At 67.6% G+C, this 56,102-nt stretch carries 57 protein-coding genes, 1 tRNA gene and 2 pseudogenes (1 of these 60 running past the window's edge); 34 read left to right on the top strand and 26 right to left on the bottom strand.

Going from position 1 to position 56,102, the window contains the following annotated elements; genetic code table 11:
- From aceE to RTM68_RS02545, 6 genes and pseudogenes are all read left to right on the top strand, one after another.
- Positions 1–2,714, top strand: partial view of a pyruvate dehydrogenase (acetyl-transferring), homodimeric type gene (aceE, locus tag RTM68_RS02570; protein WP_312167961.1) — the 3' portion only. It extends 13 nt beyond the left edge of the window; the window shows 2,714 of its 2,727 coding nt (coding positions 14–2,727); its start codon lies off the left edge, out of view; the stop codon is at positions 2,712–2,714.
- 31 nt (positions 2,715–2,745) lie between these two features.
- Positions 2,746–3,943, top strand: a pseudogene (locus tag RTM68_RS02565) (PucR family transcriptional regulator).
- Between the two features lie 97 nt (positions 3,944–4,040).
- Positions 4,041–4,961: an ACP S-malonyltransferase gene (locus RTM68_RS02560; RefSeq protein WP_312167959.1), complete on the top strand. Its 921-nt coding sequence runs from the start codon at positions 4,041–4,043 to the stop codon at positions 4,959–4,961.
- The gene (locus RTM68_RS02555) at positions 4,958–5,959 is read left to right on the top strand and encodes a beta-ketoacyl-ACP synthase III (RefSeq protein WP_312167958.1); all 1,002 of its coding nucleotides are present in this window, start codon (positions 4,958–4,960) and stop codon (positions 5,957–5,959) included. The genes RTM68_RS02560 and RTM68_RS02555 overlap by 4 nt, the downstream gene beginning before the upstream one ends.
- Positions 5,960–6,027: 68 nt before the next feature.
- Positions 6,028–6,276 carry an acyl carrier protein gene (locus tag RTM68_RS02550; RefSeq protein ID WP_017830435.1) on the top strand — a complete coding sequence of 83 codons (249 nt, stop codon included), beginning with the start codon at positions 6,028–6,030 and terminating at the stop codon, positions 6,274–6,276.
- A gap of 90 nt (positions 6,277–6,366) precedes the next feature.
- A complete protein-coding gene (locus RTM68_RS02545; RefSeq protein WP_312167951.1) occupies positions 6,367–7,605 on the top strand; it encodes a beta-ketoacyl-[acyl-carrier-protein] synthase family protein in 1,239 nt (412 codons plus the stop codon).
- Positions 7,606–7,674: 69 nt separating this feature from the next.
- Here the strand turns inward: RTM68_RS02545 and RTM68_RS02540 are convergent, their stop codons facing one another.
- Positions 7,675–8,331, bottom strand: coding sequence for a hypothetical protein (locus RTM68_RS02540; RefSeq protein ID WP_312167949.1), 657 nt, complete (start codon positions 8,329–8,331; stop codon positions 7,675–7,677).
- 95 nt (positions 8,332–8,426) lie between these two features.
- On the opposite strand from RTM68_RS02540, the gene RTM68_RS02535 reads away from it, so the two are divergent.
- Entirely contained in the window at positions 8,427–9,830 is a 1,404-nt protein-coding gene (locus RTM68_RS02535; RefSeq protein ID WP_312167947.1) for a PLP-dependent aminotransferase family protein, read from the top strand.
- A 142-nt stretch (positions 9,831–9,972) separates the two neighbouring features.
- On the opposite strand, the gene RTM68_RS02530 is transcribed toward RTM68_RS02535, so the two are convergent.
- Positions 9,973–10,476 carry a DUF3145 domain-containing protein gene (locus tag RTM68_RS02530; RefSeq protein ID WP_312167946.1) on the bottom strand — a complete coding sequence of 168 codons (504 nt, stop codon included), beginning with the start codon at positions 10,474–10,476 and terminating at the stop codon, positions 9,973–9,975.
- Positions 10,477–10,662: 186 nt separating this feature from the next.
- On the bottom strand, positions 10,663–11,436 hold the full coding sequence (locus RTM68_RS02525; RefSeq protein ID WP_194763246.1) for a hypothetical protein: 774 nt from the start codon (positions 11,434–11,436) through the stop codon (positions 10,663–10,665).
- Between the two features lie 176 nt (positions 11,437–11,612).
- Between RTM68_RS02525 and RTM68_RS02520 the strand changes: the two genes are divergently transcribed.
- Genes RTM68_RS02520 through RTM68_RS02510 form a run of 3 tightly spaced genes read left to right on the top strand, consistent with a single transcriptional unit; the run spans position 11,613 to position 15,201 of the window.
- The gene (locus RTM68_RS02520; protein WP_312167945.1) at positions 11,613–13,616 is read left to right on the top strand and encodes a DUF262 domain-containing protein; all 2,004 of its coding nucleotides are present in this window, start codon (positions 11,613–11,615) and stop codon (positions 13,614–13,616) included.
- A 1-nt stretch (position 13,617) separates the two neighbouring features.
- Entirely contained in the window at positions 13,618–14,865 is a 1,248-nt protein-coding gene (locus RTM68_RS02515; protein ID WP_312167943.1) for an alpha/beta fold hydrolase, read from the top strand.
- Between the two features lie 54 nt (positions 14,866–14,919).
- Entirely contained in the window at positions 14,920–15,201 is a 282-nt protein-coding gene (locus RTM68_RS02510) for a hypothetical protein (RefSeq protein ID WP_312167941.1), read from the top strand.
- Positions 15,202–15,276: 75 nt separating this feature from the next.
- Here the strand turns inward: RTM68_RS02510 and RTM68_RS02505 are convergent, their stop codons facing one another.
- The 3 genes from RTM68_RS02505 to glgA all read right to left on the bottom strand — a co-directional run bounded on the left by RTM68_RS02505 (position 15,277) and on the right by glgA (position 17,612).
- A complete protein-coding gene (locus RTM68_RS02505) occupies positions 15,277–15,534 on the bottom strand; it encodes a type B 50S ribosomal protein L31 (RefSeq protein WP_025103626.1) in 258 nt (85 codons plus the stop codon).
- A 90-nt stretch (positions 15,535–15,624) separates the two neighbouring features.
- On the bottom strand, positions 15,625–16,410 hold the full coding sequence (locus RTM68_RS02500; RefSeq protein ID WP_194763250.1) for an ABC transporter ATP-binding protein: 786 nt from the start codon (positions 16,408–16,410) through the stop codon (positions 15,625–15,627).
- Positions 16,411–16,427: 17 nt separating this feature from the next.
- Positions 16,428–17,612 (bottom strand): glycogen synthase, encoded by a 1,185-nt coding sequence (gene glgA / locus RTM68_RS02495; protein ID WP_312167936.1) that lies wholly within the window; start codon positions 17,610–17,612, stop codon positions 16,428–16,430.
- 69 nt (positions 17,613–17,681) lie between these two features.
- Here glgA and glgC point away from each other — a divergent pair, with 69 nt between their 5' ends.
- The 3 genes from glgC to RTM68_RS02480 all read left to right on the top strand — a co-directional run bounded on the left by glgC (position 17,682) and on the right by RTM68_RS02480 (position 20,372).
- The gene (gene glgC, locus RTM68_RS02490) at positions 17,682–18,923 is read left to right on the top strand and encodes a glucose-1-phosphate adenylyltransferase (RefSeq protein WP_312167934.1); all 1,242 of its coding nucleotides are present in this window, start codon (positions 17,682–17,684) and stop codon (positions 18,921–18,923) included.
- A 75-nt stretch (positions 18,924–18,998) separates the two neighbouring features.
- Positions 18,999–19,634, top strand: coding sequence for a phosphoserine phosphatase SerB (gene serB / locus RTM68_RS02485; protein WP_312167932.1), 636 nt, complete (start codon positions 18,999–19,001; stop codon positions 19,632–19,634).
- A 33-nt stretch (positions 19,635–19,667) separates the two neighbouring features.
- Positions 19,668–20,372 carry an alpha/beta hydrolase gene (locus RTM68_RS02480; protein WP_312167931.1) on the top strand — a complete coding sequence of 235 codons (705 nt, stop codon included), beginning with the start codon at positions 19,668–19,670 and terminating at the stop codon, positions 20,370–20,372.
- Between the two features lie 34 nt (positions 20,373–20,406).
- On the opposite strand, the gene RTM68_RS02475 is transcribed toward RTM68_RS02480, so the two are convergent.
- Entirely contained in the window at positions 20,407–21,117 is a 711-nt protein-coding gene (locus tag RTM68_RS02475; RefSeq protein WP_312167929.1) for a beta-ketoacyl-ACP reductase, read from the bottom strand.
- A gap of 137 nt (positions 21,118–21,254) precedes the next feature.
- Between RTM68_RS02475 and RTM68_RS02470 the strand changes: the two genes are divergently transcribed.
- The 4 genes from RTM68_RS02470 to RTM68_RS02455 are packed head-to-tail and all read left to right on the top strand — an operon-like array spanning position 21,255 to position 23,193.
- A complete protein-coding gene (locus RTM68_RS02470) occupies positions 21,255–21,788 on the top strand; it encodes a DUF4190 domain-containing protein (protein ID WP_312167928.1) in 534 nt (177 codons plus the stop codon).
- Positions 21,789–21,839: 51 nt separating this feature from the next.
- Positions 21,840–22,193, top strand: a complete 354-nt coding sequence (locus RTM68_RS02465; RefSeq protein ID WP_312167927.1) for a DUF3099 domain-containing protein — start codon at positions 21,840–21,842, stop codon at positions 22,191–22,193.
- The gene (locus tag RTM68_RS02460; RefSeq protein ID WP_194763257.1) at positions 22,190–22,384 is read left to right on the top strand and encodes a hypothetical protein; all 195 of its coding nucleotides are present in this window, start codon (positions 22,190–22,192) and stop codon (positions 22,382–22,384) included. Before RTM68_RS02465 ends, RTM68_RS02460 begins: the two co-directional genes overlap by 4 nt.
- Positions 22,381–23,193 carry an SURF1 family protein gene (locus tag RTM68_RS02455; protein WP_312167926.1) on the top strand — a complete coding sequence of 271 codons (813 nt, stop codon included), beginning with the start codon at positions 22,381–22,383 and terminating at the stop codon, positions 23,191–23,193. Before RTM68_RS02460 ends, RTM68_RS02455 begins: the two co-directional genes overlap by 4 nt.
- A 3-nt stretch (positions 23,194–23,196) precedes the next feature.
- Here the strand turns inward: RTM68_RS02455 and RTM68_RS02450 are convergent, their stop codons facing one another.
- From RTM68_RS02450 to RTM68_RS02435, 4 genes are all read right to left on the bottom strand, one after another.
- Positions 23,197–23,691, bottom strand: coding sequence for an HAD family hydrolase (locus RTM68_RS02450; RefSeq protein WP_312167925.1), 495 nt, complete (start codon positions 23,689–23,691; stop codon positions 23,197–23,199).
- A gap of 139 nt (positions 23,692–23,830) precedes the next feature.
- A complete protein-coding gene (locus RTM68_RS02445; protein ID WP_396654174.1) occupies positions 23,831–24,436 on the bottom strand; it encodes a pyridoxamine 5'-phosphate oxidase family protein in 606 nt (201 codons plus the stop codon).
- A 31-nt stretch (positions 24,437–24,467) separates the two neighbouring features.
- On the bottom strand, positions 24,468–26,066 hold the full coding sequence (locus RTM68_RS02440; protein ID WP_194763263.1) for an ABC-F family ATP-binding cassette domain-containing protein: 1,599 nt from the start codon (positions 26,064–26,066) through the stop codon (positions 24,468–24,470).
- A 74-nt stretch (positions 26,067–26,140) separates the two neighbouring features.
- Complete coding sequence (locus RTM68_RS02435; RefSeq protein ID WP_312167923.1) at positions 26,141–26,458, bottom strand: CHY zinc finger protein; 318 nt, start codon at positions 26,456–26,458, stop codon at positions 26,141–26,143.
- A 111-nt stretch (positions 26,459–26,569) separates the two neighbouring features.
- On the opposite strand from RTM68_RS02435, the gene RTM68_RS02430 reads away from it, so the two are divergent.
- The 4 genes from RTM68_RS02430 to RTM68_RS02415 all read left to right on the top strand — a co-directional run bounded on the left by RTM68_RS02430 (position 26,570) and on the right by RTM68_RS02415 (position 30,561).
- Positions 26,570–27,190 carry a VTT domain-containing protein gene (locus RTM68_RS02430; RefSeq protein WP_312167922.1) on the top strand — a complete coding sequence of 207 codons (621 nt, stop codon included), beginning with the start codon at positions 26,570–26,572 and terminating at the stop codon, positions 27,188–27,190.
- A gap of 5 nt (positions 27,191–27,195) precedes the next feature.
- A complete protein-coding gene (locus RTM68_RS02425) occupies positions 27,196–28,470 on the top strand; it encodes a histidine kinase (protein ID WP_312167920.1) in 1,275 nt (424 codons plus the stop codon).
- The gene (locus tag RTM68_RS02420; RefSeq protein ID WP_312167918.1) at positions 28,467–29,138 is read left to right on the top strand and encodes a response regulator transcription factor; all 672 of its coding nucleotides are present in this window, start codon (positions 28,467–28,469) and stop codon (positions 29,136–29,138) included. Before RTM68_RS02425 ends, RTM68_RS02420 begins: the two co-directional genes overlap by 4 nt.
- A 106-nt stretch (positions 29,139–29,244) precedes the next feature.
- Positions 29,245–30,561, top strand: a complete 1,317-nt coding sequence (locus RTM68_RS02415; protein WP_312167916.1) for an acyltransferase — start codon at positions 29,245–29,247, stop codon at positions 30,559–30,561.
- Here the strand turns inward: RTM68_RS02415 and RTM68_RS02410 are convergent.
- From RTM68_RS02410 to RTM68_RS02400, 3 genes are read right to left on the bottom strand one after another with little or no spacing between them, the layout of a single operon-like run.
- Entirely contained in the window at positions 30,508–31,101 is a 594-nt protein-coding gene (locus RTM68_RS02410; protein WP_312167914.1) for an energy-coupling factor transporter transmembrane component T, read from the bottom strand. The two genes, RTM68_RS02415 and RTM68_RS02410, sit on opposite strands and share 54 nt — an antisense overlap.
- Positions 31,098–31,790 carry an ABC transporter ATP-binding protein gene (locus RTM68_RS02405; protein ID WP_312167913.1) on the bottom strand — a complete coding sequence of 231 codons (693 nt, stop codon included), beginning with the start codon at positions 31,788–31,790 and terminating at the stop codon, positions 31,098–31,100. Before RTM68_RS02405 ends, RTM68_RS02410 begins: the two co-directional genes overlap by 4 nt.
- Positions 31,780–32,382, bottom strand: a complete 603-nt coding sequence (locus tag RTM68_RS02400; RefSeq protein ID WP_312167911.1) for a biotin transporter BioY — start codon at positions 32,380–32,382, stop codon at positions 31,780–31,782. Before RTM68_RS02400 ends, RTM68_RS02405 begins: the two co-directional genes overlap by 11 nt.
- A 55-nt stretch (positions 32,383–32,437) precedes the next feature.
- Between RTM68_RS02400 and RTM68_RS02395 the strand changes: the two genes are divergently transcribed.
- Positions 32,438–33,037, top strand: a complete 600-nt coding sequence (locus RTM68_RS02395; RefSeq protein ID WP_312167909.1) for a TetR family transcriptional regulator — start codon at positions 32,438–32,440, stop codon at positions 33,035–33,037.
- Here RTM68_RS02395 and RTM68_RS02390 read toward each other — a convergent pair.
- Genes RTM68_RS02390 through sufB form a run of 7 tightly spaced genes read right to left on the bottom strand, consistent with a single transcriptional unit; the run spans position 33,000 to position 39,583 of the window.
- Positions 33,000–34,370: an MFS transporter gene (locus RTM68_RS02390; RefSeq protein WP_312167907.1), complete on the bottom strand. Its 1,371-nt coding sequence runs from the start codon at positions 34,368–34,370 to the stop codon at positions 33,000–33,002. The genes RTM68_RS02395 and RTM68_RS02390 overlap by 38 nt on opposite strands.
- Positions 34,367–35,521: an aminotransferase class I/II-fold pyridoxal phosphate-dependent enzyme gene (locus RTM68_RS02385; RefSeq protein ID WP_312167905.1), complete on the bottom strand. Its 1,155-nt coding sequence runs from the start codon at positions 35,519–35,521 to the stop codon at positions 34,367–34,369. Before RTM68_RS02385 ends, RTM68_RS02390 begins: the two co-directional genes overlap by 4 nt.
- A 2-nt stretch (positions 35,522–35,523) precedes the next feature.
- Positions 35,524–35,853: a metal-sulfur cluster assembly factor gene (locus RTM68_RS02380; RefSeq protein ID WP_042537580.1), complete on the bottom strand. Its 330-nt coding sequence runs from the start codon at positions 35,851–35,853 to the stop codon at positions 35,524–35,526.
- A 10-nt stretch (positions 35,854–35,863) separates the two neighbouring features.
- Positions 35,864–36,634, bottom strand: a complete 771-nt coding sequence (sufC, locus tag RTM68_RS02375) for a Fe-S cluster assembly ATPase SufC (RefSeq protein WP_194763275.1) — start codon at positions 36,632–36,634, stop codon at positions 35,864–35,866.
- Positions 36,635–36,961 carry a non-heme iron oxygenase ferredoxin subunit gene (locus tag RTM68_RS02370; RefSeq protein WP_194763276.1) on the bottom strand — a complete coding sequence of 109 codons (327 nt, stop codon included), beginning with the start codon at positions 36,959–36,961 and terminating at the stop codon, positions 36,635–36,637. It lies immediately after the preceding gene.
- On the bottom strand, positions 36,958–38,163 hold the full coding sequence (gene sufD / locus RTM68_RS02365; RefSeq protein ID WP_312167902.1) for a Fe-S cluster assembly protein SufD: 1,206 nt from the start codon (positions 38,161–38,163) through the stop codon (positions 36,958–36,960). The genes RTM68_RS02370 and sufD overlap by 4 nt, the downstream gene beginning before the upstream one ends.
- A gap of 1 nt (position 38,164) precedes the next feature.
- Positions 38,165–39,583: a Fe-S cluster assembly protein SufB gene (gene sufB / locus RTM68_RS02360; protein WP_053096457.1), complete on the bottom strand. Its 1,419-nt coding sequence runs from the start codon at positions 39,581–39,583 to the stop codon at positions 38,165–38,167.
- 233 nt (positions 39,584–39,816) lie between these two features.
- Here sufB and RTM68_RS02355 point away from each other — a divergent pair, with 233 nt between their 5' ends.
- Complete coding sequence (locus RTM68_RS02355) at positions 39,817–40,926, top strand: COX15/CtaA family protein (RefSeq protein ID WP_312167900.1); 1,110 nt, start codon at positions 39,817–39,819, stop codon at positions 40,924–40,926.
- A gap of 86 nt (positions 40,927–41,012) precedes the next feature.
- Positions 41,013–41,450 (top strand): hypothetical protein, encoded by a 438-nt coding sequence (locus RTM68_RS02350; RefSeq protein WP_312167899.1) that lies wholly within the window; start codon positions 41,013–41,015, stop codon positions 41,448–41,450.
- On the opposite strand, the gene RTM68_RS02345 is transcribed toward RTM68_RS02350, so the two are convergent.
- Positions 41,396–42,310: a heme o synthase gene (locus RTM68_RS02345; protein WP_396654175.1), complete on the bottom strand. Its 915-nt coding sequence runs from the start codon at positions 42,308–42,310 to the stop codon at positions 41,396–41,398. The genes RTM68_RS02350 and RTM68_RS02345 overlap by 55 nt on opposite strands.
- A gap of 140 nt (positions 42,311–42,450) precedes the next feature.
- Here RTM68_RS02345 and RTM68_RS02340 point away from each other — a divergent pair, with 140 nt between their 5' ends.
- The 8 genes from RTM68_RS02340 to pgl all read left to right on the top strand — a co-directional run bounded on the left by RTM68_RS02340 (position 42,451) and on the right by pgl (position 52,175).
- Entirely contained in the window at positions 42,451–42,981 is a 531-nt protein-coding gene (locus RTM68_RS02340; protein ID WP_312167896.1) for a hypothetical protein, read from the top strand.
- Positions 42,982–43,043: 62 nt separating this feature from the next.
- Positions 43,044–43,811 (top strand): hypothetical protein, encoded by a 768-nt coding sequence (locus RTM68_RS02335; RefSeq protein ID WP_312167895.1) that lies wholly within the window; start codon positions 43,044–43,046, stop codon positions 43,809–43,811.
- A gap of 264 nt (positions 43,812–44,075) precedes the next feature.
- Positions 44,076–46,172: a transketolase gene (tkt, locus tag RTM68_RS02330; RefSeq protein WP_312167894.1), complete on the top strand. Its 2,097-nt coding sequence runs from the start codon at positions 44,076–44,078 to the stop codon at positions 46,170–46,172.
- A complete protein-coding gene (gene tal / locus RTM68_RS02325; RefSeq protein ID WP_312167892.1) occupies positions 46,169–47,281 on the top strand; it encodes a transaldolase in 1,113 nt (370 codons plus the stop codon). The genes tkt and tal overlap by 4 nt, the downstream gene beginning before the upstream one ends.
- Positions 47,278–48,885 carry a glucose-6-phosphate isomerase gene (locus RTM68_RS02320; protein ID WP_312167891.1) on the top strand — a complete coding sequence of 536 codons (1,608 nt, stop codon included), beginning with the start codon at positions 47,278–47,280 and terminating at the stop codon, positions 48,883–48,885. Before tal ends, RTM68_RS02320 begins: the two co-directional genes overlap by 4 nt.
- Positions 48,886–48,907: 22 nt before the next feature.
- Complete coding sequence (gene zwf, locus RTM68_RS02315; RefSeq protein ID WP_194763286.1) at positions 48,908–50,458, top strand: glucose-6-phosphate dehydrogenase; 1,551 nt, start codon at positions 48,908–48,910, stop codon at positions 50,456–50,458.
- Positions 50,455–51,390 carry a glucose-6-phosphate dehydrogenase assembly protein OpcA gene (locus RTM68_RS02310; protein WP_312167889.1) on the top strand — a complete coding sequence of 312 codons (936 nt, stop codon included), beginning with the start codon at positions 50,455–50,457 and terminating at the stop codon, positions 51,388–51,390. Before zwf ends, RTM68_RS02310 begins: the two co-directional genes overlap by 4 nt.
- A complete protein-coding gene (gene pgl, locus RTM68_RS02305) occupies positions 51,390–52,175 on the top strand; it encodes a 6-phosphogluconolactonase (RefSeq protein ID WP_194763288.1) in 786 nt (261 codons plus the stop codon). The genes RTM68_RS02310 and pgl overlap by 1 nt, the downstream gene beginning before the upstream one ends.
- Before the next feature lie 57 nt (positions 52,176–52,232).
- Here pgl and RTM68_RS02300 read toward each other — a convergent pair whose 3' ends face one another.
- Entirely contained in the window at positions 52,233–53,228 is a 996-nt protein-coding gene (locus RTM68_RS02300) for a DMT family transporter (protein WP_194763496.1), read from the bottom strand.
- Positions 53,229–53,289: 61 nt separating this feature from the next.
- On the opposite strand from RTM68_RS02300, the gene def reads away from it, so the two are divergent.
- Positions 53,290–53,856, top strand: a complete 567-nt coding sequence (def, locus tag RTM68_RS02295; RefSeq protein WP_312167886.1) for a peptide deformylase — start codon at positions 53,290–53,292, stop codon at positions 53,854–53,856.
- Between the two features lie 120 nt (positions 53,857–53,976).
- On the top strand, positions 53,977–54,492 hold the full coding sequence (locus RTM68_RS02290; protein WP_194763290.1) for a septum formation family protein: 516 nt from the start codon (positions 53,977–53,979) through the stop codon (positions 54,490–54,492).
- 135 nt (positions 54,493–54,627) lie between these two features.
- Here the strand turns inward: RTM68_RS02290 and RTM68_RS02285 are convergent.
- From RTM68_RS02285 to RTM68_RS02275, 3 genes and pseudogenes are all read right to left on the bottom strand, one after another.
- A tRNA-Asn gene (locus RTM68_RS02285) sits at positions 54,628–54,703 on the bottom strand.
- Between the two features lie 109 nt (positions 54,704–54,812).
- Positions 54,813–55,586 (bottom strand): ATP-binding cassette domain-containing protein, encoded by a 774-nt coding sequence (locus RTM68_RS02280; RefSeq protein WP_241797007.1) that lies wholly within the window; start codon positions 55,584–55,586, stop codon positions 54,813–54,815.
- 36 nt (positions 55,587–55,622) lie between these two features.
- Positions 55,623–56,102: pseudogene (locus RTM68_RS02275) on the bottom strand (DNA primase); the annotation flags it as partial.

The following is a 56,102-nucleotide window of genomic DNA, read 5'->3' as shown; positions in this document are numbered from 1 at the left end:
ACCAGGATCCGTATTCCCAGGGCCCGCTCGACAGCGATCCGGATGAGACGGGCGAGTGGCAGCAGTCGCTCGACGAGCTCGTCGAGGCGAAGGGCCACGGTCGTGGCCGCGAGATCATGCTCAGCCTGCTCAAGCGCTCGAAGGAGCTGCACCTGGGCGTGCCGATGGTCCCGACCACCGACTACATCAACACGATCGCCGCCGAGAACGAGCCCGAGTTCCCCGGCGACGAAGAGATCGAGCGCCGCTACCGCGCCTGGATCCGCTGGAACGCGGCCATCACGGTGCACCGCGCGCAGCGCCCCGGCATCGGCGTCGGCGGACACATCTCGACCTACGCGTCGTCGGCCGCTCTGTACGAGGTCGGCTTCAACCACTTCTTCAAGGGTGCCGACAACCCCGGCGGCGCAGACCAGATCTTCATCCAGGGCCACGCTTCCCCCGGAACCTACGCGCGTTCCTTCCTCGAAGGGCGCCTGAGCGAAGACCAGCTCGACGGCTTCCGTCAGGAGAAGTCGCACGCGCCGCACGGCATCCCGTCGTACCCCCACCCCCGTCTGATGCCGGAGTACTGGCAGTTCCCGACGGTCTCGATGGGCCTCGGCCCGATCAACGCCATCTATCAGGCGATGTCGAACAAGTACCTCGAGAACCGCGGCATCAAGGACACGTCCCAGTCGCACGTCTGGGCGTTCCTCGGCGACGGCGAGATGGACGAGGTCGAGAGCCGCGGTCAGCTGCAGGTCGCCGCCAACGAAGGCCTCGACAACCTCACGTTCATCGTCAACTGCAACCTGCAGCGCCTCGACGGCCCTGTGCGAGGCAACGGCAAGATCGTCCAGGAGCTCGAGTCGTTCTTCCGCGGTGCGGGCTGGAACGTCATCAAGGTCGTGTGGGGTCGCGAATGGGACGACCTGCTCGCCCGCGACACCGAGGGCGCGCTGCTCAACCTCATGAACGTCACCCCCGACGGCGACTACCAGACGTACAAGGCCGAGTCCGGCGCGTACGTCCGTGAGCACTTCTTCGGTCGCGACGAGCGCACCGCAGCCCTCGTCAAGGACTACTCCGACGACGACATCTGGAACCTCAAGCGCGGTGGCCACGACTACCGCAAGGTCTACGCCGCGTTCAAGGCCGCGACCGAGCACAAGGGCAAGCCCACCGTCATCCTCGCGAAGACCGTCAAGGGCTACGGCCTCGGTCCGCACTTCGAGGGCCGCAACGCGACCCACCAGATGAAGAAGATGACGCTGGACAACCTCAAGACGTTCCGCGACGCCATGCACATCCCGATCACGGATGCGCAGCTCGAGGAGAACCCGTACCTGCCCCCGTATTACAACCCGGGTCCCCAGGACGAGACGATCCAGTACATGCTCGAGCGCCGCCAGGCTCTCGGCGGCTACCTGCCGGAGCGCCGTTCCACGCACGTCGGACTCTCGCTTCCCGACGACACCGCGTACGCGCTGCCCAAGAAGGGCTCCGGCACGCAGGAGATCGCCACGACCATGGCGTTCGTCCGTCTGCTGAAGGACCTGCTGCGTTCGAAGGACTTCGGGCACCGCATCGTCCCGATCATCCCCGACGAGGCTCGCACGTTCGGCATGGACGCGTACTTCCCGTCGGCGAAGATCTACAACCCGAACGGTCAGCACTACACGTCGGTCGACCGTGAGCTCCTCCTCGCCTACAAGGAGAGCCCTCAGGGCCAGATCGTGCACGTCGGCATCAACGAGGCGGGCGCTCTCGCGGCGTTCACCGCGGCCGGCACCTCGTACGCCACGCACGGCGAGCCGCTGATCCCGATCTACCTCTTCTACTCGATGTTCGGGTTCCAGCGCACGGGAGACGCCCAGTGGGCCGCAGGCGACCAGATGGCCCGCGGGTTCATCATGGGAGCGACGGCGGGTCGCACCACCCTCACGGGTGAGGGCCTGCAGCACGCAGACGGTCACTCGCACCTGCTCGCCGCGACGAACCCCGCGACGATCTCGTACGACCCGGCATACGGCTACGAGATCGCGCACATCATGCGCTCCGGTCTCGAGCGCATGTACGGCGGCAACCACGAAGACCCGAACGTCATGTACTACATCACGCTCTACAACGAGCCGATGGTGATGCCTGCCGAGGCCGAGAACGTGGACGTCGACGGCATCGTGCGCGGCATCCACCGCGTCTCGGTCGGCGAGGGCGAGGGCCCCCGTGCCCAGCTGTTCGCCTCGGGCGTGGGACTCCCCTGGGCCCTCGAGGCGCAGCAGCTGCTCAAGAACGACTGGGGTGTGATCGCCGATGTGTGGTCGGTCACGTCCTGGACCGAGCTGCGCCGCGACGGGCTCGCCGCCGATGAGCACAACTTCCTGCACCCGGAGGAAGAGCCCCGCACCGCGTACCTCACGCAGAAGCTGCAGGGTGCCGAGGGCCCGGTCGTCGCGGTCAGCGACTTCATGCACGCGGTGCAGGACCAGATCCGTCCCTGGGTCCCGCAGCGTTTCGCGACGCTGGGTGCCGACGGCTTCGGTTTCTCCGACACGCGTGCGGCTGCCCGCCGCTTCTTCAAGATCGACGGACCGTCGATCGTCGTCCGTACGCTGCAGTCGCTCGCCGAGGACGGGGTCGTCGACCGTTCCCTCGCCGCGCAGGCCATCCAGAAGTACAGCCTGCACGACGTGAACGCCGGCACCAGCGGCAACGCGGGCGGCGAAAGCTGAGCCATCGGTGACAGAGTCCTCTTCGCGCGGCATGGACAAGTCCGCCACGCTCACCTGGCTGCGCCGGATCTCCGGTGACATCGCCTCGGTGACGATCAAGCGCCTCGAGGACACCCTCCCGTGGTATGCCGACATGCCACCAGCCCGCCGCTCTGCGGTCGGGCTGGTGGCTCAGGCCGGCATCACCTCGTTCATCCAGTGGTACGAGGATCCGACGTCGACGCCCTGGATCGCCGCAGACATCTTCGCTGCGGCTCCGCGCGAGCTCCTGCGCAGCGTCAGCCTGCAGCAGACCCTCCAACTCATCCGGGTCACGGTCGAGGTCACGGAAGAGCGCGTGGCCGGTCGTGGCGAGGATCTCCGAGAGGCGATCCTGCTCTACTCGCGCGACGTCGCCTTCGCCGCCGCCGATGTCTACGCCCGTGCGGCGGAGGCTCGCGGTCTGTGGGATGCCCGTCTCGAAGCCCTCGTGGTCGACTCGATCCTCACCGGCGAAGCCGATGAGGAGCTCCCGAGTCGCATCGCCGCGCTCGGCTGGCACGGCCACGGCGAGGTGGCGGTACTGGTCGGCACGACTCCCCCGCAGTTCGATGTCGACCTGGTGCGCCGCACGGCGCGCAAGCTGTCCGTCGACGTGCTGATCGGTGTGCAGGGATCCCGACTCGTCCTGGTGATCGGCCGCGCACGTGCGGAGGGCCAGGAAGACGAGGAAGACGATGACGAACTCGGCTTCACCGAGATCGCCGCGCGACTCGAGCCCTCCTTCGGCCCCGGCTATGTGGTCCTGGGCCCTGCCGTCGCAGCGCTCGTCGATGCGAGCCAGAGTGCACGCGCCGCTCTCGCCGGATTCGCCGTCGCTCGCGCCTGGCGCAGCGCGCCCCGCCCCGTCGAGGCCGACGACCTGCTGCCCGAGCGCGCTCTCGCGGGCGACCCGCTCGCCAAGCAGACGCTCATCGAGCGCATCTACCGTCCCCTCCAGGCGCACAGATCTCGTGACCACGCTCTGGAGCTATCTCGACAACGGCCGCTCCCTCGAGGCGACGGCACGCGAGCTGTTCGTGCACCCGAACACGGTGCGCTATCGCCTCAAGCGTGTCAGCGAGGTGATCGGCTGGGATGCCACAGGTCCTCGCGAGGCCCTGATCCTTCAGACGGCACTCATCCTCGGATCCATCGGTGCCGCAGAGCAGGTGCGTCGACGCCCGCCGCTCCGACGCACCCCGCGCTGACCGAGATCGCGAGATCTGTACGCCACACACAAGCGATCTTCGGAATCTTGTGATGGATCATCCACCACTCTGCGCGGATCGTTGGCAGACTGGGGGTGTGATTGTCGTCGTATGCCCGGGACAGGGCTCGCAAACCCCCGGTTTCCTCTCTCCTTGGCTTGAGCTGGAAGGCGTCGCCGACAGCATCGCCGCCTACTCCGAGTCCGCCGGGGTCGATCTCGCACAGCACGGAACGGTGTCGGATGCCGACACGATCCGTGACACGCGCATCGCCCAGCCGCTGATCGTCGCCGCGTCGCTCATCGCCGCGAACGCGCTCACGTCACGCGCCGGACGCCGCGCCGACGGCGTCGCAGGCCACTCGGTCGGTGAGATCGCCGCACTCGTGAGCAGCGGAGTGATCGACGCCGAGACCGGCATGCGCCTGGTCGGCATCCGCGGTCGTGCCATGGCGGATGCCGCGGCGCAGACCCCCACCGGTATGAGCGCGGTCCTCGGTGGCGATGAGGAGACGATCCTCACGCGTCTGACCGAGCTGGGACTCTCGCCCGCCAACTACAACGGCGGCGGCCAGCTCGTCGTCGCCGGCGAACTCGCCGGGCTCGACGCCCTGGCCAGCGAGCCGGTGAAGGGCACCCGCGTGATCCCGCTGCAGGTGGCCGGCGCGTTCCACACGTCGTACATGGAATCGGCCGTGGAGGCGTTGCGTGACGCCGTCTCGACCGTCACGCCCGCGGACCCCGAGATCACGCTGTGGACCAACCGTGACGGATCCGTCGTCTCCGACGGTGCGCAGGCCCTGAGCTACCTCGTCGACCAGGTGTCCTCCCCGGTGCGCTGGGACCTCTGCATGGCGTCCTTCGCCGATCAGGGCATCACCGGCATGATCGAGCTCGCTCCTGCCGGCGCCCTGACCGGCCTCGCGAAGCGCGGGCTGCGCGGTGTCCCGACCGTCGCCGTCAAGACCCCCGAAGACCTCGACGCAGCGGTCGCGCTGCTGAACGGAGAAGCAGCATGACCGCCACCCTCACTCAGGTCTCCGGCCCCGCGTACACCCGCATCCTCTCGTACGGCGCGGCGCGCGGCGAGAACGCGGTCCCCAACGACGATCTCATCGGACCGATCGACTCGAGCGACGAGTGGATCCGTCAGCGCACGGGGATCATCACCCGCGTGCGCGCCGACAAGGGCACGGATGCCATCGACCTCGCCGCCCTCGCCGGTGCCGAGGCGATCGAGAAGGCCGGCATCCCCGCCGACCAGGTCGATCTGGTCATCGTCGCCACGATCAGCAACCCCAAGCAGAGCCCCTCGGTGTCTGCGATCGTCGCCGACCGGGTCGGCGCGAACCCCGCAGCCGCCTACGACATCAATGCCGCGTGCGCGGGTTACGCCTACGCGGTGACCCAGGCCGATGCCCTCATCAGGGCGGGCGCCGCGCGATACGCGCTGGTGATCGGCGCCGAGAAGCTGTCCGACATCGTCGACCCGACCGACCGCAGCATCTCCTTCCTGCTCGGCGACGGAGCCGGTGCGGCTCTCATCGGTCCGAGCGACACGCCGGGGATCGCTCCCGCAGTCTGGGGATCCGACGGGTCGAAGGCCGATGCAGTCGGCATGAACGGCACGCTGACGGAGTTCCGCGACGGCGATGTGCCGTGGCCCACCCTGCGCCAGGAGGGCCAGACCGTCTTCCGCTGGGCCGTCTGGGAGATGGCGAAGGTCGCTCGCGAAGCGCTCGACCGTGCGGGCGTCCAGCCCGAGGACATCGCCGCGTTCATCCCCCACCAGGCGAACATGCGCATCATCGACGAGTTCGCGAAGCAGCTCAAGCTTCCCGAGACCACGGTCATCGCGCGCGACATCGAGACCACGGGCAACACCTCGGCAGCGTCGATCCCCCTCGCCAGCCACCGCCTGATGGCGGAGCACCCCGAGCTCTCCGGCGGCCTCGCACTGCAGATCGGCTTCGGCGCCGGCCTCGTGTTCGCCGCCCAGGTCGTCGTCCTTCCCTGAGAACGCGCCGACTTTCCCTAGACTGTTCCACGGTTCCGAATACAACCCGTAAGAAAGAGGAAGACCACATGGCTTTCACCAACGATGAGGTCCTCGCTGGCCTCGCAGAGCTGATCACCGACGAGACCGGCATCAACGCCTCCGAGGTCGCTCTCGAGAAGTCGTTCACCGACGACCTCGACATCGACTCGATCTCGATGATGACGATCGTCGTCAACGCCGAGGAGAAGTTCGGCGTCACCATCCCCGACGACGAGGTCAAGAACCTCAAGACCGTCGGCGACGCCGTCTCCTTCATCGTCGCAGGCCAGGAGTAATCCACGCAGGATGCCACCCCCGCCCTCGCGGGGCGTGGCATCCTCCGCCTTGCCCGCCTTCTGCTCGACCCGCCTGACAAGGAACCACACATGACCAAGCGCATCGTCGTCACCGGCATCGGCGCCACGTCCGCCATCGGCGGGACAGCTCCCGAGAACTGGACAAACCTGCTCGCAGGACAGTCCGGAACCCGCCCCCTCGAACACGACTGGGTTCAGCAGTACGAGCTGCCCGTCACCTTCGCCGCAGAGGCGATCGTCCGCCCCGAAGAGGTCCTGCCCCGCCACGAGGCGAAGCGGCTCGACCCCTCCTCCCAGTTCGCTCTCATCGCGGCTCGCGAGGCCTGGGCGGATGCAGGTTCCCCCGAGGTCGCCCCCGAGCGTCTCGGCGTCGACTTCGCCACCGGTATCGGCGGTCTCTGGACCCTCCTCGACGCGTGGGACACGCTGCGAGAGAAGGGCCCGCGCCGCGTGATGCCCCTCACCGTGCCGATGCTGATGCCGAATGCGGCAGCAGGCAATCTCTCGCTGCAGTTCCAGGCCCGCGCCTACGCACAGACCGTCGTCAGCGCGTGCGCCTCGAGCACCGAGTCGATCATCCACGCCTTCCACCACCTGCAGGACGGTCTCGCAGACGTCGTGATCGCCGGTGGCACCGAGTCGGCCATCCACCCGATCACGATGGCGTCCTTCGCCTCCGCGCAGGCGCTGTCGCGCCGCAACGACGACCCTGCCACCGCCTCGCGTCCCGGCGCGATCGACCGCGACGGCTTCGTGATGGGCGAGGGTGCTGCTGCCCTCATCCTCGAGACCGAGGAGCACGCCAAGGCTCGGGGCGCCAAGATCTACGGCTACGTGCTCGGCGGCGGAGTGACCGCTGACGCGTACCACATCACCGGCAACGACCCCGAGGGCAACGGCGCAGCACGCGCTGTGACCCAGGCTCTCGAAGAGGCAGGCATCACCGCCGACCAGGTCGCCCACATCAACGCGCACGCGACATCGACTCCGGTCGGCGACCCCAATGAGTACGTCGCCCTCAAGAAGGTCTTCGGCGACCGGATCGACGAGATCCCCGTGTCGGCCACGAAGGCATCGACCGGCCACCTGCTCGGCGGCACGGGCGCTCTCGAAGCGATCTTCTCGCTTCTCGCGCTTCGCGACCGCGTCGCGCCGCCGACCATCAACATGACCGAACCCGACCCCGCCGTGCCGTTCAAGCTCTCGGGCGAGGCGCAGCCCCTCGGCGACGGGCAGCTGTACGCGATCAGCAACTCATTCGGCTTCGGCGGTCATAACGCCGTCGCGGTCTTCGCGAGCGCCGACTGACACGCAGACGCGAGAGAACGGCCCCCGGGTGATCCCGGGGGCCGTTCTCGTCTTCCGACGCAGACGCGCCTATGCGCGGGAGAGCTGCTGCGAGCGAGCCGCGCGCAGTCGGGTGGTCCAGGGCAGGAACCAGCCGACGAGAGGGCCGACACCGAACGCGAAGAGCACCGTGCCCACGCCTACCGGACCGCCGAGCAGGAAGCCGATCAGAAGCACGCTGCCCTCGATGAGTGTGCGCACCAGCCAGACGGGACGGCCCGTGCGCGCCACGAGTCCGGTCATGAGGCCGTCCCGCGGTCCGGGGCCGAAGTCCGCGGCGATATAGAGGCCCGTGGCGAACGCGAGCAGGAGCAGCCCCGCCACGAACATCGGTGCGCCGACCCAGATCGACGGCGGTGCGGGGATCACGAAGAGAGCCAGGTCGGCACTCGGCCCCACGAGCAGCGCATTCAGCAGCGTGCCCAGTCCGACGCGCTGGCGGAGCGGGATCCACAGGAGCAGGACGATCACGGAGACGAGCACGGTGACGACGCCGTAGCCGATTCCCGCCTGCCCGGAGATGCCCAGCGCGAGCACGTCCCACGGCGCGACACCGATGCCCCCACGCACCATCAGACCGAGCGCGACGCCGTAGAGGAAGAGACCAACGAGTAGCTGGACGATGCGCTCGACGATGTCACGCCGGCTGACGGCGGCGATCGGCAGGAAGACGGAACGGAGGTGCATTGTTCCATCGTGGCGCTGCGCACCTTCATGACGCGGAGGCCAGTCGCAGAAAAGTGGCCTGCTGATAACGGTCCACTTTGCGGCATGCTGGAGAGATGACCTCCCGACTCGTCGAGCAACTCGGTACCCAGAGCGTCGCCGGTGCCACAGCGGCTTCGCTGGCCGAGCAGATCCGGGCCCTGATACTCGACGGTCGGCTGACCGTCGGTGAGCGGCTCCCCAGCGAGCGGGCACTGGCGCTCGAGCTGCGCCGCTCGCGCTCGACCACCACGCGCGTGTACGGGCTCCTCGAGGGCGACGGCTATGTGACACGACTGCACGGCGGGAGCACGCGAGTGGCACTCCCTCACGCCACAACTCCGGCGACAGACACGATCGACGGGCAGGCCATCGACCTCTCCATCGCCTCGATGGACTCCACTCCGGGGCTGTACGACGCCACGGTCAGATCGCTCCCGCGACTCGCCGCGCTCCGAGGGACGAGCGGGTACTCGCTCCGCGGGCTCCCGGAGCTGCGCGAGGCGGTCGCGCACCGCTTCACCGAACGCGGGGTCGAGACGGATGCCGACGAGATCATCATCACGTCGGGCGCGCTCAACGCATTCCACCTCGTCCTCGCCACGATCGGTCGACGCGGTGAGCGCGCTCTCGTCGAGCAGCCGACATTCCCGCACGCTCTCGAGGCACTCCACCGGCACGGGTACCGCTTGCTCCCCACCCCGGTCGACGTCACCGGCTGGGACGAACGTCATCTCTCCGACACGCTGCTGCGCAGTCGCCCGCACGTCGCGTACCTGATCCCGGACTTCCACAACCCGACCGGAGCGACGCTGAGCGACGCCGAGCGATCACGCATCGCCACGACCGCCAGGAACTCGGGCACGCACGTGGTCGTCGACGAGACCACGGCTGAGCTCGACATCGACCGCGGCTGGTCGCCCCTTCCGATGGCCGCCTTCAGCCCGCAGATCATCACCGTCGGCTCGATGTCCAAGATCGCGTGGGGTGGGCTGCGGATCGGCTGGATCCGTGCCGACCGTGCGCTCATCAGCCGTCTGCTCGCCACCCGGCCCTCCTTCGAGTTGGGAACCGCGCTCCTGGAGCAGTGCATCGCGGTCGAGCTCCTGCAGGACATGCCGGCGCTCACCGCGCACGTCACGTCCCGCCTGAAAGCAGGCCGCGAGGCTGTCGCCACCGGTGTCGCATCCATCGGCGGACTGTCCATGCCGTCGACGAGCGGTGGCCTCTCCGCCTGGCTCGACCTGGGTGCGCCGATCTCGACAGCGCTGTCGCTCGCCGCGCGCGACCATCAGCTCATCCTGCCGCCGGGCCCCCGGTTCTCGACGGGCGGAGTGCTGGAGCGCCGCCTGCGCATCCCCATCACGCTTCCGCCCGAACGGACGGCCGACGCGATGGCACGGCTGCATCTCGCCTGGAACGACGTCATGGCGGGCGGATCCTCCGCGCGTCACGAGATGCCGCGCTCGGCCGTCATCTGAGACGACGAAGACCCCGCCCCCTGGATCTCAGGGACGGGGTCTTCGTCATGTGGAGCGGGGATTCGCATTCTCAGCGCCCGGGATCACTCACCGGCATCCGATACTCGCGCCTTCCGGCTCCAGGTCTGGGCGGTGCCGTCGACTAGCCCACCTTGTGCAGCCAGACGACACGGGCGTCGTCACTCGCGTGACGGAACGGCTCGAGCTCCTCGTCCCAGGAGGAGCCGAGGGCGATGTCGAGTTCACGCTGCAGCTCAGTGGCGCTGCCTGCCGCGATCTCCATCGCGTAGCGGATGCGATCCTCGCCGATGACGATGTTCCCTGCGGCATCCGTCTGCGCGTAGTGGATGCCGAGATCGGGCGTGTGCAGCCAGCGTCCGCCGTCACTGCGAGGAGTCGGATCCTCGGTGACCTCGAAGCGCAGGTGCTCCCAGCCGCGGATCGCCGTCGCGAGCGCGGCACCGGTCCCGACCGGGCCATCCCAGTAGAACTCCGCCCGTCGCGCGCCGTCGAGCACCGGCTGGTCGCTCCAGTCGAAGTTCACGGCACGACCGATAGCGCGTCCCACCGCCCATTCGAGGTGCGGGCAGAGCGCGCGAGGTGCAGAGTGGATGAACACCACTCCGCGTGCGTAAGCCGTCGCCATGATCTCTCCGTTTCATCAGGTGCGTCTTCCCCAACGACCTGAACCACGAGAACTGGCGAGAATATGCGGTTATGCGCCCATTCTCACCCAGACCAGGGCAAATAACAAGCGTGTGATCCCACGACGAAGGCCCCGGTCACAGGGACCGGGGCCTTCGGACCATCACTGGTCGGGTAATGGCGAGGCTCAGGCCTCGCTCATGGCCTGCTTGACCTGCTGCCCCTTGGCTGCGTAGTACGCGGCGCGCGCGGCATCGCGGCGAGCCTGCTCGGCGTAGCCGGCCTCGAGAACATCCTGCGGGACCTCGACGTTCGGCACGTCCTGCGTGCCGTTGTACTTCTCGATGTAGGCGTCGAGCTCGGGCCCCGACGTCCACGAGGTGATGAGGCAGTACCGCGGCTCGGTGCCGACGTGGGTCGCCGCGTGCCACAGACGCTGCGTGTCGACAATGAGCTGTGCTCCCGCCGGCAGCGCGATGCGGTACTCGATGCTCGGGTCGGTGCGGTTCTCACGCAGGACGAAGAAGCTGTCCTTGTCGTCGCTGAGGTTGAAGAATCCACGCACGACCCAGCCGGTGCCGTCGGGGTTCAGACGGTTGTTGTCGTCCTGGTGGAGGTTGTAGAGGCATTCGCCGTACGGGGTCGGCTGCAGCTCGATCACTCGGCAACGACCGACGTTCGCACCGGGCTCCTGCGCGCGGCGCGTCAGGTTCGGGGCCTTGGCCGTCTGCTCGTCGATCCAGACGCCGTCCTTGTCGGTGCGCGGCGGCTTGTGGTTCCAGAAGCCGTTGCACTCGATCTCGCCCTTGGCGCTCGCGAGCGGCGCGAAGCGGGTGTCACCCGACGACTTCCAGTCGTTGTACTCGATGTCGAGCCACTCTTTCGGGTCGAGCTCCTGGTTGTAGCTGTCGAGAACGACGAAGCCCTTGTCTTCGAGCGCGGCGGACTTGATGTATCCCATGATCTGAACCAGATCCTTTCATCGGGGGCCAGCACGTTTTAACAGGCCCTGATAAGGCAAGCCTAACAGGGCACCTCTGGAGCGCCGCCGGGGGCCGCCGTGAATAAGCGAATAGACTGATCCGGGCGCCTGGCGACTCCTCGGCGCCGGGCGTTACGGGAGGACGAGACACCAGCATGAGCACTGCGACCAACGTCGAGGCGACAGCTGTCAACACGATCGAGTGGCTCGCAGAAGACTCCACGACCATCGTCGTGCCGGTGTATCAGCGCCAGTACCGCTGGGACATCGGCGGCTGCGAGCAGCTTCTCTCAGACGTACGATCCGTAGCCCGCGAAGACGCATCGCATCGCCATTTCATCGGCTCGATCCTGTCGGCCTCCGACGACTCCGACGCCGACACCGAACTCGTGCTCATCGACGGCCAGCAGCGCATCACCACGCTGATGCTCCTCGTCGCGGCCCTGCGGCACGCGGTGCAGGACTCCTCCCCCGAGCTCGCTGCAGAGCTCGACCGTGTGCTCGTGCGCCCCGACGACCCGGGCCGCACCAAGCTCCGGCCGCACGATGCCTGGGCAGAGCTGTACGAGTCGGTGGTGCTCGAACGCGGTGACCGCACCGACCGCGAGTCGCGCTTCGACGACAACTACGCCTTCTTCCGCAGCCAGGTCCATGCTGACGAAGCGCCGCTGATCTGGCGCGGGCTGCAACGGCTCGAGCATGTGTCGATCACTCTCGGTGCCGAGGCGAACGCGCAGCAGATCTTCGAGAGCCTCAACTCCACGGGCGAACCGCTGCGTGATCACGAGCTGATCCACAACTACATCCTGATGGGCCTCACGCACGCCGAGCAGCTCGACGTCGAGGAACGGTTCTGGTTGCCGATCGAACGCCACACCGGTGAGACGATCGGCGCGTTCTGGCGGCACTACCTCGTCATGACGACGGGCCGCGAGGTCGCCGCCAACGGCGAGCACGGCGTGTACAGCGCGTTCCGGCACTCCTTCCCCCGCGTCGACCTCGAGCACCTGCAGGCGGATGCCGCAGTCTGGCGTCACTACGCCGAGATCTACGGCATCCTGCTCGATCCCTCTCTCGAGAAGGATCCCGAGATCGCGCAGCAGTTGCGGTTCGTCAACACGTTCGGCCGCGCGTCGTATCCCCTGGTGCTGAGCGTCTACAGCGATCACTCGCGCGGGCTCATCGCGCGCGACGAGCTTCTCGAGACGCTCGAGTGGATCCAGACGATGTATCTGCGTCGCACTCTGGTCAACCTCCCGAACGAGCGTCTCGTGGCGCGCCTGTGCCGGGCGCGCTCGAACGGTCGGGAGGCGCTCGCACGCGCCTTCGCCCGCATCACCCCCTCGGATGAGCGAGTGAGCGCCGTACTGAAGTACAGCGAACTGCCGCATCCCGCGTACGTCCTCGGTCGGCTGGAATGCGTCGCAGACACGGACGACTTCGACGTCGAGCACATCGTGCCCACGGTTCCCAGCGACAGTTGGTCGGGCGACGGCATCCGCCCCTGGATCGAGTACTCCGATGACGAACGCAACGCGCACCGTGCGCTCGCCCCCACACTCGGCAACCTCACGCTGCTCGAGCAGCACCTCGCAGAGCGTGTCTTCGGCGAGTCGTTCGCCGCGAAGCGCGACGACGCCTACTCCCGCAGCTCTGTGCCTGAGACCAGGGAACTCGAATCGACGGAGTCCTGGGGGACCGCGGCGATCTCGCAGCGGACGATCCGCCTCACCGCCGACCTTCTTCGCATCTGGGCGCGCCCCGCACTCCCCGAGATCGACGACGACGGGCTCACGCCCATCCTCGATGCGGTCCGGCGCCGAGGGTGGCCGGCCGGGTGGGAGCGCGAGTTCGAGTACGTGGAGTACCGCGGGGAGCGCTGGGAGGTCTTCGACGTCCGGTACCTCTTCAACCGCGTCTTCCGTCGGGCCTGGACCGACACGCGTGCCGCCGCCGTCTCGTACTGCGCGACCCACGGCGGACCCATCTACGACGAGATGGCGTGGAAGGGCCAATGGGATCAGCTCGACGAGTCGCACCACCTCTACATGGGGTGGGACTCGAACTACATGATGAACGCGGTGCAGGGCGTGCTCCAGGAGGCGGGCATCGCCTCCGAGGTGTTCGTCAAGTACTCCTATATCGGGAATGTGATGTGACATGACGACCACCATCCGCCGGATGCTCGACCTCACCGTCGAGGAGCACACGCTCACCGTCCCGCTCGTCTGGGCAGACGCTGCCGACACCCGGACCATCGACGTCTTCGCCCGTGTGGTCTCGCGCGAGGGAGGCGAGCATCTCCCTTACCTGGTCTTCCTGCAGGGCGGCCCCGGCCACGAGGCACCGCGGCCCTTCCACTCGTCGGCATCGCCGGCCTGGCTCGACGAGGCGCTCGTGCACCACCGCGTCGTGATGCTCGACCAGCGAGGCACCGGACTCTCCACGCCCGTCGGCGATGCAGACCTCGAGCGCGGATCAGCCGAGGTCGCCGAGTACCTCACCCACCTTCGCGCCGACTCGATCGTCCGCGACTGCGAGGCGATGCGCGAGCACCTCGGCGCCGAGACATGGAGCGTGCTCGGCCAGTCGTTCGGCGGCTTCACGACCCTGGCCTACCTGTCGACGGATGCGGACTCGCTGGCCGATGTCTACATCACCGGCGGGCTCAGCACCGTGAACCGCCACCCCGACGAGGTCTACGCGCTCTGCTACGACAAGATGCGCGCGGCGTCCGAGCGGTACTACCGTCGGTTCCCCGAGCACCGCGACGTGATGAGGCGTCTCGTCGATCGCGCCGCGGCGGGCGAGATCGTCCTGCCGGACGGTGAAGTCGTCTCGCCGTCGCGACTGCGCTCGGTCGGCTCGGCCCTCGGCACGAACGACGGCTGGCAGACCCTGTGGTCGATTCTCGAGCGCGACCACACATCGAACGCCTTCCGCCACGACCTCATGCACGCGATGCCGTACGGAGGTCGCAACCCGCTCTACTTCGCCTTCCACGAGTCGAGCTATGCCAACGGACAGGCGACGCGGTGGTCAGCCGAGCGCGTCGAGCCCGATGACTTCCGCGCGGACGTGACGCTCTTCACGGGAGAGCACATCCGTCGCGACTGGACCGAGACGGTGCCGGCCTTCCAGCCGTGGCGCGATGTCGCGCTCGAGTTGGCCGAGTTCGAATGGCCACGGATCTACGACGAGGTCGCGATCTCGGCATCCGGAGCGCGCGGCGCCGCAGCCGTCTATGTCAACGATGTGTACGTGCCCATGGAGTACTCGCTCGAGACCGCACGACTGCTCCCCGACGTGAAGCTCTGGGTCACCAGCGAGCACGAGCACAACGGTCTGCGATCCGGCCCGGTGCTGTCGCGACTGATCGACCTCGCCCACGATCGACGCATCCGCTGAGGATCATCCCTGAGGTGGATGTCGGACTCGGCCGCATCCCCTTAGCCTGATCTCATGACCGACACACTCGGGATGCTGCTCATGATCACGCTCCTCATCGTCGCCGCGATCGCGATCGTCATCACGATCGTCACCGTCTACGCGAGGGTGCCCCTCGAGAAGAAGTACGAGAGCGCCGGTGGCGGACTGGGCGGATCCTTCGAGGCGGTCTGGATGCCGTCGGCGCATGAAGCAGGCATGGAGCGCGACCGCCAGACGAAGCGCACAGCTCCCGCACCGGCTCCGGGCGACCCGCCCAGCAGGATCGACGGCGACCGCATCGTCCTCGACATCTGAGGATCTCCCGACGTCGCCCGCGCACGACGAAGGCCCCGGTTCCGAGGAACCGGGGCCTTCGTCGTGCGGAGGTCGTTACTTGGACGAGCCGCCGAAGCCCTTGAAGCGCTGGTTGAACTTCTCGACGCGACCGGCCGAGTCCATGATGCGCTGCTTGCCCGTGTAGAACGGGTGCGAGGCCGAGGAGATCTCGACGTCGATGACGGGGTACTCGACGCCGTCGAGCTCGATCGTCTTGTCGCTCGTGACCGTCGAACGGGTGAGGAACGTCTCTCCCGAACCGAGGTCGCGGAACACGACTGCCTTGTACTCGGGGTGAATGTCAGTCTTCATGGGATTCCTTAGTTGCTGCCCTGGATTGTGCCAGGGACGAGGGAAGTCTGTGGTGCAGACGCACCAAGGATCGATTCTATCAGATCGTCGTCAGGATGCTGCGCGCGCGGCGTAGCGCCCGTCCTCGCTGGTCAGCGTGATCGGCATGCCGAACGTCTCGCTCAGAGTCTCGGCAGTCAGGGTCTCGGCGACGGGTCCCGCGGCGACGATCCGGCCCTCGCGCATCAGAAGCACGTGAGTGAAACCGACGGGGATCTCCTCGACGTGGTGCGTGACCATGAGCATGGCCGGCGTCGTGGGCGACGATGCGTATCCGCTGAGAAGCGCCAGCAGCTCTTCCCGCGACCCGAGGTCGAGAGATGCCGTCGGCTCGTCGAGCAGAAGCAGCTCCGGGTCGGTCATCACGGCTCGCGCGATCTGGACGCGCTTCTGCTCACCGTCGCTCAGCGTGCCGAACGTACGATCCGCGAGGTGGTCGAGCCGCCAGTCGCCGAGAACGCGCAGCGCGCGGCGCTCGTCGATGTCCTCGTAGTTCTCGTTCCATCGACCCAGCACCGAGTAGGCGGCGGTGAGGACGGTGTTGAGGACCGTCTCGTCGCGGGGCACGCGCTTCGCCATCGCCGACGACGCGAAGCCGATGCGCGGACGCACCTCGAACACGTCGGTACGCCCCAGGGTCTCCCCCAGCACCGTCACGGTTCCGGAGGTCGGGTGCATGAGGGTGTCGGCCAGTTGCAGCAGCGTGGTCTTTCCCGCGCCGTTGGGCCCCAAGATCACCCATCGCTGATCATCGTCGACCTGCCAGGTCACGTGATCGATGATGTTGCGGCCCTCACGGCGCACGACGACGTCGGTGAATTCCAGAGCGCTCGACATGCGTCCAGCCTATCGGCTCAGCCGGTCAGCTCCGCGTACAGCGCGCGCGTGGTGTCGGCGATCGCACCCCAGCTGAACTCGTCCCTCGCGCGCTCCCGCCCCGCTTCGCCGTAGGCCCGCGCGCGCTCCGGATCGGAGGTCACCTCGGTCAATACGGCGGCGAGGTCGGCGATGTATCGCTCAGGGTCGACCGGCGTGCCCGTGCCGTCCTGCAGCTGCTCGATCGGCACGAGTCGTCCGGTCACGCCGTCGGCGACGACCTCGGGGATGCCGCCGGTCGCCGTTCCGACCACCGCGGCGCCGCAGGCCATCGCCTCGAGGTTCACGATGCCGAGCGGCTCGTAGACGGAGGGGCACACGAACGTGGTCGCGGCGGTGAGGATCGCCGAGAGCTCGTCGCGCGGCAGCATCCGCTCGATCCAGACGACCCCGTCGCGCGTCTGCTGGAGCAGCTTCACGCCCTCCTGCACCTCGGCCATGATCTCGGGGGTGTCCGGCGCACCGGCGCACAGGACGAGCTGCACCTCGGGCGGCAACAGACGAGCTGCCTGCAGCAGGTACGGCAGACCCTTCTGCCGGGTGATCCGACCGACGAAGACGACCGACGGCCGAGCGGGATCGATGCCCACCGACTCGAGGAAGGCAGGGTTCTGCACCGGGCGCCAGCGCTCCACGTCGATCCCGTTGTGGATCACCCGAACCTTCGCCGGGTCGACCGACGGGTAGCTTCGGAGGATGTCGGCGCGCATCCCCGCACTCACCGCGATTACCGCGGCGGCGTTCTCATAGGCGAGCTTCTCGATGCCGCTCGAGACCGCGTATCCGCCACCGAGCTGCTCGGCCTTCCACGGACGCAGCGGCTCGAGGCTGTGCGCCGTGAGCACGTGGGGGATGCCGTGCAGCTGCGACGCGAGGTGCCCCGCGAAGTTGGCGTACCAGGTGTGGCTGTGCACGACGTCGGCGTCGGAGATGGCCGCGACGATCTCGAGGTCGGTCCCGAGAGTCTGCAGAGCGGCGTTCGCGGAGGCGAGTTCGGAGGGGGTTTGATACGCGAAAGTGCCCGCCTCATCGCGAGGTGAGCCGAAGGCCCTGACCTGCACATCGATATTCTGCCGCAGCGCCGTGACAAGCTCTGCGACGTGCACTCCGGCACCTCCGTAGATCTCCGGCGGGTATTCCTTCGTGATCATCTCGACGCGCATGTCTAGACGGTAGTGACTCACTTGTCCAGATGCTAGTTCGCCGGGCCGATTCGCCTCTATGGTTGGTGCATGTCCGCACCAAAGAAGATCTTCGGCATCATCCTCGCAGGCGGCGAGGGCAAGCGACTCATGCCACTCACAGCCGATCGCGCCAAACCGGCAGTGCCCTTCGGCGGACAGTACCGATTGATCGATTTCGCGATCTCGAATCTGATCAACTCGGGTCTTCGGCAGATCGTGGTCCTGACCCAGTACAAGTCACACAGCCTCGATCGGCACATCTCGCAGACCTGGCGCATGTCGGCGCTGCTCGACTCGTACGTCACGTCGGTACCCGCACAGCAGCGCCTCGGCAAGCGATGGTTCTCGGGATCGGCCGACGCGATCCTGCAGAGCATGAACCTGATCAATGACGAGAAGCCCGACATCGTCGTCGTGATCGGCGCGGATCACGTCTACCGGATGGACTTCCGACAGATGCTCGATGCGCACATCGCGTCGGGCGCGAAGGCGACCGTGGCCGGCATCCGCCAGCCCCTCGCCATGGCATCGCAGTTCGGTGTGATCGATGCCGACACCGAGTCGGGCCGCATCAAGCAGTTCCTCGAGAAGCCCACGGATGCCGCCGGGCTCGAGGATTCCCCCCACGAGGTGCTCGCCTCGATGGGCAACTACATCTTCGACGCCGACGCACTGATCGCCGCCGTCGAGGCCGATGGAGAGTCCCCGACGTCCGGCCACGACATGGGCGGCGACATCGTGCCCTACTTCGTCGACCGAGGCGAGGCCGGGTATTACGACATGAAGCAGAACGAGGTGCCCGGCTCCTCGCCGCGTGACCGCTCGTACTGGCGTGACGTGGGTACGATCGATTCCTTCTTCGACGCCCACATGGACCTGATCTCGACGCTGCCGATCTTCAACCTCTACAACATGGAGTGGCCGATCCACTCGCAGGCGGTCAACTCACCGCCTGCGAAGTTCGTCCGCGATTCGGTCGGGCGCATCGGCAACGCGATCGATTCGATCGTCTCGCTCGGCTCGGTGCTCTCGGGCACCCATCTCGAGCGCAGCGTGGTCGGTCCGTGGACGCTCGCGGGTGGCGGGTCGACGATCACCGACTCGGTGGTGTTCGACGGCGTGCGGGTCGGCGCAGGCTCCCGCGTGCATCGCGCGATCCTCGACAAGAACGTCGTCCTCGCCGACGGCGCGACCGTGGGCGTCGACCGCGAACGAGATCTCGCACGCGGATTCACCGTGACGGAGTCGGGCATCACCGTCGTGGGCAAGGGACTGTTCATCGAAAGGTGACGCGTCGACGCCGTCTGAAGCTCCTGGCGTGTCCGGGCGTGCGTCGCAGCACGCTGTGATCGGTAGGCTCTGACCGTGACCTCCGCGCGCTTCCTCGTCGTCCTCGATGCTGACTCCACCCTCATTCGCAATGAGGTGATCGAGTTGATCGCCGACGAGGCCGGACGCCGCGACGAGGTGCAGGCAGCCACCGAGGCCGCGATGCGCGGAGAGATCGATTTCGCGACCAGTCTGAAGTCACGGGTCGCCGCGCTCGAAGGCGTCCCGGTGACCGCGTTCGAGCGCGTACTCGCACGCATCGAGCCGACCCCCGGCGTCCGCGAACTCACCGCGGCCGTGCACGAGCGCGGCGGCGTGGTCGGCGTGGTGTCGGGCGGATTCCACGAGATCCTCGATGACGTCGCTCCGGATCTGGGCGTCGACCGCTGGCGCGCGAACCGACTCGATGTCGTCGACGGCGCGCTCACCGGCCGCGTCGACGGCGAGATCGTCGACGCAGCTGCGAAAGCGACATCGCTCTGCGAGTGGGCTGATGAGCTCGGCGTGCCCCGGCACGCCACGATCGCGATCGGCGACGGCGCGAACGACCTGCAGATGATGGCGGCAGCGGGTCTCGGTCTCGCCTTCAACGCCAAGCCCGCAGTGCGGGCAGCCGCGAGCCTCGTGGTCGGCCCTCAGGATCTCTCCGAGGTCATCGCGCTCCTCCCCTGACGGATGTCTGAGCCCCGGACTATGGTCGGGCGCATGGACATCATCCTCATCCCCGGACTCTGGCTCGAGGCATCCAGCTGGAGCGACGTCACCGCCGACCTCGAACATGCCGGTCACACCGTGCATCCGCTGACCCTGCCCGGCGTGGGCGCCCCGGCTGCAGAATCATCCGAGATCGGCATCGCCGACTGGGTCGCAGCAGCAGTCGCCGCGGTCGACACCGTCACGAAACCGGTCGCGGTCGTCGGCCACAGCGGTGGCGGCAACGTCGCTTGGGGTGTCGCCGATGCGAGACCCGACGACGTGTCGCGGGTCGTGTTCGTCGACACCGTTCCGCCGCCACCCGGATTCGGCATCAGTGAGTTCGAGGTCGTCGAGGGCGTCATCCCGTTTCCGGGCTGGGACTTCTTCCCCGACGAAGACGTCGACGATCTCGACGACGAGACGAGGGCACGCACGACGCGGCTCACGCACAGCGTTCCGGCTCGTGTTCCCACTGACGAGATCGATCTGCGCAACGACGCACGTCATCGCGTGCCGGTCACGATGCTGATGGGCGGACTCGACCGCGAGACGCTCGAGTCCGAGCTCGATCAATGGGGAACCTATGCGGACGAATTCCGCGCCATCGCCGAGGCGGAGGTGGTGCGCATCGGCTCAGGCCACTGGCCGCAGTTCTCGGTGCCTCATCGGCTGGCCGAGCTCATCGACGCGGCCGTGACACGCAGAAAGTCGTGACCCCGCAGAGCTCCGTCCGTGTGTCTGTCGACTGTCAGTGCCCCATGCCGAGGCCGCCGTCGACGGGAATCACGGCGCCCGAGATGTAGCCCGACTCATCGCTCGCCAACCAGGTGACCACACCGGCCACCTCATCGGGAGTCGCGAAGCGGCCCGCGGGGATGTTGGCCTTGTACTGCTTCTGCGTCTCTTCGGGCAGTTCAGCAGTCATGTCGGTCTCGATGAATCCTGGGGCGACGACGTTGGCGGTGATCCCGCGCCCACCGAGCTCGCGGGTGAGAGAGCGGGCGAAGCCCACGAGCGCGCTCTTCGACGCCGAGTAGTTCACCTGGCCCGCCGATCCGTAGAGACCGACGACACTGGAGATGAGGATGACGCGACCGAAGCGCGCGCGAAGCATGCCCTTCGATGCACGCTTGACCACACGGAACGTGCCACCGAGGTTCGTGGCGACGACGCTGTCGAAGTCGTCTTCGCTCATGCGCAGCAGCAGGGTGTCCTTGGTTATGCCGGCGTTGGCGACCACGATCTCCACGGGGCCGAGCTTCTGCTCGACCTCGGTGAACGCGGCGTCGAGTGCAGCGGCATCCGTGACGTCGGCACGGACCGTCAAGGTGCCCTCCGGGCCCTCGCCGCTGCGCGCGGTCACCGCGACGCGGTAGCCATCGCGCACGAAACGCTCGGCGATGGCACGGCCGATGCCGCGGTTTCCACCGGTGACGAGGACGACGCGCTGAGAACTCATTTCCACTCCTGATCTGGCCCGCGGGGGTCGGCGGCCGGGTCGTCAACGATCCTACCGATGATGCGGACGCGTCTTCCTTCCGACGTTTGACAGATGCCGCCCGCCACTGGAACCCTGAGGGCGACGAAAGGCATGACGTGAGCGACACCAGCAATCCCATTCCCTGGCGCGAGACGCCGCCTTCGGCCATCCCTCCGGCTCCGCCCGCGCCGCGCGTGGACGCCGCGCCGACGCAGGCCTACCCGGGTGCGGCTCCGTCGTACAGCCCTCCGCCGGCTGCCCCGGCATATGGATACGCTCCTTCTCAGCCGCCGTACGGTGCGACCTCGCAGCAGCAGCAGCCCGGCTACCCGATCTACGGGGGCCAGTACGTGCCGGCGCCGCGTCCGACGAGCGGCCTCGCAGTCACCTCTCTCATCTGCGGCATCGCCGGTGTGGTGCTGTTCTGGCTGTTCCTGCCCATGCTCGCGTCGATCGTCGCGGTGATCACCGGACACATGGCGCTTCGCCAGATCAAGGCGGATCCTTCCCTCGGCGGTCGCGGTATGGCCATCGCCGGCGTGATCATGGGGTACGTCATGACGGCATTCCTGGTGCTCAGCGTGGCGATCACGCTGATCAGCATCGTGTTCTTCGGGGCGTTCGCTCTGCCGTTCATCTTCGCCAGCTGAGGGCTCGAACGGCGCGCCGTTCGAGCTGAGGCGGCGTAGGCTTGACTCATCGTGAAGAGCAAGCGCCTGGTCCCTGCAGTGACCTCCCTGCCGCAGTCGCCGCAGGCCGAGGCAGACCACCGTGTGCGTCGCTATGCACTGACGATGACCATCCGTATCGTCTGCTTCGCCCTCATGATGTTCGTGCAGCCCTACGGCTGGTACACCTGGGTCTTCGCCGCGGCCGCTGCAGTACTGCCGTACATCGCCGTCGTGTTCGCGAACGCGGGGAGCGACAGCACTGAGACGACCGCGGAGTCGCCGTTGCAGGAGCTCGAAGCTCCCGCTGTGGTCGCTGACGAGCCGTCGTCGCTGTCAGACCCTCAGGTCTTCAGAATCCGTGAGAGCGGCCGGGACGACGCGTGAGCGAGCTGGAGTGCTCGCGCGCCGGCTGCCGGAACGCGGCGACGGCCCAGGTCGTGTGGAGGAATCCGCGCATCCACTCCGTTGATCGCGAGAAGGTGTGGCTCGCCTGCGCCGAGCACGTCGACTTCCTCCGCGACTACCTGGCCGCCCGGGACTTCCCCGTGACCGTGAGAGACGGTGTTCCTTCGTGAGTTCCCGCCTGACCCGCTGGACCGTCTATGTTCTGATCGCGATCGGCTTCGCCATCGGCTGCGCCTTCCTGTCGCAGTGGCAGTTCGATCGCAACGAGTCGCGGGCCGAGCAGATCGAACTGGTCGAGAAGAACTACGACGCCGACCCCGTGCCGCTCGCCGAGTTGATCGGCTCGGACGGCGAACTCGCTCCCGGCGATGTGTGGCATCCGGTCGTGCTGACCGGCGAGTACCTGAGCGACCAGCAGCTGCTGGTGAGAAACCGTCCGCACGGCGGGACGAGCGCGTTCGAAGTGCTGGTGCCGTTCCGCGATTCCGACGGACGTATCGTCATCGTCGACCGCGGCTGGGTCCCGCCAGGAGACGGCGAGTCCCCGGATGTCGTGCCCGCGCCGCCCGAGGGCGAGGTCGAGGTCATCGTGCGTCTGCGACCCGGTGAGCAGCTGCCGGCCTCGGGGCGCGGTGCACCCGAGGGCCAGGTGCCGACCATCAACCTCCCGTCGATCGCGGCGATCGTGGGTGGAGACGTCGTGACGAGCGCGTATGGTCAGATCGTCAGCGAGAGCCCTTCGCCAGAGGTCGCGCTCGGCGGGTTCGACTCCCCCACTGACGATCCGGGACCTCACCTGTCGTACGCGATCCAGTGGATCCTGTTCGCACTGATGGGGTTCATCTTCATCGGTTACATCATCCGCACCGAGATCATCAAGCACCGTGAAGAGCTCGAGGGCGTACCAGCCCCGGTCAAGAAGTCCCGGCGCCGCGACCGCGATGCCGATGTCGAGGACGAGCTGCTCGACGCACGCTGACGCCTAACGGATGTCGGCGCGGACGGCGCTGAGCAGACGCGGCAGATGGTCGAGTGAGGAGATACTCGGGCTCCGTCCTCCGTGCACCTGGTGGCCTCCACTGAAGTGGAGGAACGACGCTCCGAACTCTTCCGCGATCTCGAAGTCATGGTTCGTGTCGCCGATGAGGAGCACCTGTTCTGCAGGCAGATCGGATGCCGCCAGCCATCGCGCGATCGCATCCCGTTTCGATGCGCGAAAAGGGTCTTCGATCCCGAGGACGACCTCGAACGCTCCCTTCAGATCATGAGGAGCCATCTGCGCCTCAAGCAGGTCCGGCAGTGTCGCCGACGCCAGCACCTGGCGAATCCCCAGGCTGCTGACCTCCGCAAGCGTCTGTCGTGCGTTGGTGTGCAGACGCGACTCGTCTGCACGCTCTGCCAGCAGGTCGAGGTAGAGGGCGACGGCGCCGCTGGTCGGACTCGATGCGCAACTCCAGCCCGGAACTGGTGGTCGCATATCGTGCAGCAGACCGTTCCGGAACGGTCCAGTGCGGAAGGTAATGGTCGACCCACTTCAGGGGGTCGACTCCGCGAGAGAAGTCATCGACGAAGACGGGCACCCGCGACGGCGCCGCAGGAAGGGCCCCTTCCATGGATCACGCCGATTCCCGATCAGCAGCACCACCGATGACGGACACAGTCCACCCCGCATCGGCGGCGTCGTAGACCACGCGTGTGTGACGCCGGTCCCTCGATCCCTGCCAGAACTCGATCCGCGTGGGCACGAGGCGCCACAGCACCCAATCCCCATCAGCGATGTCCGCCCGCGCGGCTGCGGAGCGCGCAGCGAGATCGGCCGCACTTTCCTCGGCAGTCGCCTCCTGCACACGTCCGCGCACCCGCACCGCTCGCACCTGCGGCTGCCACCAGAAGTTCAGTGCCGCCGCCGGAGCGGCGGCGAGCTGCGCCCCCTTGCGGGACGACCGTGTGCTGGCGAACGCCCAGCCGCGTTCGTCGATCCGCTTCAGGATGAGCGTGCGAGCGTCAGGCGATCCATCCGCATCGACGGTTGCGAGGGTCACGGTATGCGGCTCCGGCACCCCGGCTGCATCCGCGGCACGAAGCCACGACGCGAAGAGGTCGTTCGGATCGACGGGCAACTCGTTGAGGTTCCACTCCGGGGCGCTCCCGGTGAGAGCATGCCGACCCCTCAGCCAGTCGTTGATGGGGACGGAATCGTTGTCCTGGTCGTCGTGCGTCACGTCATCGACTATGCCACGAGAGTCGGCCCGGTCAGGCGAGTTCGATGAGGTCCTGATACTCCTGGCTCCAGATGTCCTCGACACCGTCGGGCAGGATCAGCACGCGCTCGGGGTTGAGCGACTGCACCGCCCCGGGGTCGTGCGAGACGAGCACGACGGCGCCCTCGTAATGCGCGAGCGCACCGAGGATCTCTTCGCGCGAGGCAGGATCGAGGTTGTTCGTGGGCTCGTCGAGCAGCAGCAGGTTGGCCGACGAGACGACGAGCGTCGCGAGAGAGAGCCGTGTCTTCTCGCCTCCCGAGAGCACACCGGCGGGCTTCAGCACGTCATCGCCCGTGAACAGAAACGAACCCAGCACCTTGCGTGCTTCCATCTCGGTGATGTGCGGTGCGGCCGACACCATGTTCTCGAGCACCGAGCGGTTGACGTCGAGGTTCTCGTGCTCCTGCGCGTAATATCCGACCTTGAGTCCGTGGCCGGGCTCGAGCTGGCCGGTGTCGGGCTTGTCGACGCCAGCGAGCATCCGCAGCAGGGTCGTCTTTCCCGCACCGTTGAGTCCGAGCACGACGACCTTGGAACCGCGGTCGATGGCGAGATCGACGTCGGTGAAGATCTCGAGCGAACCGTACGACTTCGAGAGTCCGGTCGCCATCATCGGGGTCTTGCCGCACGGGGCGGGCTTCGGGAAGCGCAGCTTCGCGACCCGGTCTTCCTGACGCACGTCGTCGAGTCCGGCGAGCAGCTTCTCGGCACGAGCGATCATCTGGTGCGCGGCTGCGGCCTTCGAGGCCTTGGCGCCGAATCGGGCCGCCTGCAACTGCAGGGTGGTGGCCTTCTTCTCGGCGTTGGCGCGCTCCTTCTTGCGGCGCTCCTCGTCGGCCACCCGCTGGCGCAGGTAGTTCTTCCAGTTCATGTTGTACGTGTCGATGATCTGACGGTTCGCGTCGAGATAGAACACGCGGTTCACGGTCTCGCCGACGAGCTCGACGTCGTGGCTGATCACGATCAGCCCGCCCTTGTAGTTCTTGAGGAACTCGCGCAGCCACACGACACTGTCGGCGTCGAGGTGGTTGGTCGGCTCGTCGAGGATCATCGTCTCGGCGTCGGAGAAGAGGATGCGCGCGAGCTCGATGCGACGACGCTGACCACCCGACAGGGTCGACAGCGGCTGGTCGAGGATGCGGTCAGGCAGTGAGAGGTTGTTGGCGATGGATGCGGCCTCGGCCTCGGCCGCGTATCCGCCCTGCGCCTCGAACTGCTCGGTGAGGCGCGCGTAGCGCTTCATCGCCTTGTCGGCGACCGCGGGATCGTCGGATCCCATCGCCAGGGCTGCCTCGGACATGCCGAGGTTGAGCTGGCCGAGCCCGCGCGCGTCGAGGATGCGCGTGCGCGCCAGATCCTCGGGATTGCCCGAACGGGGGTCCTGCGGCAGGTAGCCGAGTTCACCGGAACGCGTCACACTGCCACCCGATGGGAGGACATCGCCGGCGAGCACCTTGGTGAGCGTGGTCTTGCCTGCACCGTTGCGGCCGACGAGACCGATCTTGTCTCCGTCGCTCACACGGAACGACACGTTCTCCATCAGGAGGCGTGCGCCCACGCGGATCTCGAGTTCGTGCACGGCAAGCACAGCGGGATGTCCGTTCGTTCAGGGGGAATCGGCCGAGCGGCCAAACTCCCAGTATAGATCGCTCGGCTGAGTGTTCAGTCGAAGTAGAGGCGGTGGTGCAGCCGGCACCCCGGGTTGAACCCCGCGGTGCAGGTCGGGCACGCGGACACCTCGAGGTAGTCGGCGATGGTCAGCATCGCACCGCACACACCGCAGAGCACTGCTTCCGTCGAACGCGCATCCTTCGACCACTGGCGCGCATCATGGTCTGCGACCTCCTGGTGGCACAGGTGACACGGATACCACTCACGACAGCAGGCGAACTGCAGGGCGATGACATCGAGCGGCCCGCTGTAGTGCTCGCAGCGCGTCTCACCGTCGACGAGCAGTCCGTGAACGGCCGTCCCACTCACAAGGACACCGCCGTCCGCAGCTGCGGGCCCGGCGGATCTCCCTCTCCAGAGGGATGCGGTCGATACCTCAGAGTGATGCTCCACCCGCCACCTGCTTCCTAGCCTTCTCGGGTGGATGTTATCAACGAGCTCATTCTGCAGACCGTCGCGTCTCCCTGGCTGTTCGTCGTGCTGCTGGCGGTGACGATCGTCGATGGGTTCTTCCCGCCGGTTCCGAGCGAGACGGTGCTGGTCGCCGCCGCGGCGGTGCTGGCGTCGACCGGCGACGTCTGGGCGCTGCTGCCCCTGGGGCTCGTCGCTGCCCTCGGCGCGACGATCGGAGACAACATCGCGTTCACCCTCGGGCGCAGACTGGGCACCACCCGCTGGGCATGGATGCGTCGGCCGGGGATCGCGCGGGCCTTCGCCCAGGCAGAGCGCGCACTCGCGAATCGCAGCGCCGCCCTCATCCTGGGCGCCCGCTACATCCCGGTCGGCCGCGTCGCCGTCAACATGTCGGCCGGCGCACTGCGATTCCCCTGGCGCAGGTTCGTGCCCCTCAGCATCGTGGCCGGGATCAGCTGGAGCGCGCTCAGCCTCGCGATCGGCCTCCTGGCCGGCTCGTGGGTCCGAGACCAGCCGCTCGTCAGCGCGGGAATCGGCATCGCGGTCGCGCTCGTCATCGGCCTCGTCATCGATCGGGTCACCGCGCTTCGCCGTCGACGCGTGCCCGTTCCACAACTGGCAGGATGACTGTCATGGCACGTCGTCGGCCGCGCCCCGAGCGCGCTCTCCGCTTCAGCCGCCGAACTCTCGCGCTCGCGGCGCTCGGCGCTGTCAGCCTCGTGCTCTTCTCGATCCTGGTGCCGCTCCAGACCGTCCTGTACGGCACGCCGCTGCCTCTCGCGTTCATCCTCGGAGCGGCACTGTGCGCGGCGCCGATGCTGGCGATCTCGCGTCCGCGGTTGGCCATCGCCATGTTCAGCGTCGCCGCATTCTCTCTCCCCCTGCTGGCGAATCCGACGCTCGCGACCACAGCCCCCTGGCCCTGGTCGGTGCCCGCGCTCCTCACCTTCGTGCTCGTCGTCGGGGTGACGACCTTCGTACACGGCGCTCGACTCGGCGCCTTCCTCCTCGTCATCGGCGTTCTTCTCTCACTCACGGCGCCGCTGTTGCGACCGGAGGCCGTGGCGACCGCTCCGACAGCCGGCAGCGCCACGGCCGACCTCATCGTGACGAGTTCCGTCGCCACCGCGATGTATCTCGTGGCGATCCTCGTCGCCGGACGGGTGCGTGTCTCGGCTGAACTCACCCGTGAGCGCGAGCATTCGGCACTCGAGGAGTCGCGCCGCGCTCTCGTCGAGGAGCGCACGCGCATCGCCCGCGAGCTTCATGACGTGATCGCCCACAGCATGTCGGTGATCCAGGTGCAGGCCTCGACGGCGCGATACCGGCTACCCGACATCGGCGAGGCCGAGGTGTCAGAGTTCGAGAGCATCGCGGCCACCGCACGCTCCTCGCTCACCGAGATGCGTCGCATGCTCGGCGTCCTGCGCACAGAGGATCAGACCGCCGAGCTCGCTCCCCAGCAGGGACTCACCGACATCCCCGCCCTCGTCGACAGCATCAGGCGGGCGGGCGTCACGGTGGGCCTCGAGATCACGGGCTCCGTGGCGGATGCGCCTCAGACCGCGCAGATCGCGGCGTTCCGCATCGCGCAGGAAGCGCTGAGCAATGCCGTGAGACACGCCTCAGGTGCCGCAGTCACCCTGCGGGTGCGAGCGGATGCCGATGCGATCGGCCTCCGGATCCGCAACGAACGCGCCTCCGCCCCTCCCGTGGCGGGCGGTGGAGGCTATGGGCTCCGCGGCATGCGCGAGCGCGTCGAACTGCTCGGCGGAACCTTCACTGCCGGACCGACCTCAGACGGCGGGTGGGAGGTCGCAGCCGTCCTTCCGCTCATCGACGCGACTGGCCGACCGGCTGCCACCGACTCCGCTGAGAATCCCCACCCCATCGAGGAGACCCCGTGACGATCACCGTGCTCATCGCCGACGACCAGGCGATGGTCCGCGCCGGCTTCGCGGCCCTGCTGGATGCGCACGAAGGTATCCGCGTCGCCGGGCAGGCGGCAGACGGCGCCGAAGCGGTGACTCTCGCCGCTCGACTCGATCCCGATGTGATCCTGATGGACGTCAGGATGCCCGGGGTCGACGGCATCGAAGCCACGCGACGCATCCTCGGCCCGAACTACCCTGCCGCGCACGTCCCGCGCATCCTCATGCTCACGACCTTCGACATCGACGACTACGTCTACGACGCGCTCGAGGCGGGCGCGAGCGGATTCCTGCTGAAGGATGCTCTTCCCGAAGACCTGGTGCACGCCGTGCGCGTCGTCGCGGGCGGCGACGCGCTGCTCGCCCCCAGTGTGACCAGACGGATGATCGAGCAGTTCGCCGGGCGCCGCCCACGCGCGCCGCGCTCAGCGACCGCGCTGGCCGAGCTGACCGATCGCGAACGCGAGGTGCTGGTGCTCATCGGCAAGGGCAGGTCGAACAGTGAGATCGCCGGCGACCTCTTCATCGCCGAGCAGACGGTCAAGACGCACGTGGGCAAGGTGCTCGCCAAGCTCGGGGTTCGCGATCGCGTGCACGCGGTGATCCTCGCGTACGACGCCGGCCTGGTCGAACCCGCCTCCTGACCCGGGGATCACACCTGGGTAGGGGGTCGAACCAGCCTGCAGGGTGATCCCTCGCAGGCCACCGCGTTCATACGCTCCTCGGACACCACTTCCGAGGAGGACTCCAATGACCGTCGTCGACGCGCCCCCGCTTGCCGCTCACCGCCCCTCGGTGTCGAGCGACCGTGACACCGGGATCGACTTCCTCCGCGCCCTCTGCGTGGTCGGTGTCGTGCTTCTGCACGCGATCATGGTGGGCGTCACGGTCGTCGACGGCAGCCCGGTGTTCGCGAACGCCAGCGAGGGCACATGGTGGATCACTCCGGTGAGCTGGATGCTGCAGGTCATGCCGCTCTTCTTCATCATCGGCGGCTTCGCCGGGCTGATCGCATACCGCCGCCAGTCCGAGCGTGGCGGCACGGCATCCGCCTTCGTCGCCTCCCGCGTGCACCGCCTCTTGCGCCCCGCGACCGTCGTGGTCGGCATCGTGGGGGCCGCGCTGGCGGCGCTCAGCCTCGCCGGTGTCCCTGCCGACATCGTCGCGACGGCGGGCTTCCGCTACGGCCAGCCCCTCTGGTTCCTGGGAGTGTTCCTGCTCTGCCAGGCACTGCTTCCGGCCCTCGCCGACGCGCACGGCCGCATGCCCAAGACCGTGCTGGCCGCACTCGTGCTGGCCGCGCTGGGGATCGACGCGCTCCGCGCACAGACGGGTATCGAGGGCCTGGGTTTCGTGAACCTCGCATTCGTCTGGCTCGCACTCCAGCAGGTCGGATTCTTCCTCGCCGACGGCACCGTCGATCGGCTCAGCCGCAGGATCCGCGGCATCGTGGGGGCCGCCTCCCTGACGGCGCTCACCGCCACATTCCTCAGCGGGGTCTACTCCCCCGACCTCATCGCGAACATCAACCCACCGACGTGCGCGCTGATCCTCGTCGGCATCGTGCACCTGTGCGCCGTCTCGCTGCTGCGCGACCGAATCTCGGACGTCAGCCGACGCCCGGCGGCAGCGGCCTTCAGCAGGTTCGTGAACCGGCGCACGATGACCGTCTACCTGTGGCACATGCCGGTGCTGCTGGCGATGGCGGGCGGCTCGGCCGCCTCCGCGATGATCGCGGGCCTTCCTCTGCCCGAACCGAGCAGCCTCGAGTGGTGGCTGAGCCGCCCGCTGTGGCTCGTGGCCGCGCTCGCGCTCACGGCAGTGGTCGCGATCGCACTCACGTCGATCGAGACGCACCCGGCGCCCACGCTCTCGCGCTCAGGTCGCCGCATCGCCGCTGCCGTCACGATCGGCCTGCTCGCGGTCGTGCTTCTGCTCGTCGCCGGCACGAGCGTGCTGACCGCCGGTGTCGCTGTGCTCGGACTCCTCTTCGCACGTCGCCTCGCCCGTGGCTCACACCAGTCCGCGGGCCGCGAGGGCGTCGCCGACGTCGTCCGCGTGGCGTAACGTCCGCACCATGAGCGGCACGACGCCGCGCACCCCGAGACGAACACCCCGCGCCCGCTCGGCGTCTCGCACCGCACCGGCGAAGGACGCGACGACGGGGATCATCGTCAGTGCGAGCGAGAGCGTCATCGCCACGGCGTCGACATCGACGCCCACGCGTCTCAGCGGACCGAGTCCTCGATACAGCACCGCGAGGAGGTCTCCCATGCGCGTCGTGATCGTCAGCAGCGAGGCGAGCAGCACGAGAGCGACGATGCGCGCGACGCTGATCCAGGCGGTGAGCGGTGACGCGAAGAACCACAGCGCGACACCGAGGATCAGCACGAGCCAGCGCAACCGCCACACCTCGGCGATGAGGGCGCGCACCGGAAGGCGCGCGAGCAGATACAGACCACCGACGCCGAGCAGGGCGACGGCGATGCTCCCCGCGTCGTGCGGATAGGCCGACAGCACGAGCGCCAGTGCGGCGAGCAGCGCGAGCTTCACGCCTGCCCCCATCCGATGCACGATGCTCGTTCCGTCTCGGTACTGCTGGATCATGTGCACAAGGCCAGGTATCGCGCGATGACGTCCTGCGGACGACCGGATGCCGCTAACGCACCACCCTCGAACAGCAGGGCGTGATCGCATCGCGCGGCGAGATCGAGGTCGTGAGTCACGAGGATCACCTGCGCGGGTGCCGCGAGAAGCAGATCGGCGATGCGACGCGCGTTGCGCAGATCGAGCAGGGTCGTCGGCTCGTCGGCGACGATCAGCGTCGGCTCCGTGATGAGCACCGAGGCCAGAGCCAGCATCTGCTTCTGTCCGCCCGAGAGGTCGGATGCCGGAACATCCGCATGCTCGCCGAGGCCGTGCTCGGCCAGCACCGCAGCCACTCGCCGTTCCACGTCGGCGCGAGGCGACCCGCGCAGCGAGAGAGCGAGGTCTTCGGCGGGCGTCGGCATGAGAATCTGCGACTGCGGGTCGGTGAACACGAAGCCGACACGACGGCGCAGAGCGGAGGTCTCCCGCCGCGTGTCGAGTCCGTGTACGCGCACCTGTCCTGCGGTCGGAAGCACGAGTCCGTTGAGGAGACGCGCGAACGTCGACTTGCCCGATCCGTTCGCCCCGATCACCGCGATCCTCGACGCCGTGAGATCGACACTGACGTCGCGGAGTATCACCCGACCGTCGCGCTCCACCGACACCCGGTCGAGCGCGACGCTGCAGGTCTGCGTCTCAGGCCGCACGGGCCGACGCGGCGACGGGGGTGATCCGATCTCCGAACGCACGCGGGTAGGCGCGATTCAGCGCGAGGGCGAGCGCGGCCGCCGCGACCGCCTTGAGCAGGTCCCCCGGCAGGAAGACGAGGCTCGACAGAGCTGTCGGCAGCAGGTCGACTCCCAGCACGAGAGACTGCACCGGGATCCCGAAGAGGTACACCACGAGGATGCCTCCGACCACCGTGGCGAGCACGATCCGCCACCAGGTCAGGCGACCGGTGCGGACGATCAGTCCGACGACCACGACGCCGGCGACCCACCCGACGAGGTATCCGGCTGTCGGCCCCACGAACACCCCGAGGCCTCCCCGTCCACCCGCGAGCACGGGCAGTCCGACCGCAGCGAGTGCGAGCACGAGCAGCACCGACAGCGGTGCGAGCCGCGGACCGAGAATCACCCCGGCGAGCATCACGCCGAGCGTCTGCGCCGTGATCGGCACACCACCCGGGATCGGGACGGTGACCGTGCCGAGCACGGTGATGAGTGCCGCGAGGAGTGCGACCCGTGCAAGGTCTCGGCCGAGGTCTCCCCGCTGCTTCCTGGTCTCCTGCAGAGCCATCCGAACTTCCTTCCTGAACAGTGTTCACGTGAACGGTGTTCACTATACTGAGAACATGGTTCCGGATCCCAACTCGTCGAGACACGACCGCGACGGCGTCGCTCGCGCGGCGCTGCTGCTCCTCGACGAAGTGGGCCTCGCCGACCTGTCGATGCGGCGGATCGCCGGGAAGCTCGCCGTGCAGCCGAGCGCTCTCTACTGGCACTTCGCCAGCAAGCAGGAGCTGCTCGCAGAACTCGCCGACCGCATCACCGCGACGATCCCCCGCGATGACGCCGATCTCCTGACCACCGCGCGCGGCATCCGCGATGCGCTTTTCACCTACCGTGATGGGGCCGAGCTGGTTCTGAGCACCTATGCTCTTCGCCTCGGCTCGTCGCACGCTCAGTCCGCGCTCGAGTCAGCGCTGCATCGCCAGGGCGCCACAGACGTCGAAGAGCGGGCAGCCGCACTCCTGCACTTCGTGCTCGGTCACGCGACACTCGTGCAGCAGCGCATGCACGCCGACAGCTACGGCGCAGCCCGCGCCGACGGAGCGCACGACATCACCGCCGGACTCGACCGCGTCTTCGATCTCGGCGTCACCGCGCTCGCGGGGGCTCCGATCGACGACGAGGTCAGCGCGGCGTCGACTCCGCGGCGTGACCGAGCCTGAGGCCGGGCACGAACGCGAGCAGGACCAGCCCGAGGCAGAACGCGAAGACCACGCCGAAGGCATCCGCCTCGCCGCCGAGACTCGCGACGGCCAGCCCCGCCAACGCGATCACCACGGCGGATCCGGTGGAGTCCGAGATCGACAGAGCGGACGAGTTGAAGCCCTGATTCCCGTCGTTCGAGTACGCGAGGGTGAGCACCGTGAGCCTCGGGTAGAGCAGTCCCATTCCACCCCCGGCGAATGCCCATCCGACCACGACGAGAAGCGGTGAGACGCCCCACACCGCAGCCACGAGCACGCAGAGCACGGCGATGAGCAGCAGCGACAGGCTGATGAGGGTGATGCGCGTGTTGCCGAGACGCTCTCCGAATCGTCCCTGCAACTGAGAGGCGCCTGCCCAGGCGAAGGCCGCCAGCATGAGCGCGATGCCCGCCCAGGTCGCGGTGAAGCCGAATCGCTCCATCAGCAGATACGGGATGTACGCCTCGGAGGCGAAGAAAGCGCCGGCAGCGATCCCTCGCATCAGCACGACGCTGGGCAGGCCCCGACCGGCGCGGAGCGTGCGTCGGGGCAGGAGCGGCAGCACGGCGAACGCGATCACCAGCACCGACCCGAGCGCCATCGGCCAGGCGAGCCGCACATCCAGCTCGGCGGTCAAGCCGATCAGCACGGCGAAGACGGCGACCACGACAGCGAGGACCAGACGGATGGCGAGCGCACGCCGATCCTGCGGCTCACCATGCCCCAGATCCACGCCGCGCAGACGCACGGCGATCATCAGGAAGGCCGCCGCCGTCAGCACGGCGACGCCGAGGAACGCCCAGCGCCAATCGAGATACTCGGCCACCGCGCCCGCGAGGAACGGCCCGATCATCGAAGGCACGACCCAGGCGGCTGCGAACGCGGCGAACACGCGGCCGTGCAGGTGCGGCGGGTAGAGCCGGGCGACGACCACGTAGAGAGCGACGGTCTGCCCGCCCGCGCCGAGTCCCTGCACGAGACGACCGATCAGGAACTGATCCATCGAGAACGCGAGACCCGACAGCAGCAGACCGGCGATGAACAGCGACACCGCGACGTACAGCGCACCCCGCGGACCACGGGCGTCAGACCAGGCCCCGGCCGCCACCATGCCGATCACGCTGGTCGCCAGAGTGCCGGCGAACGCGACGGCATAGAGCGCCCGTCCGTCGAGCGCGTCGCTCACGATGGGCATCACCGTCGTGACGGCGAGTGCCTCGATCGCCGCGAGGAAGATCAGTGCGACGGCACCCGCGGTGACCCAGAGCCGCTCCCGGTCCCAGATCGATGGGACCGTCTGCGGATTGGTCATCGATGCCCGAGCGAAGCGATGCGCTCGACGGCTTCGGTGACGATCTCCGGACTCGTGCCGAAGTTCAGGCGCACATACCCGGCGCCCTCCGCACCGAATGCCGGCCCGTAGTGCAGCGCGACCTTCGCATCCTTCAGGATCCGTCGCGCGGGATTGTCGCCCCATCCGAGTCCGGAGAGATCGATCCAGGCCAGGTATCCCGCGTCGGGGATGCGGTAACGCGCTGCGGGCAGTCTCGCCGCGAGAAGATCTTCGAGCAGGACGCGATTCGCGTCGAGAGTGCGCAGCAGCCCATCGAGCCACACGTCGCTCTCTTCCGAGAACGCGGCGACGGCGGCGAGGAGCCCGAACTGACCGGTGCGCCACTCGACCTCGATCGGCAATCCTCGGACGAGCGCCGTCGTGGCGTCGGATGCCGTGACCATGAGCGCGCACTTCAGTCCGGCGAGGTTGAAGGCCTTGCTCGCGCTCACCACGGCGTAGCCCACTCGTTCGGCGGCCTCGCCCGCGTCGAGGAACGGAGTGAAGCCTGCTCCGGGCTGCGCCAGTGGAGCGTGGATCTCGTCGGAGATGACCGCGACTCCGAACTCATCGGCGATCTCGGCCAGCGCCGCGAGCGAGTTGCGACCGTGCACCGTGCCCGTCGGGTTGTGCGGATTGCAGAGCAGCATCGCAGTGGCACCGTCCGCGAACGCTGCGCGGATGCCGTCTAGATCGAGCTCCCAGGCCGATCCCGTGTCCCGCAGGGGCACCCGCTCGACCTCGGCACCGGCCTCGGCGACGAGGTCGTAGAACGGCGGATAGACCGGAGGCGTGACGACGACCCGCTCCCCCGGCTGCGTCACGCGGCGAAGGATCTCGACGATCCCCATGCTGACGTCAGCGGTGCTGCGCATGCGGGCCGGATCGACGTGCCAGCCGAACCGCCGCTCGGCGAAATCGGCATAGACCGAAGGCAGCGGCGTTCGCGATGCGATGTACCCGGTGTCCCCGGCCTCGACGGCGCGGTGCAGGGCGTCGGAGATCGCGGGTGCGAGGGGGAAGTCGGTCTCCGCGACGAAGAGCGGAAGCACGTCGGCCGGATACTCCCGCCACTTCTCGCTGCTTCGTTCGCGGAGCTCCGCCAGAGGCAGAGCCGTGACCTCGAGCATCCTCAGATCGCGAAGCCGAGTGCGCGCATCATGTCGCGACCGTCGTCGGTGATCTTCTCCGGACCCCACGGCGGCATCCACACCCAGTTGATGCGGAAGCGATCGACGACGCTGTCCAGAGCCTGTGCGGTCTGGTCTTCGAGCACGTCCGTCAAGGGGCAGCCCGCGCTGGTGAGCGTCATGTGGATGACGAGAGCATCGTTCTCGTCATCCCACGCGAGGTCGTAGATGAGGCCGAGGTCGACGACGTTGATCCCGAGCTCCGGGTCCATGACGTCCTTGAGAGCCTCGGTGACCTCGTCATACTTCTCGTCGGTGAGGGTGGCTGTCATGCGAATCAGCCTACGCCTCGACGGGGGCTGCAGGGTCGAGGAAACGGTCGTATCCCTCGTCCTCGAGCCGGTCGGCGAGCTCGGGGCCGCCCTCTTCGACGATCTTGCCGGCGACGACGACGTGCACGAAGTCGGGACGGATGTAGCGGAGGATGCGCGTGTAGTGCGTGATCAGCAGCACACCGAGGCCCGTGGACTCCTTGGCGCGGTTGACGCCCTCGGAGACGATCTTCAGCGCGTCGACGTCGAGGCCGGAGTCGGTCTCGTCGAGGATCGCGAACTGCGGCTTGAGCACCTCGAGCTGGAGGATCTCGTGACGCTTCTTCTCACCACCGGAGAAGCCCTCGTTGACGTTGCGCTGCGCGAACTTCGGGTCCATGCGCAGGTTGGCCATGGCCGCCTTGACGTCCTTGGTCCAGCCGCGGATCGCGGGGGCTTCGCCGTCGAGCGCCGTCTTGGCGGTGCGGAGGAAGTTCGTCACCGTCACGCCGGGGATCTCGACGGGATACTGCATCGCGAGGAACAGGCCCGCGCGAGCACGCTCGTCGACGCTCATCTCGAGCACGTCCTGGCCGTCGAACGTGATCGAACCGGAGGTCACCGTGTACTTCGGGTGACCGGCGATCGTGTACGCGAGGGTCGACTTGCCCGAGCCGTTGGGGCCCATGATGGCGTGGGTCTCACCGGTGTTCATGGTGAGGGTGATTCCGTTGAGGATCGGGGTGGTCCCCGCCTCGGTCTCGACCGTCACGTGCAGGTCGCGGATTTCGAGAACAGACATTCAGACTTCCTTCGTCACAGTCGGGTCGATGAGCACGTCGTCGCCGTCGATCTCGACGACGTAGACCGGAACGGGCTCATAAGCGGGGAGATTCTGGGGCTTGCCGGTGAGCAGCGAGAACGCGGAGCCGTGGGCCCAGCACTCCACCGTGTCACCCTCGACGAATCCCTCGGCGAGAGAGATGTCGCCGTGCGTGCAGGTGTCTCCGATGGCGTGGATGACGCCCTCGGAGTCCTTGATCACGGTGATCGGCACGCCGTTCGGCTCCACCCGGATCGGGGTGTCGAGCTCGAGCTCGGCGACACCGCAGACGCGCTCGGCGGTCATGCATCCACCTCGGCGAGCTCGGTCTCGATCGCGGCGAGAAGCTCCTGCTCCAGCGCCGGGATTCCGAGGCGCTGGACGATGTCGGTGAGGAACCCGAGCACGACGAGTCGGCGCGCTTCCTCTCCGGAGATGCCACGAGCCTGCAGGTAGAACAGCTGCTCGTCGTCGAAACGACCGGTCGCGCTCGCGTGGCCGGCACCGAGGATGTCTCCGGTCTCGATCTCGAGGTTCGGGATCGAGTCGGCGCGCGCGCCCTCGGTGAGAACCAGGTTGCGGTTCGCCTCGTACGAGTCGGTGCCCGTCGCGTCGGCGCCGATCAGCACGTCGCCGATCCAGACGCTGTGCGCGCCCTCGCCCTGGAGCGCACCCTTGTAGAGCACGTCACCCTTGGTGTGCGGACCCTTGTGGTGCAGGTAGACCTGGCTCTCGAGGTGCTGCCCGGCGTCGGCGTACGACAGACCGTAGAGGTACCCCTCGGAACCGGCGCCCGCGAGCTCGACGCTCGGGTTCACCCGCACGACGCCGCCGCCGAAGCTGATGACGAAGTGCTTGAGATTGGCATCCGCGTCGACCCGAGCCTGGTGAGCCGAGGTGTGCACGGCCTCGTCCTGCCACTGCTGCAGGCTGATGACGGTGAGCTTCGCTCCGTCACGGACGATGATCTCGACGTTCTGCGAGTACTGCGCGGCACCGGTGTGCTGCAGCACGACGGTGGCCGAGCTGTGCTCGAGCGCCTCGATCACGATGTGGGCGTCGGAGCGCAGTTCTGCTCCGAGTCCGTCGATCGAGACGAGGATCGGCTCGGCGACCTCTTCTTCGCGCGGGATGCGGATGTGCAGTGCCTCGGCGGACCCCTGCCATGCAACGGCGGCGGTGATGTCCTCCGCGAGGAAGACCTCACCGCGGGGTGCGTCACCGGCGGCCAGGGGGGCAGACACGTACTGCTGTCCGGCGCCGAACGTGTAGCTCACGCCCTCAGCGGAGCCGGCGACCTCGAAGAGGGGCGCGAGCTTCGCGACGGGCGTGTGCTTCCAGTTGACCTCGCGGCCGGTCGGCGCACCGAAGTCCGCCGGCTCGAACGAATGCGGGCGCTCGGAACGCGTCTGCACCGGAACGAATCCGGCGTCCGCGACCTGCGCGGCCGGGTCGATGTGCGCGCTCGAATGATGCGACGCCGTCGGCGTCGTCGTCTGGGCCGTCATCTCAGCCGACCGATCCTTCCATGCCCATCTCGATGAGCTTGTTCAATTCCATCGCGTACTCCATGGGCAGCTCCCGAGCGATCGGCTCGATGAAGCCGCGCACGATCATCGCCATCGCCTCGTCCTCGGGCATGCCGCGAGACTGCAGGTAGAAGAGCTGCTCCTCGCTGACCTTCGAGACCGTGGCCTCGTGGCCGAGCTGCACGTCGTCGACGCGGATGTCGATCGCCGGATAGGTGTCGGAGCGCGACTTGGTGTCGACGAGCAGGGCGTCACAGCGCACGGTGTTCGCGGAGTGGTGCGCGTTGGCGTCCACCCGCACCTCGCCGCGGTATCCGGCTCGTCCGCCGCCACGCGCGATCGACTTCGAGACGATCGACGACTGCGTGTACGGAGCCATGTGGATCATCTTCGCGCCGGCATCCTGGTGCTGGCCGGGGCCCGCGAAGGCCACCGAGAGGGTCTCGCCCTTGGCGTGCTCGCCCATCAGGTAGATCGACGGGTACTTCATCGTCACCTTGGAGCCTATGTTGCCGTCGACCCACTCCATCGTCGCACCCTCGTGCGCGACCGCACGCTTGGTGACGAGGTTGTAGACGTTGTTCGACCAGTTCTGGATCGTCGTGTACCGAACGCGGGCGTTCTTCTTCACGATGATCTCGACGACGGCCGAGTGCAGCGAGTCCGACTTGTAGATCGGAGCGGTGCAGCCCTCGATGTAGTGGACGTAGCTGTCCTCGTCGGCGATGATCAGGGTCCGCTCGAACTGGCCCATGTTCTCGGTGTTGATGCGGAAGTACGCCTGCAGCGGGATCTCGACGTGCACGCCCTTGGGGACGTAGACGAACGAGCCGCCCGACCAGACGGCGGTGTTCAGCGCGGCGAACTTGTTGTCGCCGGCCGGGATCACGGTGCCGAAGTACTCCTCGAAGAACTCGGGGTGCTCGCGCAGAGCAGTGTCGGTGTCCATGAAGATGACACCCTGCTCTTCGAGGTCCTCGCGGATCTGGTGGTACACCACCTCGGACTCGTACTGAGCCGCGACGCCGGCCACGAGACGCTGGCGCTCGGCCTCGGGGATGCCGAGGCGCTCGTACGTCTCACGGATCTCCGCAGGCAGATCCTCCCAGGACTGCGCCTGCTTCTCCGTGGAGCGCACGAAGTACTTGATGTTGTCGAAGTCGATCTCGCTGAGGTCTGCACCCCACGTCGGCATCGGCTTGCGTCCGAAGAGCTGGTATCCCTTGAGACGGGTCTTCAGCATCCATTCGGGCTCGTGCTTGAGCGCCGAGATCCCACGGACCACCTCTTCGGAGATTCCGCGCTTGGCGATGGCTCCGGCGGCATCCTCATCATGCCATCCGAATTCGTACACCCCCAGGCCATCGAGCTCCGGGCGGTCGATCAGCACATCCGACATCACACACTCTCCTCACAGGTCCCAAAACGGTGTAATCCGCCCCGACACACCTGATCCCCGTCGAGTCTGCGGGAGCGGGTGCCGTTGGTGGGCCCTCATCACCGGCGCTTCCATCGCGCCTAAACTGTTAGTGATGGTGCAGCGCGGTCAGCGCTCATCACAACAATCCGATTCTACAGGTTCCGCCTGAAGACAGGGCCGCTCGCCGTGTCCGCCGCGGTTCGGAGAGACTTATGCCCGAGACCTCGATCGCCTCCCCCACGATTGCACAGGATGCACTGTCGACCCACGCCGCCCTGTGGGGCCGTGCACTCCGGGTCTTCGCATGGCTGTCGTTCCTCGCTCAGACCATCATCATCGGCACCGGAGGCGCCGTCCGCCTGACAGGTTCGGGACTCGGATGCTCGGAGTGGCCGCTCTGCACCCCCGAGTCGCTCGTGCCGATCTACGCCGATCAGGGCATCCACGGCATCATCGAGTTCGGCAACCGCGTGATGACCGGAGTCGTCGGCATCATCGCCCTCGCGGTCCTGCTGCTGGTGCTCGCGCGGGTCGGCGGCAAGCAGCTGGTCTTCTCCGCCCTGCGGTTCGCCGCGGGCGGCATCGGCGCGGCCGGCGTCGTCTTCCTCATCGCGACGCTCATCGACCTGCCGGCGACCCCGTTCGCGATGGGCGCGCTTCTCATCACGGTGATCGTGGCGATCGTCCGCTCGATGCGTCTCGCACCAGAGCGGCGCGACCTCGTGATCCTCGCCTGGCTCGTGCTTGCCGGGGTCGTCGCCCAGGCGCTCGTCGGCGGCATCACCGTGCTCACCGGGCTCAACCCCTTCATCGTCGGATTCCACTACGTCTCCTCGCTGCTGCTCGTGTGCGTCACCGCCGCCTTCCTGGTGCGCCTGTACGCGCCCACGGGCCTGCGGGAGCGCGCGGTGCCGAAGTGGTTCGCGATCCTCACCCACGTCACCGGTCTCGCACTCGCCGTCACGATCGTGTTCGGCGTGCTCACCACCGGTTCCGGGCCCCACTCGGGCGATGCCGACGTGCTCCGGCACGGGTTCGACGCGACGGTCCTCGCCCATGTGCACTCGTGGCCCGGGTACATCCTCGCTGCGCTCGTGCTCGCCCTCACCGTCTCGGCCTGGGTCCTGCACCTCGAACCGCGCCGCTGGCTTCTGGTCCTCGTGATCGCGATCCTCGTGCAGGTCGGCGTCGGCGTCTGGCAGGCACGCGAGGGCCTTCCGCCGCTGCTCGTCGGCATCCACATGGTGCTGGCCTCGCTCTCCGCAGCGGCGTACACCGTCGTGGTGCTCCACCTCAAGAAGCCGGTCGACGCTCAGAGCTGAGAAGACGGCGGCGGTCAGCGCCGCGCACAGTGGATGCATAGCTGCGACATCACGGGCTCATCACTTCGTCGTGCACCGTGGCTGACATGAACAAGTCACTGACACGCAGCATCGGCTTCTGGCTTCTCCTCGTCCTCTCGCTCGCCTCGGCGGGAGTCGGCGGATGGCTCGTCGCCGGACAGGTCGGAACGATGACGAGCACACTGCTCGACGGCACCGCGACCGGCATCGAGGTCTACGTGGGACAGTCGCTCGTCGTGGTCGGAGCCGCTCTGCTCGGCGCCGGCGTCATCGGCATCCTTCTGGCCGTAGCGCTCACCGCCGTGCAGGCACTCGTGCCGTCAGCGAAGCCCGTCGTGGTGGAGCCCATCGACTGGACGTCGGAGTCGGAAGACGAGACCGAGGCGCAGGCGGCGAACGCCTACATCCCGACTCCCGCATCGGAGGTCGACGACGAGGACGACGAGACTCAGAAGGGCAGCAGCGGGTCGACCGCGACGGCCACGAAGATCAGCGTCAAGTAGGTGATCGAGGCGTGGAAGACTCGCATCGGCCGCGCCTCGTTCCCCCGCACCGCCTGGTTGTACAGACGGTGTGATTCATAGATGAACCATCCGCCGAACACCGCGGCGGAGACGCCGTAGACGAGGCCCATGTTCGCGATCGGGATCAGCAGCAGCGAGCAGGCGACGGTCGCCCAGGCATACAGGATGACCTGCAGACCGACCTGCGAGGCGTTGCGGGTCACGCCGAGCATGGGCACGTCGACGTCTTCGTAGTCGTCCTTGTACTTCATGGACAGCGGCCAGTAGTGCGGCGGAGTCCACAGGAAGATGAGGGCGAAGAGGATGAAGGCCGGCCAGTCGAGCGAACCCGTGACAGCAGCCCAGCCGATCAGCACGGGGAAGCATCCGGCGATGCCGCCCCAGATGATGTTCTGCTCGGTGCGACGCTTGAGGATCATCGTGTAGATGACCACATAGAAGAAGATCGCGAAGGCAGACAGCGCCGCGGCGAGCCAGTTGGTCGTGACCAGGAGCCAGACCGTCGAGACGATCGCCAGAGTCCACGAGAAGATGAGCGCCCCGCGAGGCGTGATCTCGCCCGTCACCAGCGGACGATTCTCGGTGCGGTGCATGTGCGCGTCGATGTCGCGATCGAGATACATGTTGAACGCGGCGGCGGAACCGGCGCTCAACGACCCGCCGATCACGGTGGCCAGCACCAGCAGCATGTCGGGGAGACCGCCTTGGGCGAGGAACATCACCGGGACGGTCGACACCAGCAGCAGTTCGAGGACGCGCGGCTTGGTGAGGGCGACGTACGCCTTCACGGTACGACCGATGGACTTCTTCACAACGGTCTGATCAGACATCGTCGAGATCTCGATCGCCTCCTCCGCACGCGTCACGACAGCTTTTCCAGTCTAAGGCACAGCGGTGCTGTGGATAACGCCCACGCGAGCGCCGCGATGGCGGTTACCGTGACCGGGTGAATCCACGCCGTCGCCCAAATCGCTCCTCCATGGTCTCTCGCGGCGCGGTCGTCGTGGCGTCCGCACTCGTCCTGTTGCTCGTCGGCTGCGCGCCCGGAGCGGCGCCGGCGCGGACGCCGACTCCCACTCCCGCGTTCGCGAGCGAGGCCGAGGCCTTCGCCGCGGCAGAAGAGGTGTACCGGGCGTACAACGAGGCCTTCAATTCCATCGACCTCGGAGATCCCGGAACGTTTGAAGCAGTCTTCGAACTCGCCACCGGGGACTTTCAGAAGGCTGATCGAACCACTCTTTCGGAGCTTCACGCCGAGGGGTACTCCTTCATCGGATCAACCACAGTCGTCGCGTTCAAGGCCCTGGACACGTCACCACTCCTGGACATAGTGACCGCAGTGATCTGCGTGGATGTGAGCATGTCGGACGTCACGGGGGCTGACGGACGCTCAGTCCTGCCGGAGTCGAGACCTGACCTAAACGCCTTGCGAGTCCGATTCATCGAGTCGAGTAGCGGGCTTCTGATCGACCACGCTGATCGCGTTGAGGAGTCAGAGTGCGCCGGTTGATATCGAGGATCGCCCTCGCCGCTTTGTTGTTCGCTCCGGGGAGCGCTGAAGACGGAGGTGGAGTGGGAGGCGCCGATGTAGTCATCGGGAGCAACGGAGGCTCGCTGACGATCTCGGGCACGCAGCAGCGCCCCGGCACCCCCGCGACCCCGAACACCCCCGGCATCCCCGGAACCCGCAACACCGAGACACCGGACACCCCCGTAGAACCCGCACGACCCAGCGACCGCGCGATCCGCCTCGCCGACTGCATGGACGACTCCGGCACCGTCCGCTGCCATGAGCCCACCAGTCCGGGCGGGTCGTCCCCGACTCGAGAAGACGGAGCGCCCGCAGCACCCGCAACACCCACCATCACCATCACCGACCTGGCACGCTTCGCGCCCCCGCCCGTCTCGGCCATGGCCGAACCCGGCAACGTCGGTATCGCCGACCTCCCGACCAACTTCACCGCATCGACGCAATCCCAAATGCAGGCCGACGAGCTCTTCGGCATCCCCCTCACCGTTCGATTCACTCCCGCCACCTACGCGTACGACTACGGCGACGGCACCACAGCCACCCTCACCGCACCCGGCCAGACCTGGGAAGCACTCGGGCTGCCGCAGTTCTCCCCCACCCCCACCAGCCACACCTACCGACAACGCGGCGACTACATTGCCCAGGTCGACGTCCACTACACCGTCGAGATCGACCTCGGCACCGGATGGATCCCCCTCCCCAGCGAGATCATCACCACCGGCACCCCGCAGACCATCCGCATCCTCGAAGCCCACACCGCCCTCGTCGCCCACACCTGCTCCGAAGATCCCGACGGCATCGGATGCTGACCCACGGTCTCCGGCGCCCTCAGGGACATACGGTGGAACGGCGTTCCGCGCGTCGTGAGCCGTGGTTCCAAGGGCTCGGGAGACGAGCTCTCGAACCGGGAATTACACGCCTCGCCGCACGTTGTAAAGGGAGGTAACGAGTCTGGTCACAGCGCTATGCTGAAAAGACTCGCGTGCCCGGTGCACATCACATTCCTTCCGTAATGACGCGGACATCGATGCTGCTTTCCGGGCGCTCTCGAACTGTCTGAGAAGGGCTTCACCGTGTCGGAACTGCAGTGGGAAGAAATCGATCGGCGCGCGGTGGACACCGCTCGTCTGCTGGCCGCGGACGCCGTCGAGAAGGTCGGCAACGGACACCCCGGCACCGCGATGAGCCTCGCCCCGGCCGCGTACCTGCTGTACCAGCGTGTGCTGCGTCACGACCCGACCGACACCGACTGGCTCGGCCGTGACCGCTTCATCCTCTCGGTCGGACACTCCTCGCTGACGCAGTACGTGCAGCTCTACCTCGGTGGCTTCGGACTCGAGCTCGACGACCTCAAGGCGCTGCGCACCTGGGGTTCGCTCACTCCGGGACACCCCGAGTACGGACACACCAAGGGCGTCGAGATCACCACCGGCCCGCTCGGCCAGGGACTCGCCTCCGCCGTCGGCTTCGCCTATGCCGCCCGCTACGAGCGCGGCCTGTTCGACCCCGAGGCCGCAGCGGGCACCAGCCCCTTCGACCACTTCGTCTACGTGATCGCCGGTGACGGCGACCTGCAGGAGGGCGTCACGAGCGAGGCGTCCTCGCTGGCCGGTCACCAGGAGCTCGGCAACCTGATCGCGATCTACGACTCCAACCAGATCTCCATCGAGGACGACACCAACGTCGCCTTCACCGAAGACGTCGCCAAGCGCTACGAGGCATACGGCTGGCAGGTGCAGACAGTCGACTGGAAGAAGACGGGCGAGTACGTCGAGGACGTCGCCGAGCTGCACGCCGCCATCGAGGCCGCGAAGGGTGAGACGTCCAAGCCCTCGCTCATCATCCTCAAGACGATCATCGGCTGGCCCTCGCCCGGCAAGCAGAACTCCGGCAAGATCCACGGCTCCGCGCTCGGTGGCGACGAGCTCGCCGCGACCAAGAAGGTCCTCGGCTTCGACGCCGAGGAGCACTTCGCCATCGCAGACGACGTGATCGCCCACACCCGCGCGCTCGCCGACCGTGCCGCTGAGACCCGTGCCGCATGGCAGACCTCGTTCGACGCCTGGGCTGCGGCCAACCCCGAGCGCAAGGCGCTGCTCGACCGCCTCGAGGCCAAGGAGCTGCCCTCCGACATCACCTCTGCTCTCCCGGTCTTCGAGAGCGGCAAGGATGTGTCGACCCGCGCGGCATCCGGTCAGGTCATCAACGCCCTCGCCGCCGAGCTCCCCGAGCTCTGGGGCGGATCGGCCGACCTCGCCGAGTCGAACCTCACCACGATCAAGGATTCGAAGTCCTTCATCCCCGCCGAGTGGTCCACCCACGAATGGTCGGGCGACCCCTACGGCCGCGTTCTCCACTTCGGAATCCGCGAGCACGCCATGGGTGCGATCGTCAACGGCATCGCGCTGCACGGCCCGACCCGCGCCTTCGGCGGCACGTTCCTCATCTTCAGCGACTACATGCGCCCGCCGGTGCGTCTGGCCGCACTGATGAATGTCCCCAGCATCTTCGTGTGGACGCACGACTCCGTCGCACTCGGCGAAGACGGCCCGACGCACCAGCCTGTCGAACAGATCGCCACGCTGCGCGCCATCCCGAACTTCACCCTGGTGCGCCCGGCGGACGCCAACGAGACCTCGGCCGCGTGGCTCGAGATCCTGCGTCGCCACGAAGGCCCGGCAGGCATTGCCCTGACCCGTCAGAACATTCCGGTGTTCGAGCGCGGCCAGGGTGCGGCAGACGGTGACATCTTCGCTTCCACCGACGGTGTCTCGAAGGGCGCGTACGTGCTCGCCGAGGCTCCGAACGGCACCCCCGACGTGATCATCATCGCGACGGGCTCCGAGGTGCAGCTCGCCGTCGACGCACGTGCAGCGCTGGCCGAAGAGGGCGTGAACGTGCGCGTCGTCTCCGCCCCGTCGCTCGAGTGGTTCGACGAGCAGGACGAGGCGTACCGCGAGTCGGTGCTCCCGAAGGCCGTCACCGCTCGCGTCTCGGTCGAGGCCGGTTCCGTCCTCAGCTGGCGCGGCATCGTGGGCGACCGCGGCCGCTCGGTCGGCATCGACCACTTCGGCGCCTCCGCCGACTACAAGACCCTGTTCGAGAAGTTCGGCATCACCACCGAGGCCGTCATCGCGGCCGCCCGCGAGACCATCAAGGAGAACGCATGAGCACCCCCACCGCAGACCTCGCCGCAGCCGGCGTCAGCATCTGGCTCGACGACCTGTCCCGCACCCGCATCTCCTCCGGCAACCTCGCCGAGCTGATCGAGACCCGCAACGTCGTCGGCGTCACCACGAACCCGACGATCTTCGCCAACGCGATCACCGACAAGAACAACACGTCGTACGACGCGCAGGTCACCGAGCTCGCCGCGTCCGGCGCGACGGCCGAAGAGGCTGTCTTCGCCGCGACCACGCAGGACGTCGCTGCGGCGCTCGACGTCTTCCGCCCCGTCTGGGAGAAGTCGGGTCACGTCGACGGCCGCGTCTCGATCGAGGTCTCCCCCGATCTCGCGCACGACACCGAGGGCACGGTCGCCCAGGCCAAGCAGCTGTGGGCCAAGGTCGACCGTCCGAACCTGCTGGTCAAGATCCCCGCCACGAAGGCCGGACTGCCGGCGATCACCGAGGCGATCGCCGCGGGCATCAGCGTCAACGTGACCCTGATCTTCAGCCTGGAGCGCTACGCCGAGGTCATCGATGCGTACCTGACCGGACTCGAGCGGGCGCACAGCGCCGACTTCGACCTGTCGAGCATCCACTCCGTCGCGTCGTTCTTCGTGTCGCGCGTCGACACCGAGACCGACAAGCGTCTCTCCGCCATCGGCACCGACGAGGCAGAGGCCCTCAAGAGCAAGGCAGGACTCGCGAACGCCCGTCTGGCCTACGAGCTCTACGAGCAGAAGTTCGCGGAGAAGCGCGCACAGGACCTGATCGCGCTCGGCGCGAACGCTCAGCGCCCGCTGTGGGCATCGACCGGCGTCAAGGACCCGGCGCTGCCGGACACCCTCTACGTCACCGAGCTCGTCGCCAAGGACGTCGTCAACACGATGCCCGAGAAGACGCTCGAGGCGACGTTCGACCACGGCGTGGTCACCGGAGACACCATCACGGGTGGCTACGAGGAGGCGCGCGCCGTCTTCGCCGGCCTGGCAGACCTCGGCATCGACTTCACCGATGTCACCCAGGTGCTCGAAGACGAGGGTGTCGCCAAGTTCATCGACTCCTGGCACGACCTGCTCACCCAGGTGCGCGAAGGGCTCGAGGCGCAGCGATGACATTCGCGATCCACGCCTCGGGCGCGGCGCGCGCGGCGATCGATGAGACCGTGCCGGCACTCGTGCACGATCTCATCGCGTCGCGCGTCACGGGTGGCGACGCCACCCTGTGGGGCCCCGAGGCCGAAGCCGAGGCGGCCACCCGCCTCGGCTGGGTCGAGGCCGTGTCGATCTCGCGCCCGCTGGTCGCGGAGATCGCGGCCCTGCGGGATGAGCTGCACGCGAAGGGCGTCACTCGGGTCGTGCTGGCAGGCATGGGCGGCTCGTCGCTCGCCCCCGAGGTGATCGCGCAGACGAGCGGTGTCCCGCTGACCATCCTCGACTCGACGGCCCCCGGACAGGTGCTCGCCGCGCTCGACGAGGGACTCGAGGGCACCGTCCTCGTGGTCTCCTCGAAGTCCGGCTCCACGGTCGAGACGGACTCGCAGCGTCGCACCTTCGAAGCGGCGTTCCGTGATGTCGGCATCGACCCCGTCGACCGCATCGTCGTGGTCACCGACCCGGGATCCCCCCTCGACACCTCGGCTCGCGAGGCCGGGTACCGCGTCTTCAACGCGGACCCGAACGTGGGCGGACGCTATTCGGCTCTCACCGCCTTCGGGCTCGTGCCCTCGGGCCTCGCGGGCGCCGACATCGACGAGCTCCTGAACGAGGCCGAGGCCTCGCTCCTCGAGGTCGCCGTCGACTCCGCCGAGAACCCGGCTCTGCGTCTCGCCGCGGCGATCGCCTCGACGACTCCGCGCCGCGACAAGCTCGGTCTCATCACCGATGGCACGCACATCAACGGACTGCCCGACTGGATCGAGCAGCTCATTGCGGAGTCCACGGGCAAGGCGGGCACCGGGATCCTTCCCGTCGTCCTGCTTCCGGTCTCACCCGAGCTCGATTCGAAGCCGGCCGACCTGCAGATCGTGCGCCTGGTCGACGACGCGAACGAGTTCCACCTGCGCGAGCGTCATGCGGGCGAGATCCTCGTCAGCGGATCGCTGGGCGCACAGCTCATCGTCTGGGAGTACGCCACGGCGATCGCGGGATATCTGCTCGGGATCAACCCGTTCGACCAGCCCGACGTCGAGTCGGCCAAGGTCGCCGCGCGTGGTCTGCTCGACGCACGTCCCGCCCCGACCGACCCGGCGTTCGTCGAGAATGGCGTCGAGGTCCGCGTGTCCGACCCCGCTCTCGCAGTGTCCGGAACCGTCGAGGGAGTGCTCGACGCACTCTGGGCACGCCTCGCCGACGACGGCTACGTGTCGATCCAGGCATACGTGAACCGTCTCGATGTGCCGCAGCTGCAGGGCATTCGCGAGCTCGTCGCAGCCGACTCCGGCCGGCCGACGACCTTCGGCTGGGGCCCCCGCTTCCTGCACTCGACCGGCCAGTATCACAAGGGCGGCCCCGCCCAGGGCGTCTTCCTGCAGATCCTGGAGCGCACCGAGGTGGATCTCGAGATCCCCGAACGACCGTTCACGTTCGGCCAGCTCATCGAGGCTCAGGCCGCCGGCGACGCCGGTGTCCTCGCCGCGCACGGCCGGCCGGTCGTGTCACTGACGATCACCGATTCGTCGGCTGACGTCCTCACCCTCTTCGAAGCAGCACAGAAGTAACAGCCAGGAGAATCCCCCACCGATGTCTGTTCCCATTTCGCGCGGGCACAACCCGCTGCGTGACCCCGATGATCGCCGGCTGAACCGAATCGCAGGGCCCAGTGCCCTCGTGATCTTCGGCGTCACCGGTGACCTGTCACGCAAGAAGCTCATGCCCGCCGTCTACGACCTCGCCAACCGCGGTCTTCTGCCGCCCGGATTCGCGCTGGTCGGGTTCGCCCGCCGCGACTGGGAGGACCAGGACTTCGCCCAGGTCGTCTACGACGCCGTCAAGCAGCACGCCCGCACCCCGTTCCGCGAGGAGACGTGGGCGCAGCTTCTGCAGGGCATCCGCTTCGTCAGCGGCGAGTTCGACAACCCCGAGTCGTTCCGCAAGCTACGCGAGACGGTCGACCAGCTGGATGTCGAGCGCGGCACGATGGGGAACCACGCGTTCTACCTGTCGATCCCGCCGAAGGACTTCCCGCTCGTCGCCAAGCAGCTCAAGGACTCCGGTCTCGTCGGCGCGAACGACGACGATGACGAGCGCTGGCGTCGTGTCGTCATCGAGAAGCCGTTCGGTCACGACCTCGAATCGGCTCGCGAGCTGAACGCGGCTCTCGAAGTGGCGTTCTCGGCGGACTCGATCTTCCGCATCGACCACTACCTCGGCAAGGAGACGGTCCAGAACATCCTGGCGCTGCGCTTCGCGAACGAGCTCTATGAGCCGATCTGGAACCGCAACTACGTCGACCACGTGCAGATCACGATGGCCGAGGACATCGGCGTCGGCGGCCGCGCCGGGTACTACGACGGTGTCGGCGCAGCGCGCGACGTCATCCAGAACCACCTGCTGCAGCTGCTCGCGCTGACCGCGATGGAGGAGCCGATCTCGCTCTCGGCCGAGCACCTCCGCGCCGAGAAGGAGAAGGTTCTCGCCGCGGTGCACGTGCCCGACGACCTCTCCCTCGCCACGGCCCGCGGTCAGTACGCCGGCGGATGGCAGGGCGGCGAGCAGGTCACCGGATTCCTCGATGAAGACGGCATGAACCCGGAGTCCGCGACGGAGACGTACGCCGCGATCAAGCTAGAGATCGACACACGCCGCTGGTCGGGCGTGCCGTTCTACCTGCGCACCGGCAAGCGCCTCGGTCGTCGTGTGACCGAGGTCGCCGTCGTGTTCAAGAAGGCACCGGAGCATCTCTTCGGCCGCTCGAACACCTCGGAGCTCGGGCAGAACGCTCTCGTCATCCGCGTGCAGCCCGATGAGGGAGTGACGATCCGATTCGGGTCGAAGGTTCCGGGCAACGGCACCAACGTGCGCGACGTCACGATGGACTTCGGCTACGGCCACGCGTTCACCGAGGCGAGCCCTGAGGCGTACGAGCGACTGATCCTCGACGTACTGCTGGGCGACCCGCCGCTGTTCCCGCGGCATGAAGAAGTCGAGCTCTCCTGGAAGATCCTCGACCCCGTAGAGAAGTTCTGGGCTGCCGAAGGCGGCCCGGTCGACCAGTACGCACCCGGTTCGTGGGGTCCGGCATCCGCCGATGACCTCCTTGCCCGTGACGGACGAGTCTGGAGACGCCCGTGATCATCGACCTTCCCGACACGACCGTCAGCCAGGTCGCCAAGCAGCTCGTCAAGGTGCGCGAAGACGGCGGCGCCGTCGCCCTCGGTCGCGTGCTCACGCTGATCATCTCGGCGCGCAACGGCGTCGCTGAAGCAGCGATCGATGCGGCGAACGACGCATCCCGCGAGCACCCGATGCGTGTCATCGTGCTCACCACGGGCGACGGCGATGCTCGCCTCGACGCGCAGATCCGAGTGGGAGGTGACGCCGGCGCGAGCGAGGTCGTCGTCCTCCACGCCTACGGCGACGCCGCGAGCAACGAGGAGAGCCTCGTCACCGGTCTGCTGCTGCCTGACGCACCGGTGGTCGCGTGGTGGCCGGAAGAGGCTCCCTCCTCTCCCGCCAATTCGCCGCTGGGCAAGATCGCGCAGCGTCGCATCACGGATGCCGCCACGGCTCCCGATGTGCGCGACCGGCTCGCACTGCTCGGCGAGACGCACGCCCCCGGCGACACCGACCTCGCCTGGACGCGTCTGACGCACTGGCGCGAGCAGCTCGCCGCTGTGCTCGACCAGCCCCCGTTCGAAGAGGTCACCGCTGTCGAGGTGCGCGGCGGATCGGCATCGCCGTCCACGGCCCTGCTCGCGGCCTGGTTGCAGATGGCACTCGACATCACGGTCACGTGGCACTACGAGGACCCCGAGCACTGGCAAGAGGGCATCAAGTCGGTGCGCCTGACACGTGCGTCCGGTGACATCCTCCTCGAGCGTCCCGAGCCGGGCGTCGCCGTCCTCACGCAGCCGGAACAGCCCGATCACGACCTGCACCTGCCGCGTCGCACTCTGCGCGAGTGCCTCGCAGAGGAGCTGCGTCGCCTCGACCCCGACGTCCTGTACGGTCGAGTGATCACCGAGGGCTGGAAAAAGCTGGGCCCGCCCGAGACAGGAGAATGATGTCGACGCAGCCGACGCCCGCAGAGAAGCGGGTCGTGGTCGAGAGCACCCCGGGGGCCCTGGCGGCTCGGGTCGCTGACCGGTTCCTCACTCGGCTGCGGGCACGCACTCGCAACGGCCGCATCGCCCACGTCGCCCTCACCGGCGGCTCCATGGGCGGCGCGGTCCTGCGTGCGACCCTCGAGGACCCACGGTCCGACGAGATCGACTGGTCGCTGGTGCACTTCTGGTGGGGCGACGAGCGCTTCGTGGCCCGGACGGATGCCGATCGCAACGCCGTGCAGTCACGAGCCGCTCTGCTCGATCACATCCCGGTCCCGCCGGAGAACGTGCATGAGGTCGCGGCTGCAGGCGAGGGCCTGACCCTCGACGAGGCCGCCACGGCGTATGCGGAGGAACTCGCGCGCTTCGGCACCGACGAGCACCCGTGGCCGTCTTTCGCCGTGTGCTTCCTCGGGGTCGGCCCCGACGGTCACATCGCCTCGCTGTTCCCCGACAGGCAGGAGGTGACCGTCACCGACGTCGCCGCGCTGCCCGTGCGCAACTCGCCGAAGCCGCCGCCCGAGCGTGTGACGCTCACGCGCCCGGTCCTCAACGCGTCCAAGCGTGTCTGGCTCGTGCTCACCGGGGCCGACAAGGCATCGGCTCTGGGCCTGGCTCTCGCCGGCGCGAGCTACACCAGCGTGCCGGTGGCCGGAGCCAAGGGCCGCAAGCGCACGGTCTTCTTCGTCGACGACGCCGCGGCATCCGAGGTCTCTCCCGACCTCATCGACCAGTCGTACTGACCGTCGTCCAGCAGAAACGCCGAGCGCCTCCGGGCCTCGGCGTTTTCGCTGCGCCCGTCAGGCGTCGGCGTCCTTCGACGGACCGTCCGCCGGGGCGTCGCTTCCTCGGGGGATGCCGAGGTCCTGGCTGTCGCTCAGCACCTGCGGGTGGTATCGGGCCAGACCGACGACTCCCCAGACCGCGATCGCGCCGGCGATGCCGAAGATGACCAGCACCCACGGCGGGGCTGCGGCTGCCTCACCGAGGATCGTCATACCGATCAGAACGGCGATCAGAGGGTCCACGACCGTCAGTCCGGCGATGACGAGGTCGGGCGGACCCGAGCTGTATGCGGTCTGCACGAAGTAGGCTCCCACCGCCGCGGCCGCGATCAGCGCGATCACACAGACGATCGTGATCCACTCGAAGTTGCCCGCCTGCACGCGCTTGATGACGACCTTCGCGAGAGTGGCGACGAAGCCGTAGAGGATGCCGGCTCCGATGACGTAGAAGAGCGCGCGCATGCGGTGGCGGAGCACGAGCCAGCATGCTCCGAGCACGATGATGACGACCAGCAGGATCGCCAGGATCGTGAAGAGCTCGGTATCGGTCACATCCTTCTCGGTCGCGAAGATCGCGGCGAAGAAGACGAAGAGGAAGATGCCGCCCACACAGGCGACGATCGCCGTGATCGACTGCCGTGTCGGCGTGTGGCCCGAGATGCGGGCGTTCAACAGCGTCGTCATGACGAGCGCGATGGCGCCCAGAGGCTGGACGACGATGAGCGGTGCCTGCACGAGCGCAGCCAGCTGACACACGATCGCGAGACCCAGCATCAACGTCCCGGCGATCCAGGACGGACGAGTCATCAACGCCTTCACCTGCGCGAAGGTCAGCCCGCTCGTGCCGGTCGACCCGCTCAGACGCTCGACCTTCTCGACGCCGCGGTGCTGATACTGCGCGCCGAGCGACATGAAGACGGCGCCGGCGAGGGCCAGCGGGATGCCGAGGAGCAGCCCGGGGTTCTGGAATGCACCGACCAGCTGCTCGGTGACGTCTTCCGCCCCGGTCATCCATACGGAAATGCTCACCCTACGACCCTACCCGGCGACATGCGCCGAGTAGGGTTATGGCGTGGCTGTACTTCCGATTCGCATCATGGGCGACCCCGTCCTGCACTCCCCCGCCTCCGTCGTCGAGGAGATCACCGACGACATCCGAACGCTCGTCGCCGACATGTTCGAGACCATGGACATCGCTCCCGGCGTCGGTCTCGCCGCACCTCAGGTCGGCGTTCCCCTGAGGCTGTACACGTACTCCTATGTGGACGACGACGAGCAGCCCTGGCGCGGCGTGATCATCAACCCGGAACTGTGGATGGTGCCGCTGGAGCCCGGCGCCCCCGACGACGACCTCGAGTCCGAGGGATGCCTGTCCTTCCCGGGAGAGCGCTTCGCACTGCGCCGGTCGGAGCGGGTGCGTGTCATCGGCACGGATCTCGACGGCAATCCCGTGGAGATCGCGGTCGACGGGTGGCGCGCGCGCATCATGCAGCACGAGTTCGATCACCTCGACGGCATCCTCTACATCGACCGCCTCTCGGACGGCGACTGGAAGACCGTGCAGAAGATCGCCAAGAAGCGGGGATGGGGACGTCCTGGCGCCAGCTGGATGCCCGGCGTCGACGACCTGGAAGGCTGACCTTACCTTTCAGCCCAATCACAGGCTCCTCCGAGTTGCATCACAGACTCGGAGACGGATAGCGTGCTGGAGGCGGGCTTCTCTGCGCCCGCTCACCAAGACGCTCTGGAGGGGAACATCATGATGAAACTGCGCACACGACGCGCGCTGGCACTCGCGGGTGCTGCTGTGGCGCTGTCGGTCGCTCTGACCGGCTGTAGCGCACTCGACGGGATCCTGGGCGGTGGCTCGGGAGACGCCGACCGCGACGAGGAGACCGGACAGGTCACCGAGAGCGCGAACATCGACATCTTCTCGTTGAAGCTCGGCGACTGCACGATGGACAGCGGCACCGGACAGCTCGAGGACATCGACGTCGTGCCGTGCGACCAGCCGCACGACATGGAGGTCTACCACGAGATCACCATGGAGGACGGCGAGTTCTCCGATGAGTCCGTGGACGCAGCGTCCGAGGAGTGCATTGGCGACGCGTACACGACGTTCGTCGGCGTCGGCTACCAGGACTCCGCTCTGCAGGTGACCACGATCACGCCGACCCAGCAGACCTGGGACGAGCTGAACGACCGCGTCATCCAGTGCATCATCTTCGATGAGGCCGGACAGACCACCGGATCGCTCAAGGGCGCCGCGCGCTGATCTGACCACGACACAGAAAAAGGGGACTCCGCCACCGGGCGGGGTCCCCTTCTTCGTGCAGTGCCGATGTCCGGAGAACCGATACTCCCCCGGGAAAGGGAAAACCCCCGACCTTCACACGAAGGTCGGGGGTATTGGCTCCCCGGCTTGGACTCGAACCAAGAACCTGCCGGTTAACAGCCGGCTGCTCTGCCAATTGAGCTACCGAGGAATGTGCTCCGCTGCGCGGGCAACTCGTCAATCCTAGCAAACTCCCGAGGCTGCTCGTGACATCGTCCGCACATCGGGCGTGTCGCCCGCTGACGCGATCACCGAGGCGATCACGGCTGTGAATCGGCCTCGGCGTTGGGTGCCCAGAGCAGGTCCTTGCCGACCCCACGGGCCACGACGTGGCCGGAACGGAGCATCAGCGTCTCGGCGTTGAGCTCGCGGATGAAGTCGGCGTCGTTGGTCACCAGAAGCGCTCCCATCCCCTCCTCCTTGCGGCGGCGGGTGATGGCGTCGAAGACGACGGGGCGCACCTCGAGGTCGAGGTTCGCGAGGATCTCATCGGCGATGAGGACGCGGGGCTCGAGCACGAAGGACCGCGCGATCGCGACCCGCTGACGCATACCCGCGCTCAACTCGTAGGGGAACTTCGCCGCAAGTCCCAGAGGAAGATGCAGCTCGTCGAGCAGGGTCGCGATGCGGATCGAGAGTGCCTTGGCGTTGACACGCTTCTCGCGGATCAGGATGGGCTCCGCGATCACCTCGTTGACGGTGAGCTGCGGCGGCAGATCGGCGCCAGCTCCCTGCGGGACGAATCCTGTGCGATAGGTCAGCACCCGATGCTTGCGCCCCGGTCGACGCACATCGACCCCGCACACCTGGGCACTGCCGCCGACGACGCGCACCGACGCGTCCGTCGACCCCGCGAGAGCCGCCACGAGCGTGGACTTCCCCGAGCCTGTCGGGCCCGCGACGCAGATGAGCCCTCCGGGTGCGAGCGAGAATGTGACCCCGTCGATCGCGCGGGTCGGACCGCTGTGCCCGATCCGGTCGATCACCAGGTCGGAGCAGTCGATCGCGTTGGTGGATTCGTGCCGGACAGACATGTTCCCATCCTGCACCGCGGCGGCGCGTGCGCCTCGTTACGACTCGGTGAACCGCTGACGCTCGACGTCGATGTCGCGGAGTCGCATGCGCAGCGCGCGACCGCCGTCGGAGTCGGCGGGCACGCGCTGCACCGCGCCGAGCAGCTCCTGCTTCTCACGCTCGAGAGCACGCAGGATCAGTCGCCGGGCGAGGTCGGTGGTCGAGACGACCGCGCCCTCTTCGTTGCGCGCCGGGAACGGGGTCATCAGAAGTTCGCCGGCAAGAGAGCGATAGGGCTCACGAACCGAGTTCACGGCCTCGGTCACCCAGCCAGCACGGGTGCGGTCGGGCGCTGCGGCCACGGCCTCGCGAACAGCGTCGAGACCGGGCGTGCGGAACGGCTGCTCGAGGGCACGCGTGAGCAGGGCCTGGTCGATGCGGTGGCCGTACTGGAGCGCGCCCATGATGGCGTCGCGCTCGACGGCGACATCCGCCGTGCGGGGAAGGCTCGCGAGCGTCACCGCGGCGACCGCGGG

The organism is Microbacterium sp. (assembly GCF_031988965.1).
Taxonomy (GTDB): Bacteria; Actinomycetota; Actinomycetes; order Actinomycetales; family Microbacteriaceae; genus Microbacterium.
Note: the sequence above shows the minus strand (reverse complement) of the source record. Positions and strands in the feature narration are given on the sequence as shown.

Coding starts and splice junctions, on each gene's coding strand:
- RTM68_RS02290 (WP_194763290.1), top strand. CDS start 53,977: ATGATGAAACTGCGCACACGACGCGCGCTGGCACTCGCGGGTGCTGCT.
- RTM68_RS02515 (WP_312167943.1), top strand. CDS start 13,618: ATGACGACCACCATCCGCCGGATGCTCGACCTCACCGTCGAGGAGCAC.
- sufC (WP_194763275.1), bottom strand. CDS start 36,634: ATGTCTGTTCTCGAAATCCGCGACCTGCACGTGACGGTCGAGACCGAG.
- RTM68_RS02385 (WP_312167905.1), bottom strand. CDS start 35,521: ATGCTCGAGGTCACGGCTCTGCCTCTGGCGGAGCTCCGCGAACGAAGC.
- RTM68_RS02475 (WP_312167929.1), bottom strand. CDS start 21,117: ATGAGTTCTCAGCGCGTCGTCCTCGTCACCGGTGGAAACCGCGGCATC.
- RTM68_RS02370 (WP_194763276.1), bottom strand. CDS start 36,961: ATGACCGCCGAGCGCGTCTGCGGTGTCGCCGAGCTCGAGCTCGACACC.
- RTM68_RS02555 (WP_312167958.1), top strand. CDS start 4,958: ATGACCGCCACCCTCACTCAGGTCTCCGGCCCCGCGTACACCCGCATC.
- RTM68_RS02350 (WP_312167899.1), top strand. CDS start 41,013: ATGAACAAGTCACTGACACGCAGCATCGGCTTCTGGCTTCTCCTCGTC.
- RTM68_RS02500 (WP_194763250.1), bottom strand. CDS start 16,410: ATGTCGAGCGCTCTGGAATTCACCGACGTCGTCGTGCGCCGTGAGGGC.
- RTM68_RS02535 (WP_312167947.1), top strand. CDS start 8,427: ATGACCTCCCGACTCGTCGAGCAACTCGGTACCCAGAGCGTCGCCGGT.
- RTM68_RS02505 (WP_025103626.1), bottom strand. CDS start 15,534: ATGAAGACTGACATTCACCCCGAGTACAAGGCAGTCGTGTTCCGCGAC.
- RTM68_RS02395 (WP_312167909.1), top strand. CDS start 32,438: ATGGTTCCGGATCCCAACTCGTCGAGACACGACCGCGACGGCGTCGCT.
- RTM68_RS02280 (WP_241797007.1), bottom strand. CDS start 55,586: ATGTCTGTCCGGCACGAATCCACCAACGCGATCGACTGCTCCGACCTG.
- RTM68_RS02540 (WP_312167949.1), bottom strand. CDS start 8,331: ATGCACCTCCGTTCCGTCTTCCTGCCGATCGCCGCCGTCAGCCGGCGT.
- RTM68_RS02520 (WP_312167945.1), top strand. CDS start 11,613: ATGAGCACTGCGACCAACGTCGAGGCGACAGCTGTCAACACGATCGAG.
- tal (WP_312167892.1), top strand. CDS start 46,169: ATGAGCACCCCCACCGCAGACCTCGCCGCAGCCGGCGTCAGCATCTGG.
- RTM68_RS02525 (WP_194763246.1), bottom strand. CDS start 11,436: ATGGGATACATCAAGTCCGCCGCGCTCGAAGACAAGGGCTTCGTCGTT.
- RTM68_RS02300 (WP_194763496.1), bottom strand. CDS start 53,228: ATGACCGGGGCGGAAGACGTCACCGAGCAGCTGGTCGGTGCATTCCAG.
- RTM68_RS02400 (WP_312167911.1), bottom strand. CDS start 32,382: ATGGCTCTGCAGGAGACCAGGAAGCAGCGGGGAGACCTCGGCCGAGAC.
- pgl (WP_194763288.1), top strand. CDS start 51,390: ATGTCGACGCAGCCGACGCCCGCAGAGAAGCGGGTCGTGGTCGAGAGC.
- zwf (WP_194763286.1), top strand. CDS start 48,908: ATGTCTGTTCCCATTTCGCGCGGGCACAACCCGCTGCGTGACCCCGAT.
- RTM68_RS02530 (WP_312167946.1), bottom strand. CDS start 10,476: ATGGCGACGGCTTACGCACGCGGAGTGGTGTTCATCCACTCTGCACCT.
- glgA (WP_312167936.1), bottom strand. CDS start 17,612: ATGCGCGTCGAGATGATCACGAAGGAATACCCGCCGGAGATCTACGGA.
- RTM68_RS02390 (WP_312167907.1), bottom strand. CDS start 34,370: ATGACCAATCCGCAGACGGTCCCATCGATCTGGGACCGGGAGCGGCTC.
- RTM68_RS02425 (WP_312167920.1), top strand. CDS start 27,196: ATGGCACGTCGTCGGCCGCGCCCCGAGCGCGCTCTCCGCTTCAGCCGC.
- sufB (WP_053096457.1), bottom strand. CDS start 39,583: ATGTCGGATGTGCTGATCGACCGCCCGGAGCTCGATGGCCTGGGGGTG.
- sufD (WP_312167902.1), bottom strand. CDS start 38,163: ATGACGGCCCAGACGACGACGCCGACGGCGTCGCATCATTCGAGCGCG.
- RTM68_RS02450 (WP_312167925.1), bottom strand. CDS start 23,691: ATGCGACCACCAGTTCCGGGCTGGAGTTGCGCATCGAGTCCGACCAGC.
- RTM68_RS02320 (WP_312167891.1), top strand. CDS start 47,278: ATGACATTCGCGATCCACGCCTCGGGCGCGGCGCGCGCGGCGATCGAT.
- RTM68_RS02480 (WP_312167931.1), top strand. CDS start 19,668: ATGGACATCATCCTCATCCCCGGACTCTGGCTCGAGGCATCCAGCTGG.
- RTM68_RS02340 (WP_312167896.1), top strand. CDS start 42,451: ATGGTCTCTCGCGGCGCGGTCGTCGTGGCGTCCGCACTCGTCCTGTTG.
- RTM68_RS02410 (WP_312167914.1), bottom strand. CDS start 31,101: ATGATCCAGCAGTACCGAGACGGAACGAGCATCGTGCATCGGATGGGG.
- glgC (WP_312167934.1), top strand. CDS start 17,682: ATGTCCGCACCAAAGAAGATCTTCGGCATCATCCTCGCAGGCGGCGAG.
- RTM68_RS02550 (WP_017830435.1), top strand. CDS start 6,028: ATGGCTTTCACCAACGATGAGGTCCTCGCTGGCCTCGCAGAGCTGATC.
- RTM68_RS02415 (WP_312167916.1), top strand. CDS start 29,245: ATGACCGTCGTCGACGCGCCCCCGCTTGCCGCTCACCGCCCCTCGGTG.
- RTM68_RS02355 (WP_312167900.1), top strand. CDS start 39,817: ATGCCCGAGACCTCGATCGCCTCCCCCACGATTGCACAGGATGCACTG.
- RTM68_RS02510 (WP_312167941.1), top strand. CDS start 14,920: ATGACCGACACACTCGGGATGCTGCTCATGATCACGCTCCTCATCGTC.
- RTM68_RS02545 (WP_312167951.1), top strand. CDS start 6,367: ATGACCAAGCGCATCGTCGTCACCGGCATCGGCGCCACGTCCGCCATC.
- RTM68_RS02380 (WP_042537580.1), bottom strand. CDS start 35,853: ATGACAGCCACCCTCACCGACGAGAAGTATGACGAGGTCACCGAGGCT.